Here is a 57671-nt window from a genome sequence, read left to right as displayed (position 1 = left end):
GTCCAGCGGGCAGGGGATGTCATCCCGCAGGTTCTCGACGTGGTGATGGAGAAGCGCTCTGAGACGGCTGAACGCTATCAGTTTCCGAAGGTGTGTCCGGTCTGTGGCAGCCATGCCGTGCGCGAGAGAAACGAAAAGACCGGCAAGCTTGATTCCGTCACGCGCTGCACAGGCGGCTTCGTCTGCCGCGCGCAGGCAGTCGAGCACCTCAAGCACTTCGTGTCGCGCAACGCCTTCGACATCGAGGGCTTGGGTTCCAAGCAGATCGATTTCTTCTTCGAGGCCGACGATCCGGCGCTGTCGATCAAGACAGCGCCCGACATCTTTACGCTGGAGAAACGGCAGAATGCCTCGGCGCTGACCAAGCTCGAAAATATTGACGGGTTCGGCAAGGTCAGCGTGCGCAAGCTTTATGACGCGATCAACGACCGGCGCCAGGTGGCATTGCACCGGCTGATCTATGCGCTCGGCATCCGCCATGTCGGCGAAACCACGGCAAAGCTTTTGGCGCGCTCGTATGGAAGCTACGTCGCGTTTGCGGACGCGATGAAAGCCGCAAGCGATATCACCTCGGAAGCCTGGAGCGACCTCAATACGATCGATGGCATTGGGGATGTCGTCGCCCGCGCGATCGTCGAATTTTTCAAGGAGCCGCGCAACATGGATGTGGTGTCGCGCCTCCTGGACGAGGTGACGCCGCAGGATGCGGAAGCGCCGGTTGCAAGCTCCAGCCCGGTCGCCGGCAAGACCGTCGTCTTCACCGGATCGCTGGAAAAAATGACGCGCGACGAGGCCAAGGCCATGGCCGAGCGGCTAGGCGCCAAGGTGGCGGGCTCGGTGTCGAAAAAGACCGATCTTCTGGTTGCAGGGCCCGGTGCCGGCTCGAAACTGGAAAAAGCCCGCGAACTCGGCGTCGAAACCACCGATGAGGATGGTTGGTTTGTCCTAATCGGTGGGTAATCGCGCCGCTTTTGCCTTAAAAGCTTTCCTCGTTCCCCTGTCTTCTCTATGACGGCTGCCAGTTTATGACAATTTCGTGACAATGGCGAAGATAGGTAATTGAACAATGCTGGGTTGGTTTCGCAAACTCTTACCGCGCGAAGACAAGTTCTTCGAGCTTTTCGAAGCGCACTCGCGCACCGTCGTCAGCGCAGCCGATGCTATGAAAGCACTGCTTGCCGGCGAGGGCGACCTTGATGCCCATTGCGACCGGATCGTGGCCCTTGAAGACCAGGCCGATGCAATCACGCGCGATGTCATGCTGGCGGTCCGCCTGAGTTTCATCACGCCGTTCGATCGCGGTGATATCAAGGACCTGATCCAGTCGATGGATGACGCCATCGACATGATGCACAAGACGGTCAAGACCATCCGCATGTTCGAGCAGACGAGCTTTGACCCGCGCATGCGCGAAATGGGCGTTTTGATCGCTGATTCCGCCAAGCTGGTCGCGGAAGCGATCCCACTGCTGGACCGGATCGGCGCCAACGTGCCGCGCCTGACCGCCATCGCAGAGGAGGTCAACCGGCTGGAAGAGCGCTCCGACCAGCTGCACGACGAAGGTCTCAAGGACCTGTTCCGCCGTCACGGCACGTCCAATCCGATGGCCTACATCATTGGCAGTGAAATCTACGGCGAACTCGAGAAGGTGGTCGATCGCTTCGAGGACGTCGTCAATGAAATCAGCGGCATCCTGATCGAGAACGTCTGATGGACGCGACACTCGCCCTGCCGTTGCTCATCGCCCTGATCGGCGTCGCGCTGTTCTTCGATTTTCTCAACGGACTGCACGATGCTGCCAATTCGATCGCCACGATCGTCTCGACGCGGGTTCTGCGGCCGCAATATGCCGTCATGTGGGCGGCGTTCTTCAATTTCATCGCCTTCCTGTTCTTCGGTCTGCATGTCGCCGAAACGCTGGGAACCGGCATCATCGACCCGTCCATCGTCACGCCACAGGTGATCTTTGCCGCCTTGATGGGGGCGATTATCTGGAACATCGTCACCTGGATTTTCGGCATTCCATCGAGCTCGTCGCATGCGCTGGTCGGCGGACTGGTCGGGGCAGGCCTTGCCAAGACCGGCGGCGATGCGATCGTTCTCTCCGGCCTTCTCAAAACCGTGGCTGCCATCTTCATGTCGCCGATGATCGGTTTCATGCTGGCGCTGCTGCTGGTTCTCATCGTGTCATGGGTCTGCCTTCGCCGGACGCCGTTTGCCGTCGACCGCAGCTTTCGCGGCCTGCAGTTCATTTCGGCCTCACTCTATTCGCTTGGGCATGGCGGCAACGACGCGCAAAAGACCATGGGCATTATTGCCGTGCTGCTGTTCAGCCAGGGCTATCTCGGCGACAAGTTCTACGTACCGTTCTGGGTGGTCATCACCTGCCAGTCGGCAATGGCGCTCGGCACGCTGTTCGGTGGCTGGCGCATCGTCCACACGATGGGCTCGAAGATCACCAAGCTCAATCCGATGCAAGGTTTTTGCGCGGAAACCGGCGGAGCGATCACCCTGTTTGCCGCGACATGGCTGGGGATTCCGGTCTCGACTACCCACACGATTACCGGTGCTATCATAGGGGTCGGTGCGGCGCGGCGTGTCTCGGCGGTGCGCTGGGGTCTTGCGGGCAATATCTTGATTGCCTGGATCGTCACGCTTCCGGCCGCAGCGCTGATTTCCGCGCTGTTCTATTTCCTAGTCGGCCTGCTTTAAATCCGAAGCGTGGCTAACCGGTCTGGAAGATCGGGCCGCGCTTCAATGCATCCTGATGGGGATTTGACCCGCGAAACCTCTGGCCAGGAGCACGGCGGTCTGTTCTGGCGGAAGCGCCTTGCCATAGCGATATCCTTGACCGGCCTTGCATCCCAGCCGCCGCAAGCTGAGCTCCTGTTCCTCGGTCTCGATGCCTTCGGCGATCGTTTCCAGCCCAAGTTCGTTGCTCATCGTCAACATGGCCCTGGTGATGGCCGCATCATGTGGGTTTTCCGTCATCTCGCTGATGAATGACCGGTCGATCTTCAGTGTCGTCAGAGGAAACCGTTGCAGCGAACTCAGCGAAGCAAAGCCTGTGCCGAAATCGTCGAAGGCGATGCCGACGCCGAGATCGCGCAGGTGGTGTACAGCTGCAAAAGCGTTGTCGTCGTTGAGAAGTGCGATCGTCTCCGTGACCTCAAGACCAAGGGCGGACGGCGGGAGGTTGTGTTCCGCAAGCGCGCTTATGACATGCTGAACAAGGGTTCCGGCACGATACTGGGCTGCGAAGAGATTGACGCTGACCTTGATCGGCGGCAGGCCGATTGCCCGCCATGCCGCCGCCTGACGGCAGGCTTCGCGCAGAACCCACCAGCCGACCGGCAAAGCGAGCGAGCTTGATTCCACTGCCGGCAGGAAATTGGCGGGATAGAGCAGGCCGTGCTGCGGATGCTGCCAGCGGATCAGCGCTTCCACACCCAGGATATGCCCGTCTGCCAGCGAAACCTGCGGCTGATAGTACAAGACCAACTCGTTATTCTTTAGCGCGCGCAGCAGTTCGTCCTGGGTTGCCCGCCGGGCGAGCGAATCGCTGCGCATCTCAGGTTTGAACATCAGCATGGTACCGCCACCGTCCTGCTTTGCCCGGTAGAGTGCGAAATCAGCGCTGGCCAGCAGTTCTTCGGCATCGGTGCCATGGTGTGGCGCAAGCGCGATGCCAATGGTGGCCGCGAGTTGGAAAACGTTGCCGCCAACATCGAACGGTGCTTCGAAGGCCGTCAGAACCGCATCGATCGTGCCCATCGCTTCATCGGCAGGCCTGTCACCGGGCAACAGGATCGCGAATTCGTCACCGCCGAAGCGCGCCACGGTGACATCGGCCGCAAGAACAGATGGCAGGCGGACGGCAACAGCCTGGAGCAAGGCATCGCCGACCACATGGCCGAGACTGTCGTTGACATCCTTGAAGCCGTCTAGATCGAGCAGGGCAACGGTTGCGGCCCGGTTTTCCGACAGCACCTCCTGCAGCAGATTTTCAAACCGGTGCCGGTTGCTGAGCCCCGTCAGTGTGTCCTGATTGGCCATTCTGAGCAGCCGGGCATCGCGCTCGCGCCGGTCGGTAATGTCGCGGATTACCGCCCCCATGCCGACGCCGCGTTCGTCATTCCACAGCGACAGGGAAATTTCGATCGGCACTTCGGTCTGGTCGCGTTTGCGGGCAACAACCTCGACCGTCTTGCCGATCAGTTTCGTCGTGCCCCCTGCCAGAACCCGTGCAAGGCCCGCATGATGGGCGCCGCGAAACCGGTCGGGAATGATGATGTCGATCAGCTGGCCGATCATCTCTTCCTGCCGGTAACCGAACAGATTCAGCGCTGCGCGATTGACGAATTCTATCCGCCCGGCGGCATCGATTGCGAAGAAGGCCAGCTCCGTCGCGCCGGAAAAGTTCATCACCGTCGAGCGGATGATCTCCGTGCGACGCAGCCGCATCTGTTCCATGACTAGCGCGCCGAGAAGTTCGAGCGTCGTCTTTTGCTGATCTCCGAAATCGTGACGTGGCACCGTATCTGCAATGCAAAGCGCGCCGATGCGGAAGCCTTCGGCGGTTGTCAGGGGTGCGCCGGCATAGAAGCGAAGGAAGGGCGTGGCCGTCACCAGAGGGTTACCGGCAAAGCGAGGGTCTGCCTGCATATCGTCGATGACGAGGACCTGGCCGCTCTCTATCGTGTGGGTGCAGATCGATATGGATCGGGGGATATCGGCGATATTGATCCCATGCGCTGCCTTGAAGCGCTGCATATCTTTTTCGACCAGTGTGATGAAGGCCATCGGTGCATCGAAAAGCTGGGCGGCGAGGTGTGCGATAGTGTCGAACCGCGGCTCCGGTGCGGTCCCGGCGATCCACAGGTTCGACAAGGCCTCCAACCGGCCGCGCTCTATAGGGCCGTTTGTGCCTGCGTCAGCCGTTTCCGTGCCCATTCGACATTCCGATTTGGCTCTATGGTGATGGCAGTATCTGCACCGGCAATCGACCATCGTTGCCGGTAGGTCTTCAAAGTAGTCAGAACCCGTTATCAAGCACTGAATAAATGGTGTGTAATATATTAAATATCACTTTTACGTGTAATATTGTACGGTAATGATGCGGGAGGTCAATAAACCTCACCTGTAAACTGCTCCGGCACTCTAACACATCCGCAAAGGTTCGATATGCCGACGGCATGCTGAATAGGCATTGGCCGGTTTGGGCGCATCAATACTTACGGGTTTTCTCCACAAATTCGGGGCGACACCTGCCGTCAAATAGTATCCTATGGGGGCAGGCGGTCGAAGAACTGCCGGTGTCAACCAGAACCCGAGGAACACGCAAGCGATGAAACTGGCCACTCTGAAAGACAGTACCCGCGACGGCAAACTCGTCGTCGTCTCCAAGGATCTGACCCGCTGCTCGGAAGTCGGCCATATTGCCCGCACCCTTCAGGCCGCACTCGACGACTGGGCCCATGCCGGTCCCCGGTTGGCACGGGTTGCCATCGGCCTTGAGACCGGTGCGCAGCCGACCATGCGGTTTCACGAGCATGATGCCGCTTCGCCATTGCCGCGCGCATTTTTCTGGGCCGGCGGCTCCGGTGGTTTTACCGGCCCGCGCGATCCGATCTCGGTAAAGGAGGGGGCTAGCAATATCTCTGCGACCGCACAGCTCGCCGTCATCGTCGATGACGTGGACGTGCAGGCGGGGGCTGATGAAGCCAAGCAGGCCATCCTCCTCGTTCTGCTGGCCAATGATGTTTCGGCCGATGGAGCAGGCGCCGCGTCATCATTTTCGCCGGTTGCGGTCACGCCGGACGAATTAGACGAGGGGGCGGATCTCTCCCTGCTCGTTCGCCGCAATGGTGAGCCGATCGCCGGCGGCAAGGGCAGCGCGAAGGGCAATGCCGTCGCCGTGGTTGCTGCGGCCGCAAAACGGTCACTGATCGCGGGCAGCATTGTCGCAACCGGTTCGTGCTTCATCACCTCCGCTCTGACCGCCGGTGACGTGGTTCGCATCGAGATGAACGATCGTACGGGCCATTCCATCTTCGGTGCCATCGAACAGACGGTCGAAAAGCGCGGCAAATAACCGGATCGGGCTCCGGGCATCCCGGAGCCCGTTTCTCCGCCTGACAATTCTTGCCTTCAATTCTTGAATTGTCTTTTTGCACTGCACACGTTAGGAAAACCGCGCCGGGTTTCGTGCGGATGCTCGCAGCGAAAACTGGCAAGGCCAGCCGCAGTGAACAAGGCGGCATGCTTGCGGATTGGAGGATCCCGAGATGGAAACAATCACCACCATAACCGATCTGCGCGCGCGCCTGAGCGGCCATCGTCGCGCCGGAAAAACCATCGGCCTCGTTCCGACCATGGGTTATCTGCATGTTGGCCATATGGAACTGGTCGCCCGCGCCCGCGCGGCAAACGACATCGTCGTCGTCAGCCTGTTCGTCAATCCTTTGCAGTTCGGTGCCAATGAAGACCTGACCAAATATCCGCGCGATCTTGGCCGCGATCAGGCGATGCTGGTCGAAGGCGGTGCCGATTTCCTGTTTGCACCCGGCGTCCTCGATATGTATCCGCGGCCGATGGAAACCGTGGTCGATGTGCCGACGCTTGGCAGCGAGCTGGAAGGCTCGGTGCGTCCCGGTCATTTCGCCGGTGTCGCCACGGTCGTCACCAAGCTGTTCAACATCGTCCAGCCGGATCGCGCCTATTTCGGCGAGAAGGATTTCCAGCAGCTGCAGATCATCCGCCGCATGGTCGAGGATATGGCGCAGCCGGTTGAGGTGGTCGGTGTGGCTACGGTGCGCGAAGCTGACGGGCTCGCCTGTTCGTCGCGCAATGTCTACCTGACACCCGCCGAGCGGGCTGCCGCGGCAATCGTACCGAAGGCACTCGATGAGGCCGAACGGCTGATCGCCGGCGGCGTGACGGATGTGGCCGTCATTGAAAAGGCGGTCACCGATTTCATCGCGTCCGAGCCCCTGGCAAAGGCGGAAGTCGTCGCGTTGCGCGATCCGGAAACGCTGCACGAATTGACGGAAATCGGCGAAAAGCCGGTTCTTCTGTTGCTTTTTATCCGCTTCGGGAGCACGAAGCTGCTCGATAACCGGGTTTTCAGCCCAAAAACCGCAAAATTTGCAAAGGTGGCATGAGCATGAGTGTACAGGCAGTAAAGCGGCGCCTGAGCCCCGGCAGCATTGAGGCATTGAAGGGTGAGCGGCCGATCGTCAGCCTGACGGCCTATACGACGCCGATTGCGCGTCTGCTCGATCCGCATGTGGATTTCATGCTGGTTGGCGATTCCCTCGGCATGGTGCTCTACGGTCTCGATTCGACCGTCGGCGTGACGCTCGACATGATGATCGCCCACGGCCAGGCCGTCATGCGCGGATCTGAAAAGGCCTGCGTCGTTGTCGACCTGCCGTTCGGTTCCTATCAGGAATCGAAGGAGCAGGCGTTCAACAGTGCTGCCCGCATCCTCAAGGAAACCGGCTGCAGCGCCGTGAAGCTCGAAGGCGGCGCGGAGATGGCGGAAACAGTTGATTTCCTCACCCAGCGTGGCATTCCGGTGCTCGGTCATGTCGGCCTGATGCCGCAGCTGGTCAATACGATGGGCGGTTATCGCTCGCTCGGCCGCAGCGAAAAGGAAGCAGCCAAGATCCGGCGCGACGCCAAGGCCATCGACGATGCCGGCGCGTTTGCCATCGTCGTCGAAGGCACCATCGAGCCCTTGGCACGCGAGATTACCGAAACATTGCGGGCTCCGACCATCGGCATCGGCGCATCGCCGGCCTGCGATGGCCAGATCCTCGTCACCGACGACATGCTCGGCATCTTCAGCGATTTCAAACCGCGTTTCGTCAAGCATTTCGTTGAACTGGCACCGCAGATGTCGGCGGCTTTCGAGGCCTATGCCAACGAAGTCAAGGCGCGGACGTTTCCGGGTATTGAGCACACGTTTCAGGTGAAGCGCTGATCCGCTGAAAGGGCCGGGCTACAGCCGGCTCCGCTCTGATCATAATTTTGGATCACTGCATCAATCTTATTGAATTGTTCGATAGGCCCGCCGGGCCTATCTGTGCGCTTCATCACGAACGCATCTCGGCAAGTGTGACCGGCAAATGGCCGTGGTCGCTCCGGAAAGTTTCCTTCAATGACAAAAGACGATTTCTGGCAGGGCGTGCGTGGCGGGTTTCCCGTGATGGTGTCTGCCGCGCCCTTCGGAGCGCTGTTCGGTGCGCTCGCGGTCGATAACGGATTTTCCGTTTTCGATGCGGTGTTCATGAGTGCCACGGTTTATGCCGGCGCCAGCCAGATGGTCGGCCTCGAACTGTTCGGCCATAATGTCCAGCCCTGGCTGATTATCCTGTCGATTTTCGCCGTCAATTTCCGCCATATCCTCTATTCGGCGTCGATCGCCCGGCACATCCGCCATTTCTCCGGCCTGCAGAAGTTTTTCGCCTTCTTCTTGCTGGTTGATCCGCAATATGCCGAAACCGAAAAGCGGGCCGAGCGCGGCGAACCGGTGACCTTTGCCTGGTATCTCGGGTTCGCGATGATCATCTATCTGCCCTGGCAGATGATGACCCTGCTTGGCGCGATCTTCGGGCAGATGATCGGCGATCCCAAGGCCATCGGTCTCGACGTGCTCCTGCCGATCTATTTCATGGGGCTAGTTCTCGGTTTCCGCAAGCGCGACCACTGGCTGCCGGTCGTGGCGGTCAGTTCGCTGGCTTCGATTGCAGCCATGCATTTCGTTGGCTCGCCCTGGCATGTCAGCATCGGCGCCATCGCCGGCATCGCACTTGCCGCCTGCATGCCGCTGTCGAAACGGCATGAAGAACCGGTGACGCTGGAGCATGAGGTCTGATCATGGATAATGCGGAACATATGCAGCTGATCTACGTGATCCTGGCTGCGGCTGTCGCGACGTTTCTCACCCGCATCGGCGGCTATGTGATGATCACGCAGATGAAGCGCATCCCGCCGCGTATGGAGGCGGCGTTGAACGCGGTGCCTGCGGCCGTGCTGTCGACGCTGGTTGCGCCAGCTTTCCTTTCCGGCGGCTGGGATGTGGCTGTGGCCATGCTCGTCGCTCTGGCAGTGGGGTTGCGCTACTCGTCGCTCTGGATGCTGCTGGCCGGCTGGCTCGTCGTCATGGCGATCCGGCATCTCTTGATCTAGTAAAAAGGCCCGCTCCTTTCAAAGCGGGCCTGATTTTCTTAGCGGCTGAGCGGTGCTGTCGCCGCTTTCAGCCAGGTTTGCGCCGCTTCATCCGAAATCAGCGGCAACAGCTTTTCCTGCGTTTCCTGATGGTAGACGTTCAGCCAGGACAGTTCCTCGTCCGTCAGCAGGGCTGTAACAACCAGGCGGCGGTCGATCGGGCAGAAGGTCAGCGTCTCGAAACCCAGCATCGGCAGGTCGCCGCCGTCTATTTCGGTGGCTGCAAACACGTGCACGAGATTCTCAATGCGGATGCCGAATGCGCCGGGGCGGTAATAACCGGGCTCATTGGAGAGCATCATCCCGGGCAGCAGTTCCTGCATGGAGGCGCGGGAAATGCGCTGCGGACCTTCATGCACCGAAAGGTAGGAGCCGACGCCGTGGCCGGTGCCGTGGGCGAAGTCAGCGCCTGCCTTCCACAGCGCAATGCGCGCCAAGGGATCGAGATCAATGCCGCGCGAGCCTTTCGGGAAGCGGGCAATGCTAATGGCGATCATGCCCTTCAAAACCAGAGTGAAGAAGCGGCGCTGCTCGTCCGGTACGGTGCCGATCGCGACGGTGCGGGTAATGTCGGTGGTGCCGTTGATGTACTGGCCGCCGGAATCGATCAGGAACATGGTGCCATCGGCGATGGTCAGGTCGCTTTCGGTGGTCACCCGGTAGTGCATGATCGCGGCATGCTCGCCAGCGCCGGAAATCGTGTCGAAGGAAATGTCCTTCAGCGGGTTCTGCATCCGCTGGCCAACAGAGGTACGGCAGGCCTCCAATTTTTCGACGGCGGCAATCTCGGAGATCGTTCCCGGCTGCGTCTGGTCGAGCCAGGCGAGGAATTCGACCATTGCTGCGCCATCCTGCAGATGGGCGCGGGCGGAGCCTTCAAGCTCGGCGGCATTCTTGCAGGCGCGGGGCAGGCGGGCGGGATCGATTGCTTCGATGATCGTGCCGCCACTGACGCGGATGCGTTCGGCCAGCGCAAAGGGTGCATGATCGGGATCGATCATGATTTTTTTTCCCGTCGCGGCAAGGGCGGCGATCTTGTCGTCGAAGGAGGACGGTGCCTCGAGGTTGGAGAGCTGGGTGAGGTAGGCTTCCTCCTCGATCCCGGCCTTGCGCTTGTCGAGGAACAGTTCGGCTGTGCCGTCCGCATGAACAATGGCGCGGGCGAGGGGGTGCGGCGTGTGTGGAACATCGCTGCCGCGGATGTTGAAGGTCCAGGCGATCGATGATGGGTCGGTCAGAACGACGGCATCTGCACCGGCCTTGGCGATCTCTGCTGCCATCGTCACCAGCTTGTCCTTGGCAAGAATACCGGAATGATCGAGCGGCTGGATCTTGACGCGGCCGAGCGGTGCGGTTGGCCGGTCTTTCCATTGGCGGTCGAGCGGATTGTGGTCGAGGAAGACCAGCGAACCGCCAAGCCCTTCCAGAGCCTTCTCCAGCTTGCGAACCTCGGCGCCCGTATGAAGCCAGGGATCGATGCCGAGGCGGAAGCCCTTTTTGCCGTTGTGCTCCAGCCACAGATGCGGCGGTTCGCCGACGAGATCGCCGCCGGTGAAAACAGTGCCGTCAACCTGTTCCTTGAGCTGGGTGACGTAACGGCCATCGACAAAGACAACCGCTTGTTGCTGCGTGACGAGAACAACGCCCGCAGAGCCGGTAAAGCCGGTGAGCCAGGACATGCGTTCGGCCGATGCGGGCACGTATTCGCCCTGGAACTCATCTGCGCGGGGAACGAGAAAGCCGTCGACATTCAGGGCGGCAAGTGCTGCCCGCAGCGCATGGACGCGCTCCTTACCGAATTGCGGAGTGGAGGTGACTGCAAAAGACTGGAACATGGATTTTTCCTGCGATGGGAAGGAATCGGGACCGGGATCGCGCGGTGCGATACGGATCGATTCCTCAAAGGGTGTAGGCAGTCTAGCGGAAACAACCAGCGCTGCGAAAGCCCGTCTTTATTGCCTATAGTTTGTTGAACGATCTTTCCGTGTTGTAGAACGTATGCATCATGTGCATGGCACCCATGCTGCAATGCAGCTAGACCGGTTTTCAGAATAGTCTATAAACCCACTCAACGAACACGGATGCAAATCTGTTGTTCACGCGAATGCCGAAAGGCAAGAGCTGCACGGTCTGAACATGGTTGGTCATCCTTCTCCTCCTCCCTCCCGGGTGGCCAATTTCAGACTGTGAAGAGTCCGCTTGAGCGCTCCTCCTCCTCAAGCTCGCGGACATGACCGGCTTGCCGGTCAGCGGGCGGTGCTTCGGCATCGCCTTCGTATTGAAAAACCCGCTTGTCCATGACGGACAGGCGGGTTTTCCTTTTTCCGGTCTTTGAAATTCCTGCTGCCTATGGACGGTCGAGATGGATCGTCACCCAGCCATTGCGCCAGATGGTGCGGACATGGCGCAGGTGCTGGCCATTATAGGCCGAGAGCACCTTCCAGCGCTGCGACGCAAGAATGCCCGACAGAATGACCGAACCGCCCGGTGCCAGATGGGTGGCGAGCTGCGGTGCCATCTTGATCAGCGGACGGGCCAGAATGTTGGCGATGATCAGGTCGAACGGGCCATGCGCTGCAAAAGCCGGCGAGTGAAAGCCGGGTGCCGTCACCGTGGTGATGCCGGTTGCGATGCCGTTGCGTTTGACATTTTCGGCGGCAACCCGCGTGGCGATCGGGTCGATATCGGTTGCCAGAACCGGAACCGGCTTGATCTTGCGGGCGGCTATGGCCAGCACACCGCTGCCGGTGCCCAGATCGAGCGCATTGCGAACCTTGCGGGCACGCATGACGGTTTCGATCACTTCAAGGCAGCCAGCCGTCGTACCGTGATGACCGGTGCCGAAGGCCTGACCGGCGTCGATCTCGATGGCGATATCGTTCAGCCGCACCTTGTCGCGGTCATGCGAGCCATGCACGAGGAAACGCCCGGCGCGAACCGGCGACAGACCCTCCAGCGACTTGGCAATCCAGTCAACATCCGGAATGATTTCACGCTCAAGCACGGCATCTGGAAACCGGGCGGCGACAACCTTCGCGAAACGCACCCGCATTTCGTCTTCTTCATCGAAGTCGATATAGAGCGAGGCCTCCCAGATATCCTTCTTCTCGTCCATTTCCATGGTGGCGATGGCATAGCCTTCGTCCTCAAAAGCATCGGTCATCAGGTCCAAAACGACTTCGGAGAGCTTTTCGGTCGTGGTGATGAAGAGGCGCAGGTCGGCCATGTCTTTGTCCTTGTCGGCAAGTGCTTGCCGTCGGGACGGCTTGCGGCGCTCTAGCATGCCGGGCGATGCGAGGTAAAGCGCAGTGCCTATTGCGCGCCGAGAATCCAGGGCGGCGGTGGGGTGTCCTGACCTGCAGCATTGCGCAGAAAAGCGTTGGAGACGCTGGGGATATGATTGACCATTGGTAACAGAAGCGACCGCATCCGTGTCAGGAGTGGATTTTTCAGGGTGATGAAGGCCGTGATGCGACGGGTATCCTTGAGCACCGTCTTGACGGCCGGCATTCTGAGGTCTGAATAGTCCTGCTCACGGCCTTCCGATATCAGAAAGGCCAGCCAGCAGGCATCCTCGATGCCGAGATTCATGCCGCGAGCACCGGCCGGCGAATGCACGTGGGCGGCGTCTCCGGCCAGAAACACATTGCCGCGGCTCATAGTCTCGACATGGCGGAAGCTGATCTGGGACTCCGAGCTCCACGTCCGCTCCAGAACCATGGCCGGATGCTCGATGCGCGTTTCGAAATCCTCATCCGTTGAAAGGTAGCGCAGGGTATCCTCGTTCACCGGCAACCGGCCCAGCACGCCCGGATTCAGAAAATTCATCTCGATGAAACCGGTATCGACCGGTTGCGCATAGCGGTAGTCGGCGAGGAAAAAACGGCTCTCGATGGCATTGCCCGGGAAGGCAAACCCAAACGCCTTGCGCACGGCGGAATGGGCACCGTCCGCGCCGACCAGCATGTCCGGCTCCACTGTTTCGGTGCGGCCATCGCTATACTGCAGGGTGACCACCGGCTTTTTGACATCGCCGGATAATGCGGTGAGTTCGGTCGACCATTCCGGAACGATGCCGAATGCCGACAGTCTTTGCAGCAAAAGCCGTTCCGTTTCGCCCTGGGCCAGGATCTGGATTGGGCAATAGCGGCTGCGGAAGGTTTCGGTCTCCAGCGTGACCAGCGATTTTCCGGCCGCTGATATCTTGAATTTTGTCAGCCGCCGGGCCTTGGCAAGGATCAGGGCGCTGACGCCGGAGGCTTCCAGTAGCGTCAGGGTTCTGGCGTTGACGCCGAGTGCCCGGCTTTCGTGGATGGGTGTCGGTCCGGCTGCCTTTGCCACGAGGCGGGATTTGAAACCCCGCCGCGCCAGTTCGAGCGCGAGAGCCAGTCCGGTTGGCCCGGCTCCGGCGATCAGAATGGACTTTCCGTTGCCTTCACCCATCAGTCCCTCGCGATGGCGGTTTATTTCTTGGTCAGGTTTTCCAGTTTCATGACGGCTGCCTCTGGATTTTCCTCGTAGGCGATCGTGCCGGTGAATTTGCCCTTGGAGTCGAGCAGGAACACCGATGCAGTATGATCCATCGTGTAGTCGCCGTCAGGTTTCTTTTCGTCCAGCGGCACTTTCTTGGCATAGACCCGGAACCCCTTGACCATCTCCATGACTTTTTCCGGCGGGCCGGAGATGCCGGTGATGCGCTTGGAGACGTTGGAGACGTATTGCCCGAGGACCTCCGGCGTGTCGCGCTCGGGATCGACGCTGATGAAATAGGCCTGCAGCTTGGTACCGTCAGGATCGACCTTTTCCAGCCAGCTGTTCAGTTCAAACAGGGTGGTAGGGCAGACTTCCGGGCAATGGGTGAAGCCGAAGAACAATGCCGACGGTTTGCCGATGAAAGCTGCCTGGGTAATCGGCTGTCCGGTTTGGGAAACCAGTTCGAACGGGACGCCAAACGGACCGGCGGCGATCTCCTCCTTGCCCGTGCTCATCTGATAACTGATCCAGCCGAGTGCGGCTGCAACGACGGCCACGGCCGCCCAAAGAACGATGCGAAGTGTTTTCATGATGATGTCCGCTCAAAACCTGCCCAATATCGATGTTCAGATAGCGGTTTGGCCCCGGCGTTGCAAAACATTCACGCTGCCAGCGTCAAAATGCGGCAGGCTGCGTCAGAAACACCAGGACATGCCGTTCTCGGCCATGGTCAGCAGCATTTCCGGACCCTGAACGATCCATCCGAGAAAGGCGGCAAGAGACAGGAGCAGGAACACGCCTCCAATGGCAGCGATCATCAGGCTCTGTGGCTGTTTTCCGGCTTCGTCGTTCATCCCGCAATGATATCCTGCCGGCTTCGACTTTGAAAGCCGTTTCGCAATGAACGGGCGGCATCCGGAAGGCTCGTTCGCGCTGTCCCGTACAAGAATTTGGTAATCATTTTAGCAAAAGTTTAATGTGTGTTTGCCATGTTCTGGATACGCAAAGGGGTTTTGGCGGGAGCCTTTAGTCCGTGTCGTCCTTGCCGAAGGCATCGGGTTCCGCTGAAAACTGGGAAGAGTTCTGATCATGTCAAACGCAATCAAGCAGTCTGGTGCCTATCTGGAAATCGTGTCTTTCCATCTGGGCGATCAGGAATTCTGCATCGACATCATGGCGATCCGCGAAATCCGCGGCTGGGCGCCGGTGACGCCGATGCCGCACACGCCGCCTTATGTGCTTGGCCTCATTAACCTGCGTGGCGCGGTGATCCCGGTTATCGACATGGCCTGCCGCCTTGGCATGAAGATGACCGAGCCGTCGGAGCGTTCGGCGATCATCGTCACCGATATCGCCGGCAAGCTGGTCGGCCTTCTGGTCGAGCAGGTGTCCGACATGATGACGATCAAGAGCGAAGCTTTGCAGCCGGCGCCCGAGATCATTCCGGAAGCACAGCGCGCCTTCTGCCGTGGCATCGTTGCCCTGGAAAAGAGCATGGTATGCTTCCTCAATCTCGATACGGTCATCGCCGACGAACTGGCGCAGGCCGCTTAAATCAGCCGTTTTAATCAGGAAAGGACGTCATCCGGAGAACCGGTGGCGTCTTTTTCGTTTGGGCATCTCACGGACTTGCGAAACGCACTGCCCGTATTGTGCGCTGCAGCAGTTACGCATAGCATTGCTGTACGATGCGTAACGCCTGGAGATTGCCTGTGAAATGCCTGCTGCTCGTCGATATTCAGAACGGTTTCTGCTCAGGGGGAAACCTTGCTGTCCCGGATGGCGAAGCCGTCGTTGCTGTCGCCAATCGGCTGATGGCTGAGGGCGCCTATGATCTGGTCGTCGCGTCGCAGGACTGGCATCCGGCTGACCATGGCAGCTTTGCCTCGCAGCATCCCGGCCGCCATCCCTTCGAAATGGGGACGCTTCACGGCAAGCCGCAGATGCTTTGGCCAGATCATTGCGTACAGGGCACGGCTGACGCCGATTTCCATCCGGCGCTGGATGCGGCGCGCATAGACCATGTTCAGCGCAAGGGCGAAAACCGCAACGTCGATAGTTACTCCGCCTTCCGCGACAATGACCATGCGGCCCTGACGGGGCTGTCACGGTATCTGATCGACGCCGGGGTCGATCAACTCGATGTCTGCGGCCTTGCCACCGACTACTGCGTCAAGGATTCGGTGGTTGATGCACGGTTGCTGGTGCCCGGCGTTGCCGTTCGTGTTGTCATCGACGCCTGCCGGGGGATCGATCCCGGCGGAGTGACAGCCGCCATTGCCGAAATGTCAGGGGCTGGCGCCCGGATCGTCACGTCCGGCGAGGTCGTGCAAGGCGTCAAGGATGATGCCTCTATTTCGGCGCACCGTTCGTCCAGGTGACCGGCTGCTCAAACAGCGGAATGGTCGAGATCGACATCTTGGCAGAGCCATCGGTCAACTCGCGCGAATGGGCAAGATAGATCAGCGTGTTGTTCTTCTTGTCATAGACGCGGGTGACGACGAGTTTCTTCCAGATCAGCGACAACCCTTCGCGGAACACTTCCTCGCCGCCCTGGTCAAGCTCGATATCGCCGATCGTCACTGGGCCTGTCTGACGGCAGGAGATCGAATTGTTCGACGGGTCCTCGAACCAGTTGCCGTTCTTCAGGCGATCGATAACGCTTCGGTCGAAATAGGTGACATGGCAGGTGATGCCTGCGACTTTCGGATCGCTGACGGCATCGATGGTAATGTCATTGCCGAGCCAGTCGACGCCGACTTCCCCCACCGTTTCGGCTTGCGCGGAAAAACCGGCAAGACTGGTCGCAAGAAAAGCGCAGGCGCTGATGAAACGGATGGGAAGTGGCATTGTTGGTTCTCCGGATATGATGCCACTGACATAGGATAGGTGGTCTGCAATGCAAGCGGCTGATGCGGATATCAGCCTGTGCTGGACAACGACTGCGCCGGACCGACGGCTGCGCGCATCTGGGCGGCAGCACCGGCAAGGGCGCGGGCGCTGGCAACAGATGCCGCGTGCAGGCTTCCGGCCATGCTCAGCCTGTCACGCCCCAAGGCCTTGGCCTCGTAGAGCGCCACGTCGGCCTGAACCATGACATCGGCCAGCGACCCGCCGGGATCGACCATGGCAATGCCGATGCTGACTGTCAGGCCGATTTCCGCGCCCTTGTCCGCCAGGGTGGGTGTCGTTCTAACGGCCGTACAGATCGTCTCGGCGATCTCTGCTGCGTCCAGCCTGCCAGTATTGGCAAGAGCGATGCCGAATTCCTCGCCCCCCAGACGTCCGAGAATGCCCCGGCCGTCGAGAGCCTTTTTGACAATCCGGGTGAAATGAACAAGGGCTGTATCTCCACCGGCATGGCCATAGAGGTCGTTGATCTGCTTGAACCTGTCGAGGTCGAGCAGCATGAACGCTGTTTGCTGGCGGGATCCCGCCGCCGTGGAGAACATTTGCTCGAATGCGGTCATGAATGCGCGGCGTGACAACGCACCGGTCAAGTCATCATGGGCGATGATGTGGCGCAGGTTGGCAAGCATCCAGCCGTGCAGCATCAGGATGATGCCCAGAAAGAAGAGTGGCATGATCAGCAGGCGGGCAGCGAGGAATGCCGTTGTCCAGATCGGCGGAGGCAGGGCGCCGTCCATGACGTCCAGCCCGGTCGCGACGGTTGCGACCCGAAAAGCATGAAGGATGGCGACCAGGAAAACCATGACGCAGCAAAACAACATATACGGGGCAATTGCCTGTTCTCTTGGCCAGTGGCGCAGGATGGCCGCGCCGATCAGGACGCAGGTCAGGCTCAAAACCCCGTTTCCGGTCACGATGCGTGCTGAATAGCTATCAGCGGCATAGCTGAAGACCAAAAGAACGGCGGTGACGCCGGTCAGAATGACGACGATCTGCCACGGTCCGAGTGGCTTGCGGCCCAGAAACTGCAGGAAGCCTCTCAGTATCAAAAGGCCAGCTGTGACAATCAGTGCCCCGCCGACAATGGTGTGAAACCACGCGGAGACGACACTCGCAGCCAATGTCACCGAAGCCGCGAGGGCTGTCAGCAGGCAGGCGGTACAAAAGCTTGCAATGCCCGGAACACCCGTCTTGCGCAGCGACAACAGCACGGGGAACATGAGCGAAAGAGAAATGACTGCAATGGCGGAAAGAAAGCTCATAGCCGCGGATTCCTCCCGGGTGGCGTTCAAAAAAGTTTGGTCCGTTGAGGCGGATAAGGCCAAATTCGTAGGGTCCGCGATTTAATTTTTTCAGCCGAAAGTCGCTGCAATTTTAACCAATCCGGCAATCGTACTGCAATTTCCACGGGTATCTATGAGGTGGCGGGTCAAATATGCCCGGGCTCCGTGAAGACGGGCCGGCGTTGCACCTTCACGGCACTCTTGAACGCCTCTGCGGCAGGGAATTTACAGAGAAACGAGCGGTTCAAATCGCCCTGTGCAGACGCGCGATTCGTGCAGAAGTCCGGGCGGCAAACTGCCGGAACCAGTTATTCCGCAGATGCCGCTATTGCCGCATTCCGCACTGCCGACATGACTTATCATGCCCAACCGGGGTTCTGGCCAGAGCCGCGAAAAATATCGCGCATTTGAGCGTCTCCTTATTCTCGCCCAAAATAAAGGCTCTGAGACCGGACGCAAATGCAGTTTTTTGAGCTTCAGGCTGAACGCAAGCGGTCGTGCGCCGGTGCTTCAGCTGACCGTCAGACCATGATGTCCTGGGCGGGGAGGGTTTGCCTTCCTCGTTTTTTGCCTGCGGCAGGTGCCGCTCTCCTATGCCCACCTCGCTCCCTGATATTCTTGGAGCCCGTGTAAAGGAATTGGTTACCATACTTTGTCATTCTTTCGATCGACCGGCAGGCCCCGGCAAGCGCGCACTTCAGCGCATCGTGGGCCTCGGACCGGCCTCGGCGGCAATGCGTCTTGTTGCTCTCCGATTGAGTAATGCGTTTCGGGTAACGAGTATCATGGCGTTTGCAGCAGAAAAATGCAGTCATCCCGCATCTTCCGGAAGGGCGCGGACGCGTCCTAGGCCCTTGTCGCGATTGCTCAACGGCGCCACTATTGCCAGTATCGGCATTGCCGCGTCTGTCTGGATGGTCGCGACTTTCGCGGCAATGCAGAACATGGGCTCATCGCTGCCGTCCAGCAAAGGCCCTCGGCTCGAGGCCTCATTGGGGCTGAACCCGATCGTGCACGCTACGCCGCAACAGCGCGTCGTGCATCTTTCCAAATTTTCGCGGCTGACCGTTCTGCCGCGCATGAACCTCGTTGCCACGGCGGCTCCGCAAAAAAGCCTGGCTGCGATCGCCATGGTCAAGCCGGCGGTGGATTTTGCCGAAAAGACACAGGTTCTGGCTTTGGCAACCGCAGCAGCGGCCAGAGGCGATGCGGTTATCACCGGCTCGACGCCGGTGACGGCCAACGCGCTGGTCGAGACCGTGTCGCTGAAGGAACAGGGGCTGGGCAAGCCATTCAGCCTGGTCATGCCGGAACCGGCGTCGTCGCTGAACGGCATGCTGCCCGATCTCGGGCCGTTGCCGCTGGCCAAACCACGAAGCCTGGCCGATACGACCCGCAAGCCTGATGACAGGACCACCAAGCCTGCAGCCAAGGAACTGGCCTACGCCAAACCTGATTTCCCGATGGACGACAACAACGAGGTTCGGCCGGCATTTCGCGGCAAGAGCGGGGTGGCCTATTACGATATCTCGGCTGGCGTGGTCTACATGCCGAACGGCGAAAAGCTGGAGGCACATTCCGGCATCGGCAAGATGCGCGACAATCCAGATTATGTACACGTCAAGATGAAGGGCCCGACGCCGCCCGGCACCTACAAGGTGACGATGCGCGAATCGCTTTTCCACGGTGTTGCCGCCGTGCGTCTGACGCCGGTAGACGGCGTCGCCCCGCATGGCCGCGACGGGCTGCTTGCCCACAGTTATCTCCTGAGAAACCGTGGCGATTCCCACGGCTGCGTCGCCTTCGAGGAATATCCGCGCTTCCTGAAGGCCTTCAAGCGTGGTGAAATCAGCCAGATGATCATCGTCAAGAGCATGAAGGGCTTCTCCGCCCCCAAGCGCACCTTCGCCTCGCTGTTTTCCAAGGGCGCGTAGGCGGGCTTCTTCAATCCACAGCAGGGGCTGACTATATTGATCAAGGGCGCGAAATCTTAGAGGTCTCGCGCCCTTGCCGCGTTTCGCAACGTCATTCCTCCCCCACCTGCCGGCAAGTGCTGCTTCGGCATGGTTGCCCGCTATCCCGGACCGGGCCGATCTGCCATTCACGGGTCAAGAGACATGATATTTATGATGTGCTAATATACGCCTCTTGGGAGGGGAAATGTTTGCTCCTTATCGGGTAAGCGTCATGGCGTTTGGCTTGCTGGTCCTCGGTGCCGGGGAGTTAAAGGCGGTCGAGTCAATCGGCAAGGCGGTCGAGATCAAAACTGCAGTGACGGGGGCACGTGGCGACCTGTCGATCAACGACCCGGTATTCCAGGACGAGCGGATCCGCACATCCAAATCTGGCCTCGGCCAGTTCATCTTCCGGGATGATACCAAGCTTGCCGTCGGATGGGGCTCGTCCGTCGTGGTCGACAAGTTCGTTTTCGACGGCGCCAATTCGGTGAAGAAACTGACGATCAAGGCTGCCAAAGGGACTTTTCGCTGGGTCAGCGGAAAATCCAACCACACGGCCTATGAAATTCTGACCCCGGCCGGGACGATCGGCGTGCGTGGAACCGCATTCGACTTCTATATCGGAGGCGACGGCACGACGGCCGTGGTGCTGCTCGGTGGCGCGGCCAGTTTCTGTGGCGCGGGTGGCTGCCGGCAGTTGACCCGGCGCTGCGACTACGTCGTTGCCAAACGCAGCGGAGCCGTGACCGATGCCCGCAGGGTTGATCGCGGCATCTTCAAGGCGCTCGGCAATGCCAGAGCGCTGCCCTTCCTGTCGGGCAATCAAAAGCTTGCCGCCAGCGGCGGTTACGGCGGCTGCGGTCTTGCCAGGGCGGATGACATCCAGCGCGACGACATCACGCCTCGCGTTCCCAATCAGGTGCGGCCGACGCGGGAGACCCCCGACAAGCCCGGGAAAGATCCAAAACCTGACGATGATAAACCGCACCATCACCATGACGACGACCCCGGCAAACATCATGACCACCAAGACAGGGGGCACGATCATCATGAGCATCTTGGTGATCACGATAAACCCGACAGACCGCATGGCGACCGCGACAAGCACGATAGAGGACATGGCGACCGCGACAAGAATGATCGCCAGCACCGTGACGACAGGCAAGGCGAGCATGGGCGCAAGGGGCACGATGACAAGGGCCCCAATGATGGCGGTGCAGACGATTGACGTTGGCATCACGGTGGTATCGAGCCGACCGTCACGCCGCCCATCTGCAACTTTCCGAACATAATCTACGTCAATCGGCTGGCTTGTCCTCTTTTTGAGCCGAAACGTGCGAAAAATGTTCCGTCCTGCGCGAGATGCGGCGATAGAACTCTGTCAGATTGACCGGCAGTTCGGCCGCCTTCGATTTTGCAGCCAGAAGAAGTTTTCGTGCCGCCCGCGACCTGGAGGCGAGGGCGTCGATCGTCTGAGCGTGGAGTTTTTTCAAATCGCGAAATTCCGCCGAGACGGCGATACTGTCATCTCCAATGACGGCGAAGGTGCGGGTCCTTGTGCTCTTGCCCTTGAGTGGCAAAGCGCCCGCTTCCAGCAGAGCATATTGCGGTGCGCGGTTCGCGGTGCTCTCTGAGACGAGGATATCGAAACAGACATCCTTGCAAGCTGTCTCGATCCGCGCCGCAACGTTGACGGTATCGCCGACAGCGGAATAGTTGAAATGGGTTTCCGCACCCATATTTCCGACGCAGGCCAGCCCGGTATGGATGCCGATGCCGATGCCCACGGTGTTTGCGGGTCCAAATCCGAAGGCGTCTTTCGCATTGAGGTTGGCAAGCGTCTCCCGCATAGCCAGTGCCGCATGCACCGCCTTGGCCGGGTGATCGGCGACATCGACGGGTGCGTTCCAAAAGGCCATGATCGAATCGCCGATGAACTTGTCGAGCGTGCCTTCGTTGGCGATGACGTGGCGGCTTAGCGCATCGAGAAAGGTGTTGAGGAAGCCGACCACTTCGGCCGGCGTCAGCCGTTCGCTGATCTCGGTGAAATTTCGCACATCGACGAACATCACCGTCAATTCCCGGTCGTCACCGCCAAGACGTAGGGCGTTTTGGGTATGCTCGATGCGATAGAGCAGCGACGGCGAAAGGTAGTGACCAAAGGCCAACCGGACTTCCCGGCGCTCCCGGTCAATCACCAGAAAGCGGAATGCGGTTGCTGCGAAATGCGTGATGGACCCGCTAACGATCGGCGCCAGCGGGTCGAAGAGCAAGCCGCCATAGAGAAAAGCGATCCAGGATGCGGCAAGTGCCAGCGCCGTGATCGACAGGCCGCAGGCCAGCGCGACAGCAGGACTGACGAAGGTGGTCAGGAATACCAGCAAAGTGCCCGCCACCGCGATAGACAGGATTTCAAGTCCATCGGCCCAATCGGGCCGCGATAGAAACTGTCCGGACAGGATTTGTTCGACGATCTGGGCCTGAAGCGAAACACCGGGGACGTTTTCGCCCAGGGCTGTCGTGCGGATGTCCTGAAGCCCGGCGGCTGACGTGCCGATGAAGACGATGCTTCCCTGGATAGCTGCGTCTGTTCCGGATGCAGTACCATCTTCCGCGAGGATCGTCCGTGCCGAAATGTACCTGTCCGCCCTGTCGGGACTGACGTAGAGCCAGAGTTCTCCGGCCGATGTCACTGGGACGACGAATGCGCCGATCTTGATCATCGTGATGGTATCCCGCACGTCGGGCGCATCGGCGAGCACATAGGTGGATGCACCCTGCGCGACGCGCAACGCCTCCAGAGCAAGGTTGGGATAGAGTTGCTCACCGTCGCTCAGCAAGAGTGGAACGGTGCGCACAACAGCTGACGGATCGCCCGGATTGAGGCTGATATGCCCGAGGCCGGCGGCTGCGGCTTCAAGCTGGGGACGAAGGGGCGTCGCGCTTTGAATGCGGGGCGGCGCGTGAAAGGGCGGTTCGCCCGTAAAGGCAAATCCGGCCTTGATATCGGGCCGGTCGGTTCCCTCGTTTGAAAGTGCAAACCCCAGCACGACTGGCTTGCCGGTGATCGATCGTGCGAAGATTTCGTCATTGTCTGGCAAGCGCTCAAGCAGCGACGGATCAATGCCTGCGACATCGCGAACGACGGTGCGCGGCGAAAGCCGGTCGGGCTCCGAAAACAGGATGTCGAATGCGATCGCCGATGCCCCCATCTGCGATAGCCTGTCCACCAGTCTGGCCATGCGGTCCCTCGGCCAGGGCCATTGGCCGAGCTCCCGAAGCGAGGCTTCGTCGATATCGACCACGCGCACCGGCAGATCCTGAAACGTGCGCGGCGCCAGGCGTTGATATTCATCGAACGCCACTTCGCGCGCCTGCTTCATCAGTTGTGGATCGCTTGCCCGCAGGAATGTGAGGGCTGCGACGATCACCAGACCGACAACGACGCCAACTTGCTGCGCGCGTGTCATCACTACGCCATCCGTTTCTAGGGCCCGATCCAGCCTAGCACAGACGATGCGGATCGGGAAAAGACGTGTGCCGGCCCCCTGAGGGACGGGTGCATGCCTCTTTCTGACACAAGGAAGAGAGCCGTTTCAGGCTCTCGCGGGGGTCCCAACAAGGTTGGGGAATTGCCACCGCAGGCACCGTGCTTTAATCCCGTCTACACTCTCTGGGGGCGGTTTTCATGCGAATCAATGCGATCACGAATTGGGCCTACGGCGTTACAGTCGTCCTGACCGTGCTTTCGGGTGGCGCGTTCATCCTGTCGACCAACAGCGCCAATGAGGAACGCCGGGCTGTCGAACAGCATCTGGCATTCGATACACTGTCCGAGGAACTGGCACTTGGCGCCGAGGAGCGAAGCGACGAGGCCCGTCTGTACGTCATGCGCGGCGAGGAACGCCATCTGGACGCTTTCCATGGCAAGGAAGGCGAGGAGCGCCGGCGTGAGGCCGCCATCAAGGACGCCAAGGCGCAGGGCGCTTCAGCTGCTGAACTGACAGCCCTTGCAGAGGTCGAGCAGGATGCCGAGGCGCTGGACAAGATCGAGGCCGTTGCAATCGAGACCTATCAGAACGGTGACCGGGCGGCGGCACAGCAGGCACTGTTTGGTGGCGAACATGAGCGGCTGCAGACGGATCTGCTGGATAGTGTCGGGCGGTTTCGTGATCTGACCGCTGCCCGGACCGGGGATGCGCTCAACGATGCGCGGTTGCGAAGCGATTGGTTCGGCGTGGTCGCCAAGACGATGCTGGGGCTGACGGCAGCTCTTTTCCTCGGTGTCCTTTATTTCGTTCTCAGGCGGCGCATCGCCATGCCGCTGATGCGCATGACCGGTATCGTCACGCGGCTGGCCAAGCAGGATTATGCCGTGGATGTTCCGCTGGACCAGCGGCGCGACGAGATCGGCGAGATGAACGAAGCCATCCATATTTTTCGCGCCAATGGTCTGGAGCGTGATCGACTGGATGCCGAGCGTCGGCTCGATCAGCAGACCAAGGATCTGATCCTGCAGATGATGCACCGGCTGCAGGCCTGCCAGACGCAGAGCGAACTGGCCGATGTCGTGGCGCGGTTTGCACCGCAGATATTTCCCAACCTTGCCGGCCATCTCTATGTCCTCAACGAAAGCCGGACATTGCTGTCGACTGTCGGAAGCTGGCTCGATCCGCAGCAATCGGCGGCGTCCTTTGCCTCCAGTGCCTGCTGGGGGCTGCGGCGCGGCCGGCCGCATCTGAGCAATCGCGGCCACAGCGACATTGCCTGCCAGCATCTCGACGAAAGCAATGTCGCCGGTCTTTGCGTGCCCTTGACGGCGCAGGGCGATACGATCGGGCTGCTCTATTTCGAGGAGCGTTCCGAGGCGATGACGGATGTCGAGACCTCGCGCCTCTATCTGGAGCTGATTGCCGAGAATATCGGTCTTGCGGTTGCCAATCTGCAATTGCGCGAAAAACTCACCCATCTTGCCGTGCGTGATGCGCTGACCGGACTGTACAACCGGCGCTGGCTGGACGAGACCCTGAACAAACATGCCCGCGAGGAGGCGACACGTCTGCTCGTCTGCCTGATGATCGACATCGATCATTTCAAGCGTTTCAACGACGAATTCGGCCATGATGCCGGCGATGTGGTCATGCAATATGTGGCGCAGATCGTCATCGACATGGTGGGTGAAGCTGGGAGTGCCTACCGCTTCGGCGGCGAGGAGTTTACCGTGTTGTTGCCGGGCATGACGGAAGCCGCCGGGTTCGAGTTTGCCGAGACGCTTCGGACCAAGATCGCGACTGCGCCTTTGTCGCATCGCGGCCGGATTCTCGGCTCGGTTGCCGTGTCCATCGGCGTGGCGTCGTCTCCTGCCGGAGGCACGGTGCCGACATTGCTGACGCGGGCTGATGCGGCGCTTCTGAACGCCAAGGCCGGTGGCCGCAACATGACGGTGTCGGCAGCAAAACTGATTTTAGGCGACGTGCAGGACCTGGCATAGGGCTTGCTCCTGCCGATCCGGAGGGGTTCTCCAAACCCATCCGGCGCACGCAAAAACCGCCGATCGGGCAGGGCCGTTCACTCCCAAACGCAAAAACACTTTCAAAAAAAACGCATACAGTCAAAAATCGTATGCCCGCTATGGTTTGACGACATGCGTTCGGGAGAAATGCATGGAAGCATGAACATGTTCTGGGAGGAGTGGTTTTGCTGCAGAGGAATATTGAGACTGCACCTGTTATGAGGCCGGAAGACGAGCGGCTGGGGGCAGGCGCGACTGTGGTCTATGGCCTGCAGCATGTGCTAACCATGTATGGCGGCATTGTCGCCGTGCCGCTGATCGTCGGTCAGGCAGCCGGTCTTTCACCGGCCGAAATCGGCCTTCTGATCACCGCGTCGCTGTTTGCCGGCGGCCTTGCGACGTTGCTGCAGACGATCGGCGTGCCGTTCTTCGGCTGCCAGCTGCCCTTGGTTCAGGGCGTGTCCTTCGCCAGCGTCGCGACGATCGTTGCGATCTTGAGCGGCGGCGGCGAGGCGGGCGGACTGCCGGCAGTGCTTGGCGCCGTCATGGTGGCGTCGTTTGTCGGCCTGCTGATCACGCCGGTGCTGTCACGGGTGACAAAATTCTTTCCGCCGCTGGTCAACGGTATCGTCATTACCACGATCGGGCTGACGCTGATGCCGGTGGCGGCCAACTGGGCGATGGGTGGCAATCGCAACGCGCCTGATTTCGGCAGCATGTCGAATATCGGCCTTGCGGCGCTGACGCTGATCATCGTGCTGTTGCTCAGCAAACTCGGCAGTGCCTCGATTTCCAGGCTTTCCATCCTGCTGGCGATGATCATCGGCACCATCGCCGCCGTGTTCTTCGGCATGGCTGATTTTTCCAAGGTCGGCGAGGGGCCGTTGATGGCCCTGCCGTCGGTATTTCACTTCGGTCTGCCGGTGTTTCATCTGGCGGCTGTGATCTCGATGCTGATCGTCGTGATGGTCATTCTTGTCGAAACCTCGGCCGATATTCTCGCCGTCGGTGAGATCATCGAGACCAAGGTGGATTCCAAACGGCTCGGCAATGGCTTGCGTGCCGACATGCTGTCGAGCCTGTTCGCACCTGTGTTCGGTTCGTTCACGCAGAGCGCCTTTGCCCAGAATGTCGGTCTGGTGGCGGTGACAGGGGTGAAAAGCCGTTATGTCGTGGCGGCCGGTGGCCTGATCCTGGTGACGCTCGGTCTCTTGCCGGTGATGGGACGGGTGATCGCCGCCATTCCGCCATCGGTTCTCGGCGGCGCCGGCATCGTGTTGTTCGGCACGGTGGCGGCCAGCGGGATACGGTCGCTGTCGAAGGTCGATTACGCCAACAACATGAACCTGATCATCGTTGCCACCTCGCTCGGCTTCGGCATGATCCCGATCGCCGCACCGCAATTCTACCATCAGTTCCCGGCCTGGTTCGAGACGATCTTCCATTCCGGCATCTCGTCCTCGGCGATCATGGCGATCTCGCTCAACCTGCTGTTCAATCATTTCAGGACGGGCAATTCCGACCAGCAGTCGGTGTTCGTGGCGGGAACGGAACGGAGCCTGCGTTATCAGGACATTTCGGAGTTACACGACGGCGACTATTTTCAGGGCGGCAAGCTGTTTGATGCGAAGGGTACCGAGGTGCCGATCACGGCGCAGCCGGGGCGGGTGAGTGGGCATTAGGCGGGGCGGGGCTGATTTGGGGGCCTTGACCGGAAGGGTCGGGTGATTTTGCATTGAGCCCTGCCGATGTGGATCCTCGGGTCAAGCCCACTGCTGTCCGGTTTAAATTTTGTAGACATGGTGCACGGTGTTGATTCTACTCGTATTCAAGCGTTTGGCGACGATCTCGAACACGAAGGAGGAGCAACCCTGTGCGGCATCACAATAGCGTCTTTCATGATCTTTTGAAGCGCGTTCCATGGTCGGCTTTTGACAGGCTTGTGGAGGAACATGGGGCCGACAAACATGTTCGGCGGCTCTCGACGCGGACACAGTTGATCGCCCTTTTGTACGGCCAATTGGCCGGTGCGGTGAGTTTGCGCGAGATCGCCGGCGGTTTGGAAAGTCATGCGGCGCGTCTTTACCATCTCGGTGCGCGTCCGGCCTCGCGCTCGACGCTTGCCGACGCCAATGCGAAGCGTTCAAGCGCGGTGTTTGCCGGCCTGTTTGCTGAACTGGTGGCAAGGGCAGGACGCGGCCTGCGCCGGGCGGCCGGTGAGGCCACCTATCTGATCGACGCGACTGGGGTCCGCCTGAGTGGAGCGGGAAGCGACTGGGCGCGGTTTTCCCATCAGGCCTGCGGTGCCAAGGTCCATATCGTCTATGATGCGCTGGCCGAACGGCCGATCTACGCGGCGGTGACGCCTGCCAATGTCAATGACATCACCGCAGCCAAGGTCATGCCGATCGAAGCGGGCGCCACCTATGTCTTCGATCTCGGCTATTATGATTTCGGCTGGTGGGCCAGAATGGACAAGGCCGGATGCCGGATCGTCACGCGGTTCAAGTCGCATACGCCGCTGGCCGTAACGCGCGAACAACCGCTCAACAGCAACGGCACCATCCTGTCCGACCGCATCGGCCTGTTGCCAGCCCGCCAGGCGAAAAACCGCAAGAACCCGTTTGGCGATCCCGTGCGCGAGATCAGTGTCAGGACACAAACAGGCAAGGTTTTGCGGTTGCTCACCAACGATCTCGATGCGCCAGCGGACGAGATCGCCGATCTCTACAAGCGCCGTTGGGCGATCGAACTGTTCTTCCGCTGGGTCAAGCAGACGCTAAAGATCCGGCATTTTCTCGGCAATAGCGAGAACGCGGTCCGTATCCAGATTGCCGCCGCCCTCATCGCCTATCTGCTGTTGCGCATGGCCCAGGCCGATCAGACAAACGTCCAGAGTCCGCTCGCCTTCGCCCGCCTCGTGCGCGCCAATCTCATGCATCGCCGCCGAACCGACAGCCTCACAAAGCCACCACCCAGCCCATCAAACGACACAGGACAGATGACCTTGAGCGGGTTGGGATTTTAAACCGGACAGCAGTGGGACAAGCCCGAGGATCCACTCCCAAACCTACCCGGTCACACCTTCTCCACAAACCCGTCGAGCACGCGCTTCTGTCCCGCCCGGTCAAAGTCGATCGTCAGCTTGTTGCCCTCGATCCCGGCAATATTTCCGTTTCCGAATTTGATATGAAACACCCGGTCGCCGACGGTGAATTTCGAGGGTTCGTCGATCTTGGACTTGGCGATCAGTTCGCCGTCGATGGTGCGGGCCTTGGGGCCTGATTCGCCGTAGCCGATGCGCTCGATCGAGACGCCGGAGCGGTTGCCCCAGTTGTCGCGGGTGGCGTCGGTCTTGTTGGCCTGGGCGCGTTTCCAGCCGGGGGTGGAATAGGTATTGGCGAACGGCTCCTGCTTGTCGAAGCGTGACTGGCCGTAGCCGCCGCGATTGTAGCCGCCATAGGATTGTTCGGCTTCCGAGACTTCGACATGGGCGGTGGGCAGTTCGTCGAGGAAGCGTGAGGGCAGGGTCGACTGCCAAAGGCCGTGGATGCGGCGGTTGGAGACGAACCAGATGTGGCAGCGGCGTTTTGCCCGTGTCAAACCGACATAGGCAAGCCGCCGTTCTTCCTCGAGCCCCGAACGGCCGCCCTCGTCGAGCGCCCGCTGGTGCGGAAACAGCCCTTCCTCCCAGCCGGGCAGGAAGACGGTCTCGAATTCGAGGCCCTTGGCCGAATGCAGCGTCATGATCGAGACGGCGTCAAGCTCGGCATTCTGCTCGACATCCATCACCAGCGCGATGTGTTCGAGGAAGCCGCGCATGCTCTCGAACTGTTCCATCGAGCGGATCAGTTCCTTCAGGTTTTCCAGCCGGCCCGGCGCTTCGGCTGATTTGTCGTTCTTCCACATGTCCGTATAGCCGGACTCTTCGATAATGGTCTCGGCAAGCTCGGTATGCGGTGTGTTTTCGAGTAGCCCCTGCCAGCGCTGGAACATCGAGACGACATCGAACAGCGACTTGCGCGGTTTTGGCTTCATCTCGTCGGTTTCGATGATATCGGCCGAGGCTGCCAGCATCGGGATATCGCGCTTTCGGGCATAGTCGTGCAGGGCGCGCACTGTGGTGTCACCAAGGCCACGCTTCGGCGTATTGACGATGCGCTCGAAGGCGAGGTCGTCGGCCGGCTGGCAGACGAGGCGGAAATAGGCCAGCGCGTCGCGGACTTCCAAGCGCTCGTAGAAGCGCGGGCCGCCGATGACGCGGTAATTGAGGCCGAGCGTGACGAACCGGTCTTCGAACTCGCGCATCTGGAAGGAGGCGCGCACCAGGATCGCCATATTGTTCAGCGGATGCTGGGTGCGCTGCAGCTGTTCGATCTCTTCGCCGACGGCGCGGGCTTCCTCTTCCGAATCCCAGGCGGCGTGCACCTGCACCTTGTCGTCGTTGGGATCGACGCGGTCGGTGAACAGCGTCTTGCCGAGACGGCCCTCGTTATGGGCGATGAGATGGCCGGCAGCACCAAGGATATGCTCGGTGGAGCGGTAGTTGCGTTCGAGCTTGATCACCTTGGCGCCGGGAAAATCCTTCTCGAAGCGCAGGATGTTGTCGACCTCGGCGCCGCGCCAGCCGTAGATCGACTGGTCGTCGTCGCCGACGCAGCAGACATTCTGCAGCACGCCCTTCGGCCGCTGGGCAAGCAGGCGCAACCACATGTACTGAGCGGTGTTGGTGTCCTGGTATTCGTCGACGAGGATGAAGCGGAATTTGTCGTGGTATTCGCGCAGGACATCCGGATTGACGCGAAACATGCGGATCGGGTGCAAGAGCAGATCGCCAAAATCGCAGGCATTCAGCGTCATCAGCCGGGCCTGATAGGCGGCATAGAGTTCGCGGCCCTTGCCATTGGCAAAGGCACGGGCGTCACCCTCGGGAATTTCGGCGGGGCCAAGGCCCTTGTTCTTCCAGCCGTCGATCATCTGGGCGAACTGCTTGGCCGGCCAGCGCTTGTCGTCGATGCCATCGGCCTGGATCAGCTGCTTGACGAGGCGCACCACGTCGTCGGTGTCGAGAATGGTGAAGGAGGATTTCAACCCGACCAGTTCGGCATGGCGGCGCAGGAGCTTGACGCCGATCGAGTGGAATGTGCCCATCCATGGCATGCCTTCGACGGCGCCGCCGACGAGAACACCGACGCGCTCCTTCATCTCGCGGGCCGCCTTATTGGTAAAGGTCACGGCGAGTATCTGCGAAGGAAAGGCGCGGCCTGACGCCAGGATATGGGCGATGCGGGTGGTGAGCACGCGGGTCTTGCCGGTACCGGCGCCGGCGAGCACCAGAACCGGGCCATCGAGCGCTTCCACGGCTTCGCGCTGCTCCGGGTTGAGGCCGGAGAGATAGTCGGGAATACGGTGCTGGTCGCGGGCTGCCATGGCGCGCGCAGCGATGCCGCCGGTGGGCGCAGGCGGTGCCGGCTGCGGGCTCAGACCACGCTGCGGGCGCGGTGCCGGTTCCTCATCGAAGAACGGAATATCGTCAAAACCATTGCTCATGCGGCTCAATGTAGTGATTCGGAGCCGAAAGGCCAGAATTCCGTTCTGCTTTTATTCCAGAATGTCCAGCTTGCTTGTGGAGACAACCGCTTTTTAGCCCCGATCAGGGCCGATGATCGGCATCGAAGACTGGATCGACGGGAAGCTGCAGGGCTGTCGCCAGCTGGTTGGTCTTGGCGGCAAGCGCGATGACGCGCAGCAGGTCGGCATGCTGTTCAGCCGTCATGCCCTTGGCTTTGGCGGCTGCCGTATGCGAATGCGCACAATAGCCGCAGCCGTTGGTAACGGAAACGGCGATATACAGCATTTCCTTGACGAGCGGATCGAGCGCCGACGGCGTCGCCATCACCGCTTTGACCTCGGCCCAGGTCGTTTCGAGCAGATCGGCATCAAAGGCGAGATAGTGCCACATATTGTTGATGAAGTCGGATTTGCGCGTCGCGCGGATGTCGTCGAAGACGGCTTTGACGCGGGGATTGCTTTCCGGGTCCGGGTGTTTTGCGATAGTGCTCATGGGGTCCTCCGATCCGCTGAAGCTATGGGCAGCACAGCATCTTGTCGAGCGCCGGGAGGGGCTCGCGGGACCCAAAAGGGCTTTTGTTACAATTGCGTAATGAAGGCATTCTAGCATTGCCTGCAGTGCAGCAAAAAGGGATAGTTGCCGCAATAACGGGGTTCGCGCGCCAGAGTGGCCGAAACCCGCTGATTCAATTGGAGTTTTGCATGCGGCTTTGGAAGCAGCTTTTGATCTGCCTGGTCATTCTTGCCGTCGGCCTTGGTGTCTGGGTTCGCTTCGTGCCGGGTGCCAGTGCGGTGCTGGCCAAAGTCGGTGTACCGGAGCAGCTGCTGGCCTTTGCCTCAAAACCGGCGGATGCCGCCAAGCAGGGTGAAGCACAAGGGCAGGGCGGCCAGACCCAGGGCGCCCAAACCCAAGGCGGACGTGGCCAAGGTGGCGGTGCGCCGCTTGTCGTCACGCAGCCAGCTGACACCGCTGTTGTCAACGACCGGCTGAATGCCATCGGTACCGGCGAAGCCATCCTGTCGGTCAGCGTCACGCCGCTTGCGACCGGTAATCTGACGGAAATTCTGGTGAAATCCGGCGACCGCATCGAGAAGGGGCAGGTCATCGCCAAGCTCGACAGCGACGAGCAGAAGATTGCTGCTGCACAGGCCAAGGTCGCTCTCGACAGTGCCCGCGAAAAAGTCGAGCGCAATCGCAAGCTCGGCAATGCCGTCTCGGTCGCCATCCTGCGGGAAGCCGAATTTGCCATGCAGGCCGCCGAGCTGGCGCTGCAGACGGCGGAACTGGACCTGAAACGCCGTGATATCGCCGCTCCATCCGGCGGTATTGTCGGCATCATCACCGCCCATCCGGGGGACTACGTCACCACTTCGACGCCAATCGCCGTGGTTGACGATCGCTCGCAGATTCTTGTCGATTTCTGGGTGCCGGAGCGGTTTTCCACCAAGGTTTCGGTCGGTCAGGATATTTCAGCCACCGCCATCGCGCTGCCGACTTCGGAGCTTTCCGGCGTCATCGATGCCATCGACAACCGTGTGGACCAGGCCAGCCGGACGCTGCGGGTCCGAGCGCGGATCGACAATCCAGACGATACCCTGCGGGCCGGCATGTCGTTTTCCGTTTCCGTGCGCTTCCCCGGTGACACCTATCCGACGGTGAACCCGCTGGCGATCCAGTGGAGCGCCGACGGCTCGTTCGTCTGGCGTGTTGAAAATGAGAAGTCACAACGGGTTCCGGTCAAGATCATCCAGCGCAATTCAGACAAGGTGCTGGTCGACGCAAAGCTCGCCAAGGGCGATGCCGTGGTAATCGAGGGCGTGCAGCGGCTGCGTGATGGCGGGGCCGTCCGCCTTGCTGGAGAAACGGGCAAAGAAAAGAAAAAGCCGCAGCAGGCCGATCAGGAACAGAAGGTTTCCGAAGCGGAGGCGGCGAAATGAGCGGCGGTTCCGGGCATCATGGTGTCGGCCGCACCGCCGGTTTTACCGCACTTTTCATCCGCCGGCCGATCTTTGCGCTTGTCGTCAATACGCTGATCATCGTCGCGGGTCTTGCCGCGCTGAACGGTATCGAGATACGCGAATTGCCGCAGGTGGATCAGCCGGTGGTCTCGGTCAACACCCAGTTTGACGGTGCTTCGCCGGAAACGGTGGACCGCGAACTGACCTCGGTGATCGAGGGCGCCGTCTCGCGCGTGCAGGGTATCAAGGACATTTCCTCGACCTCGCAATATGCCCAGAGCCGCGTGACGCTGCAGTTTTCCGATACGACCGATATCGGTCAGGCTTCCAACGATATCCGCGATGCGCTCGGCCGGGTGAGCAACCAGTTGCCGGAGGACGCCGACGAGCCGCGCATCGTCAAGGCCGATGCCGACAGCCAGCCGATCATGCGCCTGGCATTGACGTCGGACACGTTGTCGATGGAAGACCTGACGCTTCTGGCCGAAAACGAGATCACCGACCGTCTGGCCGCCGTCGAGGGTGTCGCCGACGTGCAAATCAACGGCGATCAGGAAAAGATTTTCCGCATCGACATCAACCAGTCGAAGTTGGCCAGCCGTGGCCTGACGGTCGCCAATCTGCGCTCAGGCCTTGCCAGCGCATCGCTCGATGTGCCGGCGGGGTCGCTCACCAGTGCCAACCAAGACATTTCGGTGCGTGCCACCGCCGACCTGCAGACGCCGGAACAGTTTGAAAACCTTATCCTCGGCAACAATGTCCGTCTCGGCGATATCGCCACGGTGACGCTCGGCCCGGATATCGGAACGTCGTCGCTCCGCTCGGACGGCCGTCAGGGCATCGGCCTTGGCATCATCCGCCAGGCGCAGTCCAATACGCTGGATATTTCCGAGGGCGTGAAGAAGGCCGTGACCACCATTGCCGAAATCCTGCCGGCGGGAACGCAGCTCAAGGTCACCAGCGATGACGCCGTGTTCATCGAAGGCGCAATCCACGAAGTTGAGATCGCGCTGGTCGCGTCGGTGATCATCGTGACTTTGGTCATCTACATGTTCCTGCTCGACTGGCGGGCGACGCTCATTCCAACGCTGACCATGCCGATCGCCCTGATCGGCACATGTGCTGCAATCTATCTGGCCGGTTTTTCGATCAACATTCTGACGCTTCTCGCCATCGTTCTGGCAACGGGTCTGGTGGTTGACGACGCAATCGTGGTGCTCGAAAACATCGTGCGGCGGCGAGGCGAGGGCATGGGGCCGCGTGCTGCCGCCGTGCACGGTACGCTCGAAGTGTTCTTCGCCGTCATCGCCACCACGGCGACGCTTGCGGCCGTGTTTGTGCCGCTGTCATTCCTGCCGGGACAGACAGGCGGCCTGTTCCGCGAGTTCGGCTTCGTGCTGGCCTTTGCCATTCTCCTGTCCGCCTTCGTGTCGCTGACGCTGTGCCCGATGCTGGCATCGCGGATGCTGAAGCCGCATGCCGAAAACCGTGGCCATACTGGCTTCATGGGCCGGATCGGCGCCTTCGCGGCCGCATTCTACAAGCGTACACTGCGGGCCTGCCTCAATTCACCGCTGATCGTCTTCATGGTCGCCATCATGGTGACGGCTGCCGGGGGCGGCGCCTTCACGCTGCTCAAATCCGAGCTGACGCCGACCGAGGACCGGTCCCGCATCATGGTGCGGATCCAGGCGCCACAGGGCGTGTCGCTGGAATATACCCAGGCCCAGATGCGCCGGGTCGAGGACGGCCTGAAGCCGTTGGTCGACAAGGGAGAGATTGCCAATGTCTTTTCCGTCTCCGGTCAGGGCGGATCGGTGAATACCGGCTTCATGGTTCTGACGCTGGCGCCCTGGGGCGACCGTGATCGCACGCAGCAGCAGATTTCGGCCGATATCACCAAGATAACCGCCAATATTCCCTCGATCCGCGCCTTCCCGATCCAGCCGAACAGCCTTGGCATCCGTGGTGCCGGCAACGGCTTGCAGGTGGCGCTGGTTGGCAACGACTATGCCAAACTCGGCGATGCCGCCGCCAAGCTGGTGCGGCAGATGGAGGACAGCGGCCGCTTCGAAAACGTCCGGCTGAATTATGAGGCTAATCAGGCGCAGCTGTCGGTGACCATCGACCGCGAAAGGGCATCCGATCTCGGCATCGATATTGTCGGCCTGTCGGCGGCGCTGCAGGCCATGCTCGATGGCAACAGCGTGCTCGACGTCTATGTCGATGGCGAATCCTATCCGGTCAAGCTGTTGTCGACGACCAATCCGGTCAACGATCCGACCGACCTGCAGAACATCTTCCTGAAGACCGGCGACGGCAAGATCGTGCCGATGTCGACCATTGCCACGGTCGAGGAAAAAGCCGTTGCGCCGCAATTGTCGCGCGAGCAGCAGCTTCGCTCGGTATCGCTATCGGCGGGACTGACCTCCGGTATCGCGCTTGGCGATGCGCTGACCATGGTCGAGCAGATGGCCGAACCGTTGTTGCCGCCGGGCTCGCGTGTCGTGCCGCTGGCGGAAGCCGCGACCCTGGACGAAAATGCCAATGGCATGTTCGTGACCTTCGGCTTTGCGCTCGTCATCATCTTCCTGGTGTTGGCTGCGCAGTTCGAAAGCCTGATCAGCGGCCTGATCATCATGTCGACCGTGCCGCTGGGCCTTGCCTGCGCCGTGTTCGCCATGCTGCTCACCGGAAATACGCTGAACATCTACAGCCAGATCGGGCTGGTGCTGCTGGTCGGCATCATGGCGAAGAACGGCATTCTGATCGTCGAATTTGCCAACCAGCTGCGTGACCGTGGCGAGGATCTGCGCTCGGCAATCGAGAATGCAGCCAATATCCGGCTGCGGCCGGTGATGATGACGATGATCGCCACCATTGTCGGCGCCGTGCCGCTGGTCCTGGCAAGCGGCGCCGGTGCCGAGGCACGTATCGCCCTTGGCTGGGTGCTGGTCGGTGGTCTCGGGCTTGCAACCGTCGTGACGCTCTACCTGACGCCCGTCGCCTATCTGGTCATTGGCCGCTTTACCAAACCGCATGTGGATGAGGAGCGGCGGCTGCAGACCGAGATGCAGCATGCCGAGACGTTGCAACTGCCGCAAGCTGCGGAATAGGCGTTCGGCGGCTGAGCAAGTGTTCGCCGCCACTTTCTCTGTCGTTCCCGCTGCCGCTGCATAGGCTATTTCTTCCCTGTGTCCGGACTGTCTCACTTCGTCGCAATTCTTTGCTAAACCCGTTAGGGAACGGATGAGGTTCTGGACAAAGTGATTCCGATTTGCACAGTAGCGCGTTGAAATCTAAGAATTTCCGCGATGTTGAGCAGTCGCTCGGGGAAGAGATATGGCGCTGAAGGCGATCAAGGCGGGTATCCGCAACGAAACCGGTATCAAAGCGGCTTTGCGGTTGATGAGCGCGCGGTTCGGTGATCGTTTCCAGACTGGACACGCCATTCGCGCCCAACATGCCCATACGACCACGTATATTCCGGCACAGCTCCCTGACGGCGTGGTTTTTCCGGAGAGTTCGGGCGAGGTTGAAGAGATCGTCGCCATTGCCAGCGAACACGGCGTCCCGCTAATCGCCTTTGGCACCGGCTCGTCGCTGGAAGGCCATGTCAACGCGCCGCATGGCGGCATCAGCGTCGATATGAGCCGGATGGACAAGGTGCTGCAGGTCAATGCCAGTGACTTCGACTGCACGGTGCAGCCGGGGATCACACGGGAAGCGTTGAACGTCTATCTGCGCGATACCGGCCTGTTTTTTCCGATCGATCCCGGCGCCAATGCCTCGATCGGCGGTATGGCATCCACACGGGCTTCGGGCACCAATGCCGTGCGCTACGGCACGATGAAAGACAATGTGCTGGCGGTGACTGCCGTCACGGCCGGCGCCAAGGAAATCCGCACGGCGCATCGTGCGAAGAAATCGTCGGCCGGTTATGATCTCACCCGTCTGTTCGTCGGGGCTGAAGGCACGCTCGGCATCCTGACATCGATCACGCTCAAGCTGCAGGGCATTCCAGAACTGATCGCCGGCGGCGTGTGCTCGTTTCCCTCGGTTGGGGATGCCTGCAACACGGTGATCCTGACGATCCAGTCGGGCATACCGGTGGCGCGTATCGAACTGCTCGATGCCGTGCAGATGAAGGCGAGTAATGCCTATTCAGGACTGACCTTTCCGGAAGCACCGACATTGTTCGTCGAGTTCCATGGAAATGCCGAGAGCGTCGCCTTGCAATCCAAGCAGTTTGCCGAGATCGCGGCAGAGTTCGGCAGTTCGCAATTCCAGTGGACCGCCAATACCGAGGAGCGCAACGCCTTGTGGAAGGCGCGGCACAATGCCTATTGGGCGCAGAAGAGTCTCGCGCCAGGACTGGCAATCCTGTCCACCGATGTCTGCGTGCCGATCTCGCGGCTTGCAGACTGCGTCGAGGCGACCCACGAGGATATTGCCGCCCACGGCCTGATCGCGCCGATCGTCGGGCATGCCGGTGACGGCAATTTCCATGTCGGCTTGCTCTTCGACGACAAGGACGACGCCGATATTGCCAAGGCGGAAGCCTTTGTCGCGCGGCTCAACAGGCGGGCGCTGGATATGGACGGAACCTGCACCGGCGAGCACGGTATCGGTCAGGGCAAGATGCCGTTTCTTCAGGATGAACTCGGCGATGCGCTGGATCTGATGCGGCAGGTGAAGCGGGCGCTCGATCCCGGCAATATCTTCAATCCCGGCAAGATTTTTGCCATGTGAAAATGCTGGGTGGATGGTAAGGAGTGGTAGACGCCCAAAAGGGCGCTATCTTCGGCGGTCGAATGGGATAGGGCTTTCAACTGGTGCTTTCGCGAATTCTGGTTTTTGTTGGTGGTCTTTTGGTTGTGGCGTTGTTTGCCGCGCTGATTGCTCCGCTGTTCGTGGACTGGACCGACTTCCGTAAGGATTTTGAACGCGAGGCAACCCGGATCATGGGCAAGCCCGTGGTCGTTCACGGTAGCGTCGATGCCCGCCTCATTCCCTTTCCGTCAGTCACCCTCAATGATGTGCGTGTCGGCCAGTCCGAAACAGGCGAACCGCTGATCCAGGTCGAGCGTTTCTCGATGGATGCCGAGCTTGCGCCGTTTCTCTCCGGCGAAGCATTGATCTTCGACATGCGGCTGGAAAAACCCAAGGCGAAAATCCGCCTATTGCCGGATGGTACGCTCGATTGGGCGCGCGGACGCAAGGCTTCTATCCCCGCCAAAACCGTGATCCTTGAAAATGTCGCCATCACCGGTGGCCAGATCGATTTCATCGATGAGCAGACGGGCCGGACCCGGCGCGTCACCGGACTTGAAGCTGACCTCTCGGCCCGCTCGCTGGCCGGTCCGTGGAAGGTGGAAGGCCGTGCGGCGCTTGACGGCGAAGCGGGCAGCTTTGCCTTTTCGAGCAGCGAGGCCGACGACACCGGCTCGCTCGGTCTTCGCTCGCGGCTGACGCCCGACAAACGGCCGTTTGGCGTCGAGCTCGACGGTGACCTGAAGATCGTCGATTTCAAGCCGGTCTATCAGGGTAAGTTCACCTTGACGGAAAACAAGCCGGCGGAAGCGCAGAAGACCCAGGACAAGTCAGCCGCATTGCGGGTGACCGGCGGTTTCGAGCTGACCAATGAACGCATTCGCGTGCCTGATTACCGGCTGGAAATCGGCCCCAAGGACGATCCGTATCTGGTGACGGGCGAGGCGACGCTCGATACCGGCAAGGAGCAGGAATTCCTGCTTCTGGCCGATGGCCAGCAGATCGATGTCAGCCGCATCGGCAATGCGGGCGCTGCCGGCAAGACCGGCCGCGACCCGGCTATATCCGTGCGGCAGAGACTTGCGGCGATCATGGCGATCGCAGCCGATATTCCGATCCCTCAGGTGCCGGGACGGGCGAGCCTCAAACTGCCGGCCATCGTCATCGGCGATACGACCGTGCGTGACGTGCGTCTTGATCTGCGGCCCGACGGGGCAGGCTGGATGGTCGACAATGCCGTTGGTCAACTGCCCGGCCGCACGCAATTCGAGGCCAAGGGGCGGCTGCAGCTGACAGGCGTGCGCGCCTTTCGCGGCGAGATGCTGGTCGCGTCCAACCAGCCTTCGGGGCTGGCAACCTGGCTTGCAGGCTCTGTCGATCCAGCAATCCGCAAATTGAAGACGGCGGGGTTTTCGGCGACGGTGAACCTCACCGATACCTTGCAGCAGTTCGAGCGGCTCGAGGTGGCAGCGGGGCCTGCTGTCCTGCGCGGCCGTATCGAGCGGCAGGCACCGGAGGGTGCGCCACCGAACCTGTCCTTGCAGCTCAACGGCAACAGCATCGATCTTGAAGCGCTGCAGGCGCTGGCCGGTCTGGTGGCCGGCGACGCCTCCACCGCGACGCTGCTGTCGCACACGATCGCGGCGGACCTTTCGGCCGACACGTTCTCCGCTTTCGGCGAGGATGCCAGCGACGTGCAGCTGGTAGCGACACTGAAGAACGGCCAGTTACAGGCCGAACGCGTGTCGATCGGCGATATTGCAGGCACGCAGCTTGCGTTGTCGGGCCGGATGAGCGGCGAAATGACCGCGCCGGTGATTTCCGCCAAGATGAAGCTGGCATCGCCGGACCTGACCCCGTTCCTGAAGATGATCGAGCGCCATGCCGAAGTGCATCCGGCGTTGGAGCGGCTGGTGAAGAGCGGCCCCTATTACAGCAATGCGGCATTGGACCTGACGCTCTCTGCCGGCAGCCAGGATGGCAAGGCGCCGGTGACGTTCGGCATTATCGGCTCGGCCAATGGCACCAAGATCGCCGCCAACTATCAGGCACCCGATATCGCGCAGGCGCTTTCCGGACAGGGCATTCTTTTGGAAGCCACGATGGAAAACCCGTCGACGCCGGTACTGCTCGGCCAGGTTGGTTTTGATCCCCTGCCGTTCGATGCGGATGAGAATGCCATCCTGTCGATAAAGCTGCAGGGCGGTGATGGCCAGAAAGCCAATGCCGGGCTAACGTTCACGACGGCGCGGACGTCATTGTCGGCCAACGGCGACATCGACCTGTCGCGCGATAATTTTCTGTCCGGTCAATCGAAAATTTCTCTCGAAAGCCAGGATTTCGAGCCGTTCCTGCTGCTGCAGGGGGTTGGTCTGCCGCAGATGGGCACCGGCCTGCCGCTGGCGCTGAAGGCGGATATCGCAACGACGGCCGATGCGGTGACCCTGTCGGCGATCGATGGCAAGGCGGATGGCAACGCATTTTCCGGTACGTTTGCGATCGACCGGAAAACGCCGGGCAAGGCGACCGGCCAGATTGCGCTCGACACGCTGGATATGGCTTGGGTGGGCGAGGGTATCCTTGGCACCGTGCAGGATACGGCAAGCGGCGATCTGTCAGATCTGCCCGTGGTCCAACCGGCCTGGAGCGGGCTTGACGTGGCCGTCGATATCTCCGCCAAACGATTCTGGCCGGGTGTCTACGGGGCTGTTTCCGACATGTCCGGCAAACTCGCCTGGAAGGGCGACCAGATTTCGATCGATACGATTGCCGGTAGCTGGCTGGGCGGCAAGATCGATGGCCGCTTGCTGCTCGGTAACGGCGACGGCTCCGGCTTCTTCCAGACGCGGCTTAACCTCAAGGATGGCGATCTCGCCGCAGCCGTGTGGAAAACCGGTGGTGCGGCTGTTGCCGAGGGGAAATTCGATCTGACGCTGGCGCTCGAGGCCTCCGGCAAGACCGCACGGGCCATGGCGGAATCGGCGAGCGGGTCGGGAAGTGCAACGCTGCGCGACACGATCGTCCATGGTCTGAACAGCGCCGCGCTCTCGGATATCATGGCAGCGGCAGATAGGATCGAGGGTGATATTACGCCGGCTTCGGTAACGCCGCTGGCCGAGAAGGCCGTGCTTTCAGGGCAGACGGCTTTGGGCACGGTGACGGTGCCGTTCAATGTTGCAGGTGGCACCTTGCGGGCCCAAAATGTCACGGCGGGTGATGCCACAGCCGGGCTGTCGGGAAATCTGGAAGTCAGCTTTCCCGACGAACGGATGACGGCCGGGCTCACGGTCGATTTCCGCCCCGGCGAGGACGCGCTCACCGGCGCGGAGGCGCAGGTGAGCCTTGACTATGCCGGGATCCTGCCTTCGCCGGGCATTACGTTTGATGCCACCGATCTGTCGAATTTCCTGTCGCTCCGGGCTTTCGAACGCGAGCGCCGCCGTGTCGAGACGCTGCAGGCAAACGTGCTTGAAAAGCAGCGGCTGCGCCGTGAAGTGGCACTCTACAAGGCCAATGCGGTGGAGCGCGAGGCGGCACGGCTTCGGGCTGTCGAAGAGCAGCGCCGGCGCGAACTGGCTGCCAAGGAGGCGGTGAGGCAAAAGGCAGAGGCTGATGCAAAGGTACTCGCTGAAAAGACGGCAGCACAGGAAGCGGCAGCCGCCAAGGCCGCCGAAGCGGCCGCTCGAAAAGCCGAGGAACAGAAAAGCCAAAATCTGCTGCCGTTCGATCCGACCGGTGGTGTGATCAGGGGCGAGGAACTCACTCCACCGCAGGGCGGCACGCAACAGCAACCAGCCGGGCAGCAGCCGGTCATCCAGACCCCGCAGCAGGGGCTGAATTTTGAAGCATTGCCGGGCGTACGACCGCAATAGGCTTTTTAGTAAGCTGCTGATTACCTCTGAATTGCATTGTCTGGTGAAAGCGGCACTCCACTTTCCGTCGTCCTCGCCCTGGTGGCGGGATCCAGCGACCCGACGTCTGTCGGGTCAAAAGGCCCTTTCAGCCCAAGGACTTGGGCTGGTTGGATCGCCGTGACGAGCACAGGGATGATGGGAGATTTGACAACCGCACAGTTTCCAAATGATCGACCAGCTGCTCAGAAAATGACTTTCTCGTCAGCTTGTTAAACGCCACGGATAAGCAAAGGCGGTACTCGATGGGTCCGAGGAGGGTCTCAGGTCTTGCTGGCTTTGATCCAGGTCAGAACGTAGACCCTGAGCGCCGAGGAGAGATTGCTGTCGGCTGGCCGCCCGTCGTCGATTTCGGCAATGAGCTGCGCCAGCGCGATCTGGCGGTAATCGGCGATCGCTTTCAGCTCCTGCCAGAATGGTTCCTCCAGCGAAAAACTGGTGCGGTGGCCATGCAGCGTCGCCGAATGCTTGCGGATCACAATGCGCCTCAGAAAATGAATCACCTGTGTCTGAAAGTGATTCCGGAAGTCTGGCTTATCTGTTGATTTTAAATTGAATTATTGGCTTTGCAGATGGGGCTGCTAGTTCCCATCTTCCGGCTCAGCCGACGTCTCGCGCTTTCCCTGGTCCAGCGCTTTGCTGGCCTTGTCGTTGAGCGTTCGGGTGAGCTGTTTTTCGGCTTTTGTCCGCCCGAAGGAAATGCGGTTCTGGTCTGCCGTGCTGTCTTTCTCCGTCCGCGCCTTCTGCTTGCGGAACTGACGGAGATTGACGACGTCGCCGGTCATGATGTGCCTGTCTGCGGTTGGGTTTTCAGTTCTTCTTGCGGAAGGAATCCAGTGAAACCACCGAGCCGCCCTCCTTCTTGCCGTCCTCGCCGGTCTTGCCATTGTCACCGGCCTTGGCTTCGGTGTCCTGATCGTCGGACTTTTCCACTGCGGAGATCGGATAGGCGGTGATTTCGGCGGTTTCTTCCTCGTCGAAGGCCGCAACATCGAACTCAAGCTCGAAGTTGACGGACGGATCATAAAACCCGCGAATGGCGTTGAACGGGATCACCAGTTTTTCCGGTGTATCGGAGAAGGACAGGCCTATTTCGAACAGCGTTTCGGTGACCTTCAGCTCCCAGAACTGATGCTGCACAACGATTGTCATCTGCTCGGCATATTTTGCCTTCAGGTGCTGGGAAATCCGCACGCCGGGTGCGCCGGTCAGAAACGTGATGAAGAAATGATGGTCGCCGGGAAGGGCACCGGTGGCTGCGACTTCAATCAGGACCTTGCGAATGACGCTGCGAAGCGCATCCTGCGCCAGAATGTCGTAGCGGATATGGTCTTGGCCCATAAGATCCCCGTCTTTCTTGTAACTCAACTCTGTCACACTTATGCCATTTGCTCTGTACGCAGGAAAGTCCTGACATACGAGTCATTTGCATCATCTATAGACCATTTCAAGGCAACCGAGAAGGCGGCGTCTATGGGGGAAGGGTTGTGCATGGGGGGAGAGAAGTGGAGGTTTCTGTTGCCAGGTACCTCCGAACCCCGCCTTACGGTGCGAACCGCAAGGACTTGATTTGAAGTGTCACACTGCGATTAAGCAGCGAGACGAGCTTCCGCATAGTTGTCGTTTGCAACTACAATTTTAGCCCGATAACGGTGGTACAATGCCGAGCAAAAAGTCGATCTTTACGCCCTTGTCGATCCTATTTCGCCCCCATCAAAAGCCGGTCTGTCATTCGTGACATGGTTGCCATGTCTGACCGGTTTTTGGTGGAGGCGCCGGGTACCGCCCCCGGGTCCAATAGGTTTATTTCATCGCCTGTTTATCGCCATATCCGTCCGAAGACGGCAACTGTCATATAGGTCCTAAACTGCGCCAAGAAAAGGGCCATTTCGAAAATACAATTGGCGCTTCTCACGGATCCGGGCCGGATGGCTCTTGACATGCTCGCCAAGCGTGAAAAAACTCCTGTTGCACATCTTTCATCACGAAAGGTGTGCGGCATGAAGCCAAACCGTGTGAGGAGACACCATGACGGATTATCTCGCAGATGTGAAAAAATACGATAGCGCCGCCGACGAAGCGATTGTGAACAAGATCGTAAAGCATCTGGGCATCGCATTGCGTAATAAGGATTCCTCGCTCGTCTCCGCTTCCGATCCGACAGAACTCGACAGGGTCAAGGAAAAATGGTGCGGCAAGAAGCTTGGCGTCACCGGACCGGACGCCGACGCAGCCGTTGACGCCGTTGCCAAGACAATGGCCGGCGACCGTTCAAAATCCCGCGTGACCTTCTACTACCTGGTGGCAAAACACCTGGGCAAGCTCGCGACGCTTTAATCATTGAGCCTGGGGAAACCCGGGATTTACCGATTGGTTCGCCGCCGTCTTGCGCCTATTTTACCGCAAAACGAATCGGCGGCGGACCCTATGAAACAATATCTCGACCTCTTGCGTCATGTGATGGAGTCCGGCTCGGACCGTGGTGACCGCACCGGCACCGGTACACGGTCTGTTTTTGGCCATCAGATGCGTTTTGATCTGGCCGATGGGTTTCCGGTCCTGACCACGAAGAAATTGCATCTCAAGTCGATCATCCATGAACTGCTGTGGTTCCTGAAAGGCGATACCAATGTCGCCTACCTCAAGGAAAACGGCGTCCATATCTGGGACGAATGGGCCGACGCCAACGGTGATCTCGGGCCGGTCTACGGTTATCAGTGGCGCTCCTGGCCGACCCATGATGGCCGTCATCTCGATCAGATCGTCGCCCTTGTCGAGGGACTGAAGAAAAACCCGAACTCGCGCCGGCATATCGTTTCTGCCTGGAACCCGGCGCTGATCGACGAGATGGCGTTGCCGCCCTGCCACTGCCTGTTCCAGTTCTATGTGTCCGATGGAAAACTGTCCTGCCAGCTCTATCAGCGTTCCGGCGATGTCTTCCTCGGCGTGCCTTTCAATATCGCCTCCTATGCGCTTTTGACCCTGATGGTGGCGCAGGTCTGCGGACTTCAGCCCGGTGACTTCGTCCATACGTTCGGCGATACGCATATCTATCACAATCATTTCGACCAGGTGCGCGAGCAGCTGGCCCGCACGCCGAAGGCTCTGCCGAAGATGGTCATCAATCCCGATGTGAAGGACCTGTTTTCCTTTCGTTTTGAAGACTTTGAACTCGTCGGCTACCAACCCGATTCACATATCAAGGCGCCGGTTGCGGTGTAACCGCAATGATGACACTGTCGCGGCACAGGATGACCTGAGGTTGAACGGTCGAGGAGGACCCCATGCTGACGTTGATCCATGCGCCACGGTCGCGCTCATCGCGCATCATCTGGCTGCTTGAGGAACTGGGGGCGGAATATGAGATCCGCTATGTCTCCATTCGCCGCTGGGATGGCTCGGGCGGGCCGGATGACAACAATCCGCATCCGCACAAACAGGTTCCTGCACTTTTGCACAATGGCGCGCTGGTCACCGAATCTGCTGCCGTCACCCAATATCTGGTCGAACTTTATCCGCAGTCGGAACTCGGCCGTCCGCCGGGACATCCGGAGCGTGGCGCCTATCTGTCGTGGCTTGCCTATTATGCCGGCGTGATAGAGCCGTCCGGAAGTGCCTTCCTGTCCGGTGTTGCTGCCGGAAATCCTGCCCTTTTGAAAGTGTACGAGGACATGTGCATGCATGTAGTCGAGACGCTGACGAAGCAGCCATTTCTGCTGGGCAACGCGGTCAGCGCCGTCGATCTGCTGCTGGTCAGCGCACTGACATGGATGCGCAAGCTGCTGCCGGACAGTCCGGTGGTCGATCAATATGTGCAGTCGATGATTGAACGCCCGGCGCTTGCCCGTGCCCGCGCGCTCGACGTCAAACCGGATGGATTTCATGACTGAACCGAAAGTAAGCATTGTCGTCGCGGTGTCCGCCAATGGCGTGATCGGCAGGGACGGTGGCCTTCCATGGCATCTGCCCAGCGACCTCAAGCGTTTCAAGGCGCTGACGCTTGGAAAGCCGGTGATCATGGGGCGAAAGACATGGGCCTCGATCGGGCGCCCGCTTCCGGGCCGCCCCAGCATTGTCATCAGCCGGGACGCGCATTTCATAGCGGAAGGGGCAATCGCCGTTCAATCGCTGGACGCGGCATTGGTTGAAGCGCGCAAGTTGGCGGCTGAGCTTGGTGTCGATGAGGTCTGCGTGATCGGCGGCGGCGAAATTTACCGTCAGGCCATTGGCCGGGCCGATCTGCTGCATGTGACCACGGTTGCGGCCGAGGTCGAGGGCGATACCCGGTTTCCCGCGATCGATAGCGCTGTTTTCGAAAAGATCGTCGATGAACCCCTGCCGCAGGGCGAGAAGGACAGTCATGTTATGCATTTCTCAACCTGGCGGCGGAAAAGCTGAGCAATGCTAACTATTTTGCCGGATTTACGGTGAAGTTGGATGCATCGCGTTGAAAGCGGTTCTGGACATACCTATAACGGGTTCACATCATGGCTCGCGGTACGTCCGCGGGGCATTGATCTCGGAATTTTTTCTATAGAAGAGGTATGAATGCCCTGGAGCAATCAGAACGGCGGCGGCGGTGGTCCTTGGGGCGGCGGCGGCGGTGATAACAAGGGTCCCTGGGGCCAGGGGCCAAACCGGCCGCGTGGCGGCGGCGGTGGTGGCCGTGGCAATGGCGGTCCCCCGGATCTTGAGGAAATCTTCCGCCGGGGTCAGGACCAGCTGAAAAGCGTGGTTCCGGGTGGTTTTAACGGCGGTGTCGTTGCCATCATCGGCCTCCTGATCGTTGGCTTTGTCCTGATGAACTCGATCTACACCGTCCAGCCGGACGAGCGCGGCGTCGAAATGCGTTTCGGCAAGCCGAAGGACGAGATTTCCATGCCGGGTCTGCACTATCATTTCTGGCCGCTTGAAACGGTCGAAATGGTCAAGATCACCGAGCAGCAGCAGAATATCGGCAACAGGGCAGGTGTTGGCGATCAGGCCGGAAGCGGCCTGATGCTGTCTGGCGACCAGAACATCGTCAATGTCCAGTTCTCCGTGCTGTTTTCCGTGACCGATCCGAAGGCCTATCTCTTCAACGTCGAGGATCCGTCCGACACGCTGCAGCAGGTAGCCGAAAGCGCGATGCGCGAAGTCGTCGGCCGTCGTCCTGCACAGGACATCTTCCGCGATAACCGTCAGGCAATTGCTGCCGACGTGAAGACGACGATCCAGGCGACTATGGACGCCTATGGTGCCGGCGTATCCGTCAACACGGTCGCGATCGAAGACGCAGCACCGCCGCGCGAAGTGGCTGATGCGTTCGACGAAGTACAGCGTGCCGAGCAGGATGAAGACCGCTTCGTCGAAGAAGCCAACCAGTATGCCAACCAAGTGCTCGGTAAGGCCCGTGGTCAGGCAGCCCAGTTGCGCGAAGAAGCGGCCGCCTACAAGGATCGTGTCGTCAAGGAAGCACAGGGTGAGGCGCAGCGCTTCATCTCGGTCTATGACGCCTATGCCAAGGCCCCCGATGTGACGCGCAAGCGGCTCTATCTCGAAACAATGCAGAGCGTTCTCGGTAAGTCCAAGAAGGTCATTCTCGACGAAAAGAACGGCCAGGGCGTGCTGCCCTATCTGCCGCTCAATGAAATCGTCAAGCCCGCGCAGTCGGGAGGGGCTCAGTAATGACCAATCGTCTTCCCTATATCCTCATTGGCCTGGCACTCGTGCTGATGGCCGTCTATTCTTCGGTGTTCATCGTCAACCAGCGTCAGCAGGCAATCGTCGTGCGCTTCGGTCAGATCAAGGACGTCAAGACCGAGCCAGGCCTATACTTCAAGCTGCCATTCGCCTTCATGGATGCCGATCGGGTTCAGTATGTCGAAAAGCAGGCTCTGCGCTTCGACCTCGACAACATCCGCGTCCAGGTCTCCGGCGGCAAATTCTATGAAGTCGATGCTTTCGTCGTCTACAAGATCGCCGATGCCCGCCGTTTCCGCGAAACGGTATCCGGTGATCGTGCTTCGGCCGAATCACGTCTTCGCACCCGTCTCGACGCTTCGTTGCGCCGGGTCTACGGTCTGCGTGGCTTTGAATCGGCGCTCTCCGAAGAGCGTGCATCGATGATGCGCGAAGTTAGGGCCGACCTGAAGACCGACGCCGAATCACTCGGCCTCAACATCGAGGATGTCCGCATCCAGCGCACCGATCTGACGCAGGAAGTCTCGCAGCAGACTTTCGAGCGGATGAAGGCGGAACGTCTGGCGGAAGCCGAACTGATCCGCGCCCGTGGTAACGAAAAGGGCCAGACCCGCCGCGCCGTTGCCGACCGTCAGGTTGTCGAGTTCGTTGCCGAAGCGCAGCGTGATTCGGAAATCCTGCGTGGTGAAGGCGAAGCCGAACGGACGGACGTGTTTGCCGATGCTTTTGCCCGTGATCCGAAGTTCTTCGAGTTCTATCGCTCGATGGCAGCTTACGATCAGGCAATCGGCAGCCCTGACACGACGCTGGTCCTGTCGCCAGATTCGGAATTCTTCCGTTATTTCAACAGTTCGGATGGTGCACCGGCTCCATCTGCCACTCGGCCCGCTGCAGGAAACTGATCAGTGAAATGAGTGACTTTCTGACGGGAATTGCTTTTTTCCTGATCATCGAGGGGCTAGTGTACGCACTGGCCCCTTTGGTTTTGGTGGAAATGGCAAAGCGTTTGCCCCATATACCAGAGCAACAGTTACGGCTGTTCGGGCTCGTTTCCGTCGTCATCGGCGTCGCACTTGTCTGGATAGTGCGAGGATAGGACATGACACATAAATTGCTCATTCGATTGGTGGACGCAGAATATGCGATCACAAGGCTCAACATCGGAACGCCGCTGCCGGACTGGCTGCCGGGAGCAGGCTTCTGGGCCGTCTCAAGTTCGCGCGAGGAGATGACGCTTGTGTGCCGTGCGGCACGCATTCCCTCGAATATCCAGTCGTCGGGCGGCTGGCGCTGCTTCCGTATCGAACAGCATTTCACCCTCGATATTCCAGGCATTCTTGCCTCTGTGCTGAACCCGCTTTCCGAAGCCGGTGTGGGCATCTTCGCCAATTCCACCTTCAGCACGGATTACATCTTCATCATCGGCTCCGACCTCGACAAGGCCGTGGCAGCGTTGAAGGCGCACGGTCACGAACTGATGAATTGACGGCTGGGTGTCGCTGCCCTTGAGACGCTGACGAAAAGATGACTGGACGCGTCCCAAATCCGCCTTATCTTCGAACAGATTCTACGCCACCCTGCACGGCATAGAGGTTGACGCAGAGCCAACCTCGCAGCTGTGACCGTCCGTATGACGAACACTTTTTGCCGGTCGTTTTATCGCGGCCTGCCTTCCCAAATCGAGAGGACCCCATGGGCTTGTCCATCCGCGCTTCCTTCTTCCTGTCTGTGACGCTTGCTGCAAGTGCTGCTCTGCTGATGAATTCCGTGCCGGTGCTCTCCGTGGCGCATGCCCAGACCAAGGCACCTCTGCCGACCCAGCAGGGCCCGGAATCGGTTGCCGATCTTGCTGCCGGACTCCTCGACGCGGTCGTCAATATCTCGACCTCGCAGAAGGTAAAGAACGACGACCAGGCGCCGATGCCACAGGTACCGGAGGGGTCTCCGTTCCAGGATTTCTTCGATGAGTTTTTCAAGGGCAAGGGCGGCGAGGGCGGTAGCCGTCAGCGCACCGTCGATTCGCTTGGTTCCGGCTTCGTCATCGATCCTTCAGGCATCATCGTCACCAACAATCACGTGATCGAGGGTGCCGACGATATCGAGATCAATTTCGCCAATGGCACCAAGCTCAAGGCCAAGCTGATCGGCACCGATACCAAGACCGATCTTGCTGTGTTGAAGGTCGAGCCGAAGAAGCCTTTGACCGCCGTTCCGATCGGTGATTCCCGGCAGATGCGGATCGGCGACTGGGTGATGGCGATCGGCAACCCATTCGGTCTCGGCGGTACGGTGACGGTTGGCATCATTTCGGCGCGTGGCCGTAACATCAATGCCGGTCCCTATGACAATTTCATCCAGACCGATGCTGCGATCAACAAGGGCAATTCCGGCGGCCCGCTCTTCAACATGAAGGGTGAGGTCATCGGCATCAACACGGCGATCATTTCGCCCACCGGCGGCTCGATCGGCATCGGCTTTTCTGTTCCGACGGAACTTGCCGCCAACGTCATCTCCCAGCTCAGGGAATTCGGCGAAACCCATCGCGGCTGGCTTGGCGTGCGCATTCAGCCGGTGACGGGCGATATTGCCGAGAGCCTGAAGATGGACACGCCGAAGGGTGCGCTCGTGGCTGGGATCATCAAGGGCGGTCCGGTCGATGGCGGTGCAATCAAGACGGGCGACGTGATCCTCAAGTTCGATGGCCGTGATGTCGTCGAGATGCGCGATCTGCCGCGTGTGGTGGCGGAAAGCCCCGTCGGTAAGGCCGTCGATGTCGTGATCGTGCGCGATGGCAAGGAGATGTCCGTCAAGGTGACGCTTGGGCGTTTGGAAGATGGTGAGAACCTGGCCGAAGCCGAAGCGGCAAAGCCTCCGGAGGCCGGGGAAGGCACCGATCAGGCCGAGCCGCCGGCTGCCGAACTGCCGGCATCCGATGTGGTGCTCGGCATGAAGCTTGCCGTGCTCGATGCCGATAGCCGCAAGACCTATGGAATTTCCGATGACGTCGAAGGCGTCGTCATCGCCGAGGTCCAGCCGCAATCGGCTGCCGCCGAACGGCGGATCGAAACTGGCGATGTGATCGTCGAGATCGGCCAGGAGGCGATGAAGACGCCGGAGGATGTATCGGCACGAATCGAGGAACTGAAGGCGGACGGCCGGCGTAACGCACTGTTGATGATCGCCAACAAGACCGGCGAACTGCGATTTGTCACGGTGCGCATGGAATAGTTTTCGCCCGCAGGCGATGACGCATTGAAAGGCGGGCTGAAAAGTCCGCCTTTATCGTGTCTGCCATTCCTCACGGCTGAGCGCATAGACGACATGTTGCTTGAGATGCGGCGTCGTCTCCGGCACGCGGGGGTGCTGGAAGTCGCGGGAGGGATCGCGGCGCAGGCCGATGCGTGTCATCACTGCCGTCGAGCGCGCATTGTTCTCCACGGCGAAGGAGACGATTTCTTGAAGGGCGTGCTGTTCGAAGCCATGCCGGAGCATCGCTTGCCCAGCCTCGGTCACAAACCCCTGGCGCCAGAAGCGGACGGCGAGCCGCCAGCCGATTTCCACCGTGCCATCCGGCAGGAAGGGCTCAAGGTCGGTTCGGGCGAGGCCGAGAAAACCGATCGGTTCATCGGTCCCCTTCAACGCCAACGCGAAAAAACCAAGTCCGGTTTCGCTGATCCGGCGCTGCGCTTCATCCATAAGCGCATCTGCCTCTTCACGCGAACGTCGGCGTGGAAAGAACTCCATCACCTTCGGATCGGCATTGATCTCTGCAAACAGGGACCGGTCCGTCTCCAGCCAGTTGCGGATGCGCAGGCGCTCTGTCTCCAGAATGATCATCGGACGAAATCCGTCTTGCGGTAGCCCTGGATGTAGAGAAGGGCTGTGAGGTCGGCGTGATCGATGCGGATCTTGACCTGCGCCGAGACCATGGGCTTGGCATGCAGCGCAACACCGGCGCCGGCCAGATGCAGCATGCCGAGATCGTTGGCGCCATCGCCGACAGCAAGGGCGTCTGCGCTCGAAATGCCGAGCCGCGTGGTGATCTCGACAAGCGCATCGACCTTGGCCTGCTTGCCAAGGATCGGTTCGGCGACAGCGCCGGTCAGATGGCCGTCTTTTTCCAGCAGAATATTGGCGCGGTTTTCATCGAAGCCGAGTGTCGCGGCGATCGGGCCGGTGAAGACGGTAAAACCGCCGGAGACCAGGGCCGTGTAGTAGCCCTTTGCCTTCATGGTCGCGACCAGTTCAGGGCCGCCGGGGGTCAGCGTGATGCGTTTTTCGATGACGTCGCCGACGACGCTGAGCGGCAGGCCCTTGAGCAGGGCGACGCGCTCGGTCAGGGCCGGCTCAAATGCGATCTCGTCGTTCATCGCCCGGGCGGTGATCGCGGCGACCTTATCCTTCAGTCCGACTTCGGCGGCAAGCTCGTCGATGCATTCCTGACCGATCATGGTGGAATCCATATCGGCGATCAGCAGTTTCTTGCGGCGCGTCTCGGCGTTCTGGACGATGACATCGATGGGGGCATCGCCGATGACGCCGCGCAGCAGCGCTTCCTGCCAGTCCGGATTGGCGCCGTCCTTCAGTGCGATATCGCAGGCAACACCGTCGGCCAGCCAATAGAGGCCGGATGCGTCGACTGCGGCTGCGGCCTCTTCGGCGAGCGCTGCGGTTAGGACGGGATTTGACGGATTGGCAACAAGCGTGGCAACGAAGGCCATGATGAAAAACCTTGAGATTGGACAGGATGCAATCCTGATAACCGGGCCGACTGCCAGCGGCAAGTCCGCTCTCGCCGTGGCGCTGGCGAAACAGCACAATGGCGTCGTTGTTAATGCCGACAGCATGCAGGTCTATGACACCTTGCATGTGCTGACCGCGCGCCCGTCCGAGGCAGACATGCAGGGCGTTGTGCATCATCTCTATGGCCATGTCCCGGCATCGCAGCACTACTCGACCGGTGAATGGTTCCGTGACGCGGTGGCCGTACTGGAGACGGTCCGCAGTGAAGGGCGCATTGCTGTGTTTGTCGGGGGTACCGGGCTCTATTTCAAGGCGCTGACCGGCGGGCTGTCGGATATGCCGCCGGTGCCTGCACCGATCCGTGACGCGGTGCGGAGCCGCTTGCTGGCCGAGGGGGCCGAAACTTTGCATGCGAGCCTTGAGGACAAGGATCCGGAAACCGCTGCAATCCTGCGGCCGGGCGACGGGCAGCGTATCGCGCGCGCGCTGGAAATATTCGAGGCGACCGGCCAGTCCATCCGCATCTTTCAGGCGCGGCAGGGACCTGTCGCCATTGATCCCAATCGTGCCATGAAAATCGTCGTACTGCCGGAACGGCCGGTGCTGCGCCAGCGGATCGACCGGCGCTTTGCCGGAATGCTGGAAAGTGGCGCTTTCGAGGAGGTGAAGGCTCTTCTGTCGCTTGACCTCAAGCCGGAAATGCCGGCGATGAAGGCGATCGGCGTGCCTCAAATTGCCGACATGCTGGCAGGAACGATGAGCAAGGCAGAGGTGATCGAAACGTCGTCGGCTGCGACGCGGCAATATGCCAAGCGGCAGATGACATGGTTTCGCAATCAGCTGGACGACAGCTGGCTGCGTTGGGATCCCGCAGGCGTATAAGGCTGCAGGTATCCGGTCTTACTTGCGGATGATGCTGCTCAACGGCTTTTTCAGCAGGCTTTCGCGCAGCGATGGCCGTGGTGTGTCCGGGTTGGGCTGTGCGAAACTCGGCGTGGGACGCGGCGGTGTTCGATAGGGATCAGAACGCGGCGTTGCCGGTTCGTCCGACAATAGCTGGCTGCGGATCTGGTTGAACCGTTCAAGTTGGGGATTGGGCGGTTCGTTGCGTGGCAGCATGGCAGGATTGTAGGGTTGGGACGCCGCCGCTTCTTGGTCTGCAGCGAGGTCAGCGTTAAAGGCACGGATGTCGCGAAGATCGTCATCCACCGGGACGGCATCCTGGTCCTGTTCGCCAATGCTTGCCGTATAGGCATTCTGGAAACTGGAAATGTCCGGGCCGCTCATGGCGCGCATCCGCGACACGACATTGCGCAGATCCACAGTGTCCGGTGTTTCATCCGTGATCTTGACGCCGATGCCGTTCGCCTTCGGCAGGTTTTTTTCCTCGATGCGGGTAAAACGCATGCGCATCGGCACCGCCACGGCCTCGCCAAAGGCAATCGCCTCGCCATTACCGATCGAGGAAATGAAGCTGGTGGTCGAAATCGACGAGTTGGGGATCGCCGAACGAATGATTTCCTGGTCGCGGTCGTTGGACAGTCGCATCGCAAACACCGTCGAGCACTGCGACAGGATAGTCGGGTCGAGCTCTCCCGGGCGCTGGGTGATGATCCCCAGCGAGACGCCATATTTGCGGCCTTCCTTGGCGATGCGGGCGATGGCCTGACGGGTCGGAATGAAACCGAGGCTGGCATCGGCCGGGACATAGCGGTGCGCTTCTTCACAAACGACCAGCATATGAACGCCGCCATTGCTCCACAGCGCGATTTCAAACGCCATGCGGCAAAGTACTGAGGCGACCGAGTTGACGACCTCGGACGGAATGCCGGCGAGTTGGAACGTCGTGATCGGCCGGCCTTCGCCGGGAATCCGGAAGATCTTGGCGATCGTCTCCAGAATCGTATCGGTGATGGTGTTCGAAGAGAACATGAAATTGTAGCGCGGATCGTTGATCGCGCCGATCACCTTGACCTTCAGCGACCGCAGGTGCGGCTTGTCGTTGCGGCCTTCCAGGCGCCCGATGCGTTCGTCGATCATCGCCAGCAGGTCAGCCATGCGGTAGGGCACCGGCGTATCGGCGGTGATCGAGCTTTTCTCGCTGGTGCGGCGTGCGAGACCGGAATCCGCCGAGCCCTTGAAGGCCCGCTTTGCTTCCGGAATGACATCACGCAGGATATCGAGCTCTTCGGGAACCGGCGGCCGGCCACGGAAAACAACCTCGGCGAATTCCTCAAGCTTCATTAGCCAGAAAGGCAGGTCGAGATTATCGGTGTCGATGACCACAGCGATGTCGGGAAAGGCGGCGGCGAATTCGTTGTGCGGATCAAGGATCAGCACGCGCAGCTTCGGATCCGAGGCGATGGCCTTGTGCAGCAGCAGGCTGACGGCGGTGGATTTGCCGACGCCGGTGGTGCCGACAATGGCAAAATGCTTCGATAGCATTGAGGGCACATGGATGGCGGCGTCGAGGCTTTCATCCTGGGTCAGCTTGCCGATGACGCAGGTGTCCTCCTTGCCGGTATCGTAAATGCGGGCAAGATCGGCAGAGCGGATCCGATGGGCAATGGCGCCGAGATAGGGGTACTGGGTAATGCCGGCGGAGAATTCCTCGCGGCCGTTCGGGCTCACATGGACTTCGCCCATCAGCTCCACTTCGATGCGGAACGTGTTGTCGAGTTCTTCGCCCCATTCATTGGTGGCGGTCTGCATCGAATAGACCAGAGCGACGACGCGGTTTTCACCCACCGTGATGGAAATCAGCCTGCCGACGGACCACAATTCGGTCAGCGAGGTTTCGCCGTTTTCGGCAATGGCTGCGATCGTCGCCCGCGAACCGCTGCACGCAACGACGCGGCCGAGAAAACGGTTGCCCCGTTTCAGGGTGTCGCGTCGTTCCTGCTCTCCGGCGCTGATCGAAGAATGGAGCTCATTGTTTAGCAATAGGAAACCTCTGGCCACGAATACGTCATATTACCGGAAGCGATTTAACAAGTTGTTTCTTGGACTTGGACGTGTTTTGTTGAATTAAGCGCGCTATGGTTGTTTTTGGGAAAGGCGTTGACGGAATGTGCATTTCTGTTTATCAATCGCGCCCATGAACAATATCGTAGTTATTCTTGTGGTGGGACGGCGCATGGGCAGGATGGTGTAACCATCCGGCGATAGCCACCCATGCGCAAAACACCAGGCCCTCAAGGGGCCTTTTTTTATGCCTTCAAACACGATACAGCCAAAACGCGAACATGGACGGAAACAGGCCAATGAGCGGTACAGACAACCAGACGGAAGCAAACCAGATGACAGGGGCGGAAATTGTTCTTCAGGCACTGAGGGACAATGGTGTGGAGCATATTTTCGGTTATCCGGGTGGTGCCGTTCTGCCAATCTATGACGAAATCTTTCAGCAGGACGATATCCAGCATATCCTCGTCCGCCACGAGCAGGGCGCCGGCCATATGGCCGAAGGTTACGCGCGCTCGACCGGCAAGGTCGGCGTCATGCTGGTCACTTCCGGTCCGGGGGCAACCAATGCAGTGACGCCGCTGCAGGATGCTCTGATGGACTCAATTCCGCTGGTTTGCTTAACCGGCCAGGTTCCGACGTCGCTGATCGGTTCCGACGCTTTCCAGGAATGCGACACTGTCGGCATCACACGGCCCTGCACCAAGCACAATTGGCTGGTCAAGGACGTCAACGAACTGGCCAGTATCATCCATGAGGCGTTCCGCATCGCCCAGTCCGGCCGTCCCGGCCCGGTTGTCGTCGATATTCCGAAGGACGTTCAGTTCGCCACCGGCACCTACACGCCGCCTTCGGCCTCTAAGGTCCAGAAAAGCTATCAGCCGAAGCTGCAGGGCGACATGCGCCAGATCGAGCAGGCGATCGAGATGATGAAGGGCGCGCGCCGCCCGGTCATCTATTCCGGTGGTGGCGTCATCAACTCCGGCCCGGAAGCATCCAAGCTGCTGCGCGAACTGGTCGAGCTGACCAATTTCCCGATCACGTCGACGCTGATGGGACTGGGCGCCTATCCGGCATCGGGCAAGAACTGGCTGGGCATGCTGGGCATGCATGGCACTTACGAGGCCAACATGGCCATGCACGATTGCGACGTCATGGTCTGCATCGGCGCCCGCTTCGACGACCGCATCACCGGCCGCCTGAATGCCTTTTCGCCGAATTCCAAGAAGATCCACATCGACATCGATCCGTCATCGATCAACAAGACCGTACGCGTCGATGTTCCGATCATCGGCGATATCGGCAATGTTCTGGAAGACATGGTTCGCGTCTGGCGCGCCTCGGCTAAGGATGCCGACAAGGCGCGCATGACCGAATGGTGGGAAAGCATCGTTCACTGGCGCGGCCGCAACTCGCTCGCCTACAAGATGAACGACGATGTCATCATGCCGCAATATGCCATCCAGCGCCTGTATGAGCTGACCAAGCATCGCGACACTTACATCACCACCGAAGTTGGCCAGCACCAGATGTGGGCGGCGCAGTTCTATGGTTTCGAGCATCCCAACCGCTGGATGACTTCGGGCGGCCTCGGCACCATGGGCTACGGCTTCCCTGCGGCGATCGGCGTTCAGGTCGCCCATCCCGATGCCCTCGTCATCGACATTGCCGGCGATGCGTCGATCCAGATGTGCATTCAGGAAATGTCTTGCGCCGTGCAGCATAATCTGCCGGTCAAGATCTTCATCCTCAACAACCAATACATGGGCATGGTCCGTCAATGGCAGCAACTGCTGCATGGCAACCGCCTGTCCAACTCCTACACCGAAGCCATGCCTGATTTCGTCAAGCTGGCTGAGGCCTATGGCGGCGTCGGCATCCGCTGCGACAAGCCGGCTCATCTGGATGCTGCCATCCAGCAGATGATCGACAGTCCGGCACCGGTGATCTTCGATTGCCGCGTCGCCAATCTCGCCAACTGCTTCCCGATGATTCCATCGGGCAAGGCGCATAACGAGATGTTGCTGCCGGACGAAGCCACGGACGAAGCGGTCGCCAATGCGATTGATGCCAAGGGCCGCGCACTGGTTTGATGGAATAGGAAAAGGACACGATCATGAACGCACATCTTCAGCCGACCGGCTCCGCCTATTTCATCGCCAAGGAAACCGAGAAGGCGGAAAACCACACGCTTTCGGTTCTCGTCGACAACGAGCCGGGCGTGCTTGCCCGCGTCATCGGCCTGTTTTCCGGCCGGGGCTATAATATCGAAAGCCTGACGGTTTCCGAAACCGAGCATCAGTCGCACCTGTCACGCATCACCATCGTCACGCGCGGCACGCCGCATGTGCTGGAGCAGATCAAGGCACAGCTGGAGCGCATCGTTCCGGTTCACCGCGTCGTCGATCTGACGGTACGGGCCGCCGAACTTGGCCACGACCGGCCGATCGAGCGCGAAGTGGCGCTGGTCAAGGTTTCGGGCCAGGGCGAAAGCCGGGCCGAGACCCTGCGTCTTGCCGACGCCTTCCATGCCAAGGTGATCGACGCGACGCTTGAGCACTTCATTCTGGAAATCACGGGAAAATCCTCCAAGATCGATCAGTTCGTGGCGATCCTGAAGCCGCTCGGCGTTCTCGAAGTCTGCCGCACCGGCATCGCAGCGATGAACCGCGGCCCGCAGGGGATGTGAGCTAGCGGC

Annotated in this window: 48 protein-coding genes and 1 other RNA gene (1 of these 49 only partly in view); 31 read left to right on the top strand and 18 right to left on the bottom strand. The window is 60.1% G+C overall.

Features of this window, described 5'->3' with window-relative positions; translation table 11 throughout:
* The 3 genes from ligA to ACQY8Q_RS25485 all read left to right on the top strand — a co-directional run.
* Positions 1-960: the end of an NAD-dependent DNA ligase LigA gene (gene ligA, locus ACQY8Q_RS25495; protein WP_428429270.1), read on the top strand. 1200 nt of this gene lie to the left of the window's left edge; 960 of the gene's 2160 nt are visible here — the last part of the coding sequence; the start codon falls outside the window, past its left edge; the stop codon is at positions 958-960.
* 106 nt (positions 961-1066) lie between these two features.
* The gene (locus ACQY8Q_RS25490) at positions 1067-1711 is read left to right on the top strand and encodes a DUF47 family protein (RefSeq protein WP_428429269.1); all 645 of its coding nucleotides are present in this window, start codon (positions 1067-1069) and stop codon (positions 1709-1711) included.
* Positions 1711-2712 (top strand): inorganic phosphate transporter, encoded by a 1002-nt coding sequence (locus ACQY8Q_RS25485; RefSeq protein ID WP_113315528.1) that lies wholly within the window; start codon positions 1711-1713, stop codon positions 2710-2712. Before ACQY8Q_RS25490 ends, ACQY8Q_RS25485 begins: the two co-directional genes overlap by 1 nt.
* A gap of 42 nt (positions 2713-2754) precedes the next feature.
* On the opposite strand, the gene ACQY8Q_RS25480 is transcribed toward ACQY8Q_RS25485, so the two are convergent.
* Positions 2755-4953, bottom strand: a complete 2199-nt coding sequence (locus ACQY8Q_RS25480) for a putative bifunctional diguanylate cyclase/phosphodiesterase (protein WP_428429267.1) — start codon at positions 4951-4953, stop codon at positions 2755-2757.
* 394 nt (positions 4954-5347) lie between these two features.
* On the opposite strand from ACQY8Q_RS25480, the gene ACQY8Q_RS25475 reads away from it, so the two are divergent.
* From ACQY8Q_RS25475 to ACQY8Q_RS25455, 5 genes are all read left to right on the top strand, one after another.
* A complete protein-coding gene (locus ACQY8Q_RS25475) occupies positions 5348-6094 on the top strand; it encodes a fumarylacetoacetate hydrolase family protein (RefSeq protein WP_428429265.1) in 747 nt (248 codons plus the stop codon).
* A 193-nt stretch (positions 6095-6287) separates the two neighbouring features.
* Complete coding sequence (panC, locus tag ACQY8Q_RS25470) at positions 6288-7163, top strand: pantoate--beta-alanine ligase (protein WP_428429263.1); 876 nt, start codon at positions 6288-6290, stop codon at positions 7161-7163.
* Positions 7164-7165: 2 nt separating this feature from the next.
* Entirely contained in the window at positions 7166-7987 is an 822-nt protein-coding gene (panB, locus tag ACQY8Q_RS25465; protein ID WP_428429261.1) for a 3-methyl-2-oxobutanoate hydroxymethyltransferase, read from the top strand.
* A gap of 177 nt (positions 7988-8164) precedes the next feature.
* On the top strand, positions 8165-8881 hold the full coding sequence (locus tag ACQY8Q_RS25460) for an AzlC family ABC transporter permease (RefSeq protein WP_428429259.1): 717 nt from the start codon (positions 8165-8167) through the stop codon (positions 8879-8881).
* Between the two features lie 2 nt (positions 8882-8883).
* Positions 8884-9195 carry an AzlD family protein gene (locus ACQY8Q_RS25455; RefSeq protein WP_428429257.1) on the top strand — a complete coding sequence of 104 codons (312 nt, stop codon included), beginning with the start codon at positions 8884-8886 and terminating at the stop codon, positions 9193-9195.
* A 38-nt stretch (positions 9196-9233) separates the two neighbouring features.
* Here ACQY8Q_RS25455 and ACQY8Q_RS25450 read toward each other — a convergent pair whose 3' ends face one another.
* The 5 genes from ACQY8Q_RS25450 to ACQY8Q_RS25430 form a co-directional block, all read right to left on the bottom strand.
* Positions 9234-11069, bottom strand: a complete 1836-nt coding sequence (locus tag ACQY8Q_RS25450; protein WP_428429255.1) for a M24 family metallopeptidase — start codon at positions 11067-11069, stop codon at positions 9234-9236.
* Between the two features lie 512 nt (positions 11070-11581).
* Positions 11582-12460 carry a 50S ribosomal protein L11 methyltransferase gene (locus tag ACQY8Q_RS25445; protein ID WP_428429253.1) on the bottom strand — a complete coding sequence of 293 codons (879 nt, stop codon included), beginning with the start codon at positions 12458-12460 and terminating at the stop codon, positions 11582-11584.
* 86 nt (positions 12461-12546) lie between these two features.
* Positions 12547-13677 (bottom strand): FAD-dependent oxidoreductase, encoded by a 1131-nt coding sequence (locus tag ACQY8Q_RS25440; RefSeq protein WP_428429251.1) that lies wholly within the window; start codon positions 13675-13677, stop codon positions 12547-12549.
* Positions 13678-13697: 20 nt separating this feature from the next.
* Positions 13698-14297, bottom strand: coding sequence for an SCO family protein (locus ACQY8Q_RS25435; RefSeq protein WP_428429249.1), 600 nt, complete (start codon positions 14295-14297; stop codon positions 13698-13700).
* 105 nt (positions 14298-14402) lie between these two features.
* Positions 14403-14561, bottom strand: a complete 159-nt coding sequence (locus ACQY8Q_RS25430) for a hypothetical protein (protein ID WP_428429247.1) — start codon at positions 14559-14561, stop codon at positions 14403-14405.
* Positions 14562-14796: 235 nt separating this feature from the next.
* Here ACQY8Q_RS25430 and ACQY8Q_RS25425 point away from each other — a divergent pair, with 235 nt between their 5' ends.
* Both ACQY8Q_RS25425 and pncA read left to right on the top strand, forming a co-directional pair.
* Positions 14797-15261 (top strand): chemotaxis protein CheW, encoded by a 465-nt coding sequence (locus tag ACQY8Q_RS25425; protein WP_113243302.1) that lies wholly within the window; start codon positions 14797-14799, stop codon positions 15259-15261.
* Positions 15262-15419: 158 nt separating this feature from the next.
* Complete coding sequence (pncA, locus tag ACQY8Q_RS25420) at positions 15420-16088, top strand: bifunctional nicotinamidase/pyrazinamidase (RefSeq protein ID WP_428429245.1); 669 nt, start codon at positions 15420-15422, stop codon at positions 16086-16088.
* Here the strand turns inward: pncA and ACQY8Q_RS25415 are convergent.
* Complete coding sequence (locus ACQY8Q_RS25415) at positions 16060-16557, bottom strand: CreA family protein (protein WP_428429243.1); 498 nt, start codon at positions 16555-16557, stop codon at positions 16060-16062. The two genes, pncA and ACQY8Q_RS25415, sit on opposite strands and share 29 nt — an antisense overlap.
* 71 nt (positions 16558-16628) lie before the next feature.
* Positions 16629-17879: a diguanylate cyclase domain-containing protein gene (locus ACQY8Q_RS25410; RefSeq protein ID WP_428429241.1), complete on the bottom strand. Its 1251-nt coding sequence runs from the start codon at positions 17877-17879 to the stop codon at positions 16629-16631.
* A gap of 875 nt (positions 17880-18754) precedes the next feature.
* Here ACQY8Q_RS25410 and ACQY8Q_RS25405 point away from each other — a divergent pair.
* Together ACQY8Q_RS25405 and ACQY8Q_RS25400 are read left to right on the top strand one after the other, a co-directional pair.
* Entirely contained in the window at positions 18755-19834 is a 1080-nt protein-coding gene (locus ACQY8Q_RS25405; protein WP_428429239.1) for a DUF2778 domain-containing protein, read from the top strand.
* Between the two features lie 226 nt (positions 19835-20060).
* On the top strand, positions 20061-21086 hold the full coding sequence (locus ACQY8Q_RS25400) for a FecR family protein (RefSeq protein ID WP_428429238.1): 1026 nt from the start codon (positions 20061-20063) through the stop codon (positions 21084-21086).
* A gap of 70 nt (positions 21087-21156) precedes the next feature.
* Here ACQY8Q_RS25400 and ACQY8Q_RS25395 read toward each other — a convergent pair whose 3' ends face one another.
* Positions 21157-23328 (bottom strand): CHASE2 domain-containing protein, encoded by a 2172-nt coding sequence (locus ACQY8Q_RS25395; RefSeq protein WP_428429237.1) that lies wholly within the window; start codon positions 23326-23328, stop codon positions 21157-21159.
* A 218-nt stretch (positions 23329-23546) separates the two neighbouring features.
* On the opposite strand from ACQY8Q_RS25395, the gene ACQY8Q_RS25390 reads away from it, so the two are divergent.
* The 3 genes from ACQY8Q_RS25390 (at position 23547) to ACQY8Q_RS25380 (ending at position 28398) form a co-directional block, all read left to right on the top strand.
* Positions 23547-25349 carry a diguanylate cyclase gene (locus ACQY8Q_RS25390; protein WP_428429236.1) on the top strand — a complete coding sequence of 601 codons (1803 nt, stop codon included), beginning with the start codon at positions 23547-23549 and terminating at the stop codon, positions 25347-25349.
* A gap of 239 nt (positions 25350-25588) precedes the next feature.
* The gene (locus ACQY8Q_RS25385) at positions 25589-27052 is read left to right on the top strand and encodes a nucleobase:cation symporter-2 family protein (RefSeq protein WP_428429235.1); all 1464 of its coding nucleotides are present in this window, start codon (positions 25589-25591) and stop codon (positions 27050-27052) included.
* Positions 27053-27243: 191 nt separating this feature from the next.
* Complete coding sequence (locus ACQY8Q_RS25380; protein ID WP_428423764.1) at positions 27244-28398, top strand: IS4 family transposase; 1155 nt, start codon at positions 27244-27246, stop codon at positions 28396-28398.
* A 50-nt stretch (positions 28399-28448) separates the two neighbouring features.
* On the opposite strand, the gene ACQY8Q_RS25375 is transcribed toward ACQY8Q_RS25380, so the two are convergent.
* Positions 28449-30920 (bottom strand): ATP-dependent helicase, encoded by a 2472-nt coding sequence (locus ACQY8Q_RS25375; RefSeq protein ID WP_428429233.1) that lies wholly within the window; start codon positions 30918-30920, stop codon positions 28449-28451.
* Positions 30921-31023: 103 nt separating this feature from the next.
* Complete coding sequence (locus ACQY8Q_RS25370) at positions 31024-31434, bottom strand: carboxymuconolactone decarboxylase family protein (RefSeq protein WP_428429232.1); 411 nt, start codon at positions 31432-31434, stop codon at positions 31024-31026.
* A 209-nt stretch (positions 31435-31643) separates the two neighbouring features.
* On the opposite strand from ACQY8Q_RS25370, the gene ACQY8Q_RS25365 reads away from it, so the two are divergent.
* The 4 genes from ACQY8Q_RS25365 (at position 31644) to ACQY8Q_RS25350 (ending at position 41545) form a co-directional block, all read left to right on the top strand.
* Positions 31644-32879, top strand: coding sequence for an efflux RND transporter periplasmic adaptor subunit (locus ACQY8Q_RS25365; protein ID WP_428429231.1), 1236 nt, complete (start codon positions 31644-31646; stop codon positions 32877-32879).
* Complete coding sequence (locus ACQY8Q_RS25360) at positions 32876-36016, top strand: efflux RND transporter permease subunit (protein WP_428429230.1); 3141 nt, start codon at positions 32876-32878, stop codon at positions 36014-36016. The genes ACQY8Q_RS25365 and ACQY8Q_RS25360 overlap by 4 nt, the downstream gene beginning before the upstream one ends.
* Positions 36017-36242: 226 nt before the next feature.
* On the top strand, positions 36243-37652 hold the full coding sequence (locus ACQY8Q_RS25355) for an FAD-binding oxidoreductase (RefSeq protein ID WP_428429229.1): 1410 nt from the start codon (positions 36243-36245) through the stop codon (positions 37650-37652).
* 83 nt (positions 37653-37735) lie between these two features.
* Positions 37736-41545: an AsmA family protein gene (locus ACQY8Q_RS25350; protein ID WP_428429228.1), complete on the top strand. Its 3810-nt coding sequence runs from the start codon at positions 37736-37738 to the stop codon at positions 41543-41545.
* 302 nt (positions 41546-41847) lie between these two features.
* Here ACQY8Q_RS25350 and ACQY8Q_RS25345 read toward each other — a convergent pair whose 3' ends face one another.
* The 4 genes from ACQY8Q_RS25345 to ssrA form a co-directional block, all read right to left on the bottom strand.
* Complete coding sequence (locus ACQY8Q_RS25345; protein ID WP_428429227.1) at positions 41848-42063, bottom strand: ribbon-helix-helix domain-containing protein; 216 nt, start codon at positions 42061-42063, stop codon at positions 41848-41850.
* A 102-nt stretch (positions 42064-42165) separates the two neighbouring features.
* Positions 42166-42369 (bottom strand): DUF4169 family protein, encoded by a 204-nt coding sequence (locus ACQY8Q_RS25340; RefSeq protein WP_428429226.1) that lies wholly within the window; start codon positions 42367-42369, stop codon positions 42166-42168.
* A gap of 25 nt (positions 42370-42394) precedes the next feature.
* Positions 42395-42925, bottom strand: coding sequence for an SspB family protein (locus ACQY8Q_RS25335; protein WP_428429225.1), 531 nt, complete (start codon positions 42923-42925; stop codon positions 42395-42397).
* A gap of 163 nt (positions 42926-43088) precedes the next feature.
* Positions 43089-43469, bottom strand: a transfer-messenger RNA (tmRNA) gene (ssrA, locus tag ACQY8Q_RS25330).
* Between the two features lie 143 nt (positions 43470-43612).
* On the opposite strand from ssrA, the gene ACQY8Q_RS25325 reads away from it, so the two are divergent.
* The 9 genes from ACQY8Q_RS25325 (at position 43613) to ACQY8Q_RS25285 (ending at position 50494) form a co-directional block, all read left to right on the top strand.
* Positions 43613-43921 carry a DUF2853 family protein gene (locus ACQY8Q_RS25325; protein ID WP_113243287.1) on the top strand — a complete coding sequence of 103 codons (309 nt, stop codon included), beginning with the start codon at positions 43613-43615 and terminating at the stop codon, positions 43919-43921.
* 90 nt (positions 43922-44011) lie between these two features.
* Complete coding sequence (locus tag ACQY8Q_RS25320) at positions 44012-44806, top strand: thymidylate synthase (RefSeq protein ID WP_428429224.1); 795 nt, start codon at positions 44012-44014, stop codon at positions 44804-44806.
* Between the two features lie 62 nt (positions 44807-44868).
* Positions 44869-45474 carry a glutathione S-transferase family protein gene (locus ACQY8Q_RS25315; RefSeq protein ID WP_428429222.1) on the top strand — a complete coding sequence of 202 codons (606 nt, stop codon included), beginning with the start codon at positions 44869-44871 and terminating at the stop codon, positions 45472-45474.
* Positions 45467-45982, top strand: a complete 516-nt coding sequence (locus ACQY8Q_RS25310; protein WP_428429221.1) for a dihydrofolate reductase — start codon at positions 45467-45469, stop codon at positions 45980-45982. Before ACQY8Q_RS25315 ends, ACQY8Q_RS25310 begins: the two co-directional genes overlap by 8 nt.
* 150 nt (positions 45983-46132) lie before the next feature.
* Positions 46133-47251 (top strand): FtsH protease activity modulator HflK, encoded by a 1119-nt coding sequence (gene hflK / locus ACQY8Q_RS25305; protein ID WP_113243283.1) that lies wholly within the window; start codon positions 46133-46135, stop codon positions 47249-47251.
* On the top strand, positions 47251-48168 hold the full coding sequence (gene hflC, locus ACQY8Q_RS25300) for a protease modulator HflC (RefSeq protein ID WP_428429220.1): 918 nt from the start codon (positions 47251-47253) through the stop codon (positions 48166-48168). Before hflK ends, hflC begins: the two co-directional genes overlap by 1 nt.
* 8 nt (positions 48169-48176) lie before the next feature.
* Positions 48177-48362 (top strand): DUF2065 domain-containing protein, encoded by a 186-nt coding sequence (locus ACQY8Q_RS25295; RefSeq protein ID WP_113243281.1) that lies wholly within the window; start codon positions 48177-48179, stop codon positions 48360-48362.
* A 3-nt stretch (positions 48363-48365) separates the two neighbouring features.
* The gene (locus ACQY8Q_RS25290; RefSeq protein WP_113243280.1) at positions 48366-48752 is read left to right on the top strand and encodes an ACT domain-containing protein; all 387 of its coding nucleotides are present in this window, start codon (positions 48366-48368) and stop codon (positions 48750-48752) included.
* Between the two features lie 206 nt (positions 48753-48958).
* On the top strand, positions 48959-50494 hold the full coding sequence (locus tag ACQY8Q_RS25285; protein WP_428429219.1) for a DegQ family serine endoprotease: 1536 nt from the start codon (positions 48959-48961) through the stop codon (positions 50492-50494).
* Positions 50495-50545: 51 nt separating this feature from the next.
* On the opposite strand, the gene ACQY8Q_RS25280 is transcribed toward ACQY8Q_RS25285, so the two are convergent.
* Together ACQY8Q_RS25280 and serB are read right to left on the bottom strand one after the other, a co-directional pair.
* Positions 50546-51103 (bottom strand): GNAT family N-acetyltransferase, encoded by a 558-nt coding sequence (locus tag ACQY8Q_RS25280; protein WP_428429218.1) that lies wholly within the window; start codon positions 51101-51103, stop codon positions 50546-50548.
* Complete coding sequence (gene serB / locus ACQY8Q_RS25275) at positions 51100-51987, bottom strand: phosphoserine phosphatase SerB (protein WP_428429216.1); 888 nt, start codon at positions 51985-51987, stop codon at positions 51100-51102. Before serB ends, ACQY8Q_RS25280 begins: the two co-directional genes overlap by 4 nt.
* A 1-nt stretch (position 51988) precedes the next feature.
* Between serB and miaA the strand changes: the two genes are divergently transcribed.
* Positions 51989-52891 carry a tRNA (adenosine(37)-N6)-dimethylallyltransferase MiaA gene (gene miaA / locus ACQY8Q_RS25270; RefSeq protein ID WP_428429215.1) on the top strand — a complete coding sequence of 301 codons (903 nt, stop codon included), beginning with the start codon at positions 51989-51991 and terminating at the stop codon, positions 52889-52891.
* Between the two features lie 18 nt (positions 52892-52909).
* Here the strand turns inward: miaA and ACQY8Q_RS25265 are convergent, their stop codons facing one another.
* Positions 52910-54952 carry an ATP-binding protein gene (locus ACQY8Q_RS25265; RefSeq protein WP_428429871.1) on the bottom strand — a complete coding sequence of 681 codons (2043 nt, stop codon included), beginning with the start codon at positions 54950-54952 and terminating at the stop codon, positions 52910-52912.
* A gap of 320 nt (positions 54953-55272) precedes the next feature.
* Between ACQY8Q_RS25265 and ACQY8Q_RS25260 the strand changes: the two genes are divergently transcribed.
* Together ACQY8Q_RS25260 and ilvN are read left to right on the top strand one after the other, a co-directional pair.
* On the top strand, positions 55273-57066 hold the full coding sequence (locus ACQY8Q_RS25260) for an acetolactate synthase 3 large subunit (RefSeq protein WP_428429214.1): 1794 nt from the start codon (positions 55273-55275) through the stop codon (positions 57064-57066).
* 23 nt (positions 57067-57089) lie between these two features.
* Positions 57090-57662, top strand: a complete 573-nt coding sequence (gene ilvN, locus ACQY8Q_RS25255; protein WP_113316728.1) for an acetolactate synthase small subunit — start codon at positions 57090-57092, stop codon at positions 57660-57662.
* The last annotated feature ends 9 nt before the right edge of the window (positions 57663-57671 follow it).

Origin of the sequence: Pararhizobium sp. (genome assembly GCF_965279435.1) — a bacterium.
Classification (GTDB): Bacteria; Pseudomonadota; Alphaproteobacteria; order Rhizobiales; family Rhizobiaceae; genus Pararhizobium.
The sequence above is the reverse complement of the archived record's forward strand: the minus strand, read 5'-3'. Positions and strand labels throughout refer to the sequence as shown.

Excerpts from the sequence above, each read along its gene's own strand:
- ACQY8Q_RS25490 (WP_428429269.1), top strand. The coding sequence starts at position 1,067 with ATGCTGGGTTGGTTTCGCAAACTCTTACCGCGCGAAGACAAGTTCTTC.
- ACQY8Q_RS25485 (WP_113315528.1), top strand. The coding sequence starts at position 1,711 with ATGGACGCGACACTCGCCCTGCCGTTGCTCATCGCCCTGATCGGCGTC.
- ACQY8Q_RS25480 (WP_428429267.1), bottom strand. The coding sequence starts at position 4,953 with ATGGGCACGGAAACGGCTGACGCAGGCACAAACGGCCCTATAGAGCGC.
- ACQY8Q_RS25475 (WP_428429265.1), top strand. The coding sequence starts at position 5,348 with ATGAAACTGGCCACTCTGAAAGACAGTACCCGCGACGGCAAACTCGTC.
- panC (WP_428429263.1), top strand. The coding sequence starts at position 6,288 with ATGGAAACAATCACCACCATAACCGATCTGCGCGCGCGCCTGAGCGGC.
- panB (WP_428429261.1), top strand. The coding sequence starts at position 7,166 with ATGAGTGTACAGGCAGTAAAGCGGCGCCTGAGCCCCGGCAGCATTGAG.
- ACQY8Q_RS25460 (WP_428429259.1), top strand. The coding sequence starts at position 8,165 with ATGACAAAAGACGATTTCTGGCAGGGCGTGCGTGGCGGGTTTCCCGTG.
- ACQY8Q_RS25455 (WP_428429257.1), top strand. The coding sequence starts at position 8,884 with ATGGATAATGCGGAACATATGCAGCTGATCTACGTGATCCTGGCTGCG.
- ACQY8Q_RS25450 (WP_428429255.1), bottom strand. The coding sequence starts at position 11,069 with ATGTTCCAGTCTTTTGCAGTCACCTCCACTCCGCAATTCGGTAAGGAG.
- ACQY8Q_RS25445 (WP_428429253.1), bottom strand. The coding sequence starts at position 12,460 with ATGGCCGACCTGCGCCTCTTCATCACCACGACCGAAAAGCTCTCCGAA.
- ACQY8Q_RS25440 (WP_428429251.1), bottom strand. The coding sequence starts at position 13,677 with ATGGGTGAAGGCAACGGAAAGTCCATTCTGATCGCCGGAGCCGGGCCA.
- ACQY8Q_RS25435 (WP_428429249.1), bottom strand. The coding sequence starts at position 14,297 with ATGAAAACACTTCGCATCGTTCTTTGGGCGGCCGTGGCCGTCGTTGCA.
- ACQY8Q_RS25430 (WP_428429247.1), bottom strand. The coding sequence starts at position 14,561 with ATGAACGACGAAGCCGGAAAACAGCCACAGAGCCTGATGATCGCTGCC.
- ACQY8Q_RS25425 (WP_113243302.1), top strand. The coding sequence starts at position 14,797 with ATGTCAAACGCAATCAAGCAGTCTGGTGCCTATCTGGAAATCGTGTCT.
- ACQY8Q_RS25415 (WP_428429243.1), bottom strand. The coding sequence starts at position 16,557 with ATGCCACTTCCCATCCGTTTCATCAGCGCCTGCGCTTTTCTTGCGACC.
- ACQY8Q_RS25410 (WP_428429241.1), bottom strand. The coding sequence starts at position 17,879 with ATGAGCTTTCTTTCCGCCATTGCAGTCATTTCTCTTTCGCTCATGTTC.
- ACQY8Q_RS25400 (WP_428429238.1), top strand. The coding sequence starts at position 20,061 with ATGTTTGCTCCTTATCGGGTAAGCGTCATGGCGTTTGGCTTGCTGGTC.
- ACQY8Q_RS25395 (WP_428429237.1), bottom strand. The coding sequence starts at position 23,328 with ATGACACGCGCGCAGCAAGTTGGCGTCGTTGTCGGTCTGGTGATCGTC.
- ACQY8Q_RS25390 (WP_428429236.1), top strand. The coding sequence starts at position 23,547 with ATGCGAATCAATGCGATCACGAATTGGGCCTACGGCGTTACAGTCGTC.
- ACQY8Q_RS25385 (WP_428429235.1), top strand. The coding sequence starts at position 25,589 with ATGAGGCCGGAAGACGAGCGGCTGGGGGCAGGCGCGACTGTGGTCTAT.
- ACQY8Q_RS25375 (WP_428429233.1), bottom strand. The coding sequence starts at position 30,920 with ATGAGCAATGGTTTTGACGATATTCCGTTCTTCGATGAGGAACCGGCA.
- ACQY8Q_RS25370 (WP_428429232.1), bottom strand. The coding sequence starts at position 31,434 with ATGAGCACTATCGCAAAACACCCGGACCCGGAAAGCAATCCCCGCGTC.
- ACQY8Q_RS25365 (WP_428429231.1), top strand. The coding sequence starts at position 31,644 with ATGCGGCTTTGGAAGCAGCTTTTGATCTGCCTGGTCATTCTTGCCGTC.
- ACQY8Q_RS25360 (WP_428429230.1), top strand. The coding sequence starts at position 32,876 with ATGAGCGGCGGTTCCGGGCATCATGGTGTCGGCCGCACCGCCGGTTTT.
- ACQY8Q_RS25355 (WP_428429229.1), top strand. The coding sequence starts at position 36,243 with ATGGCGCTGAAGGCGATCAAGGCGGGTATCCGCAACGAAACCGGTATC.
- ACQY8Q_RS25340 (WP_428429226.1), bottom strand. The coding sequence starts at position 42,369 with ATGACCGGCGACGTCGTCAATCTCCGTCAGTTCCGCAAGCAGAAGGCG.
- ACQY8Q_RS25335 (WP_428429225.1), bottom strand. The coding sequence starts at position 42,925 with ATGGGCCAAGACCATATCCGCTACGACATTCTGGCGCAGGATGCGCTT.
- ACQY8Q_RS25325 (WP_113243287.1), top strand. The coding sequence starts at position 43,613 with ATGACGGATTATCTCGCAGATGTGAAAAAATACGATAGCGCCGCCGAC.
- ACQY8Q_RS25320 (WP_428429224.1), top strand. The coding sequence starts at position 44,012 with ATGAAACAATATCTCGACCTCTTGCGTCATGTGATGGAGTCCGGCTCG.
- ACQY8Q_RS25315 (WP_428429222.1), top strand. The coding sequence starts at position 44,869 with ATGCTGACGTTGATCCATGCGCCACGGTCGCGCTCATCGCGCATCATC.
- ACQY8Q_RS25310 (WP_428429221.1), top strand. The coding sequence starts at position 45,467 with ATGACTGAACCGAAAGTAAGCATTGTCGTCGCGGTGTCCGCCAATGGC.
- hflK (WP_113243283.1), top strand. The coding sequence starts at position 46,133 with ATGCCCTGGAGCAATCAGAACGGCGGCGGCGGTGGTCCTTGGGGCGGC.
- hflC (WP_428429220.1), top strand. The coding sequence starts at position 47,251 with ATGACCAATCGTCTTCCCTATATCCTCATTGGCCTGGCACTCGTGCTG.
- ACQY8Q_RS25295 (WP_113243281.1), top strand. The coding sequence starts at position 48,177 with ATGAGTGACTTTCTGACGGGAATTGCTTTTTTCCTGATCATCGAGGGG.
- ACQY8Q_RS25290 (WP_113243280.1), top strand. The coding sequence starts at position 48,366 with ATGACACATAAATTGCTCATTCGATTGGTGGACGCAGAATATGCGATC.
- ACQY8Q_RS25285 (WP_428429219.1), top strand. The coding sequence starts at position 48,959 with ATGGGCTTGTCCATCCGCGCTTCCTTCTTCCTGTCTGTGACGCTTGCT.
- ACQY8Q_RS25280 (WP_428429218.1), bottom strand. The coding sequence starts at position 51,103 with ATGATCATTCTGGAGACAGAGCGCCTGCGCATCCGCAACTGGCTGGAG.
- serB (WP_428429216.1), bottom strand. The coding sequence starts at position 51,987 with ATGGCCTTCGTTGCCACGCTTGTTGCCAATCCGTCAAATCCCGTCCTA.
- miaA (WP_428429215.1), top strand. The coding sequence starts at position 51,989 with ATGAAAAACCTTGAGATTGGACAGGATGCAATCCTGATAACCGGGCCG.
- ACQY8Q_RS25260 (WP_428429214.1), top strand. The coding sequence starts at position 55,273 with ATGAGCGGTACAGACAACCAGACGGAAGCAAACCAGATGACAGGGGCG.
- ilvN (WP_113316728.1), top strand. The coding sequence starts at position 57,090 with ATGAACGCACATCTTCAGCCGACCGGCTCCGCCTATTTCATCGCCAAG.